The sequence below is a fragment of the Flindersiella endophytica genome (assembly GCF_054779015.1).
Genome location: NZ_BAAGYY010000024.1, coordinates 628,571 through 684,863, shown reverse-complemented (window position 1 = coordinate 684,863; position 56,293 = coordinate 628,571). Strand labels below are relative to the sequence as shown.

Sequence of the window (56,293 nt, the reverse complement as noted above, 5' to 3'; positions counted from 1 at the left end):
AAACGCCATCGGCGTCACAGCCACCGCCTCGGGCCGGTCGGCCATTCGCGTGACCGTGCTGTGCTGGTCGTCGTCCTGCTCGACGGTCTGGACCTGTTCGTCTACGGCGCCGTGCTGCCCGGCGTCCTCGCCGACCACGACTTCGGCCTGACTCCGGTCACCGCGGGCGAAATCGGCAGCCTCACGACGTTCGGCATGCTGATCGGCGCCCTCGGATCCGGCGTGATCACCGAACGCGTGGGCCGCCGCCGGCTGATCGTCGCCAGCGTCATCCTCTTCGCGATCGCGTGGGCCGCCTGCGCGCTCGTCCCCACGCCGACCACGTTCGGCATCGCCCGGTTCGCCGCCGGCATCGGATTCGGCGGCCTGCTGCCGACGGCGATCGCGATGGTCATGGAGTACGCGCCGGCGCATCGCAAGAACCCTCCGCGGCGCCATCGTGATGACCGCCCACCAGGCCCGGCGGCGCCCTGGCCGGTGCGCTGGCGATGTCGGTGGTGGAGTCGCTGGGCTGGCGTTCGGTCTACTGGCTGGGCGCTCCCGCTCGTCCTCGCGGTCCCGCTGATCGTCGTACTGCTGCCCGAGTCGCCGACGTCCCTGCTCGCCAGAGGAGTGACACGCAAGGCGCAGGAGCTCGCCGACCGCCACGGCGTCGCGCTCGAGCCCTTCCAGCCCAAGCCGGCGGCCGGCCCGAGCACCAGCACCAGCACCGGGTCCGGCGGGCTGCTCGCGAGCCAGCTGCGCACGCTGTTCGCCCCAGAGGTACCCATGGCCAGGCTGCTGTTCTGGATCACCTCGTTCGCCGGCCTGCCGCTCGTCTACGGCGTCAACACGTGGCTGCCGACGATGATGCGCGCCAACGGCTACAACCTCGGCTCGGCCATCAGCTTCCTGCTCGTGATCAACCTCGGCGGCATCGCCGGCATGCCGACCGCCGCCCGGCTCGCGGATCACTTCGGCGCGCGGAAGGTCGCGGTCGCGTGGTTCGTGCTCACGGCCTGCGGAGTCGCGCTGATGGCGGTGCACCTGCCGCTGCCGTTGACGTACACCGTCGTCTTCCTGACCGGTGGTTGGTTGTTCAGCGCGCAAACGCTTGTGTACGCAGGCGTCGGCGCCTACTACCTGGCCGGCAGCCGCGCCACCGCGATCGGCTGGGTCGCCGGGGTCGGCCGGTTCGGCGCGGTCTTCGCGGCGGCAGGTGTGCTGGGTGCGGTGACGATCGCGCTGGTATGCCAGCAGCCGCTACGCCTCGCGCCCGGCTAGTTTCTCCAGCCAGGCAACGGTTGCGTCGCAGATCGCGGTGTCCGCGCCGAGCTCGAGGAGGTACGCGCGGCTGTCCTCCATCTCGTGCAGGCGACGACCGGCGTGCGCCCGCGTCCCGTCGATCAGGCGGTCGACCAGCGCGGCCCCGTCCGGGCCGAGCTCGCCGGCGATCTGCCGGCGTACCCAGTCCTCACAGCCGGCCGCCGCCCCTGCGGACACAGCCTCGAGTACGGTCGCCGCCAGGCCCTTCATGAAGACACTGCGCAGCAGCTTGCGGCCTGCCGCCACACCGACCTCGGCGTCGAGAGCCTCCGCCTCGGCGCCGAGCTCACGTACTGCCGACACCACCGCGCCGGCGCCCGGCCCGGAGACGAGCAGAGGAGTCGCGGCGCCACGGCGGGGCACCGGCGCGAGTACGGCCACGTCGGCCACTCGTACGCCAGTGCCCGCGAACGCCTGCTCCACATGGCGTTTCGTCTCGATCGACCCGCTGTTGAAGTCGGCGTAACAGGCGCCGGCGCGCATCGCCGGGGCGGCCAGCTCGGCAACGGAGACGGCGAACCGCGCGCCGGTGAGCGACACCACGAGCTCCGCGTCCCGCACGGCGTCCGCGGGCGACGCGGCCCGCGTGACGCCGGGCGGTGTCTCCACCGGCGCCGGGTCGTACCCCGCGACCGGCCAGCCGTGAGCTGCCAGCTCTGCGGCGTAACGCTTGCCTGCCTCACCAAGCCCGAGCACTCCGATGCGCATACCTCGACGCTATCGAACGCAGGGCGCTGGCTCAGCCCGTGACGCTGAAGCGATGCCGCCGCCCGAGCCGCTCCAGGCTCTTGCGACCGGGAATCCCGTTGGCGTCCTTGCCGGTGAAGCCGCACTTGCGCTGCCACTTGGCGTACGCCTTGACGGTCAGCGTGCCGTACGAGCCGTCGCCCGAGAAGCGCGAGCTCAGCAAACCCTCAGCCTGCAAGGCGTTCTCGACGATCCGTACGAAGCCGACCGACCCCTTGGTCGTGCCGCCCTGCGGCCGCTTCGGGTCGCGTTGCGCGGCCGCGATCAGCTTGCTGAGATCGACGGTCCGGCCGCCGCTGCCACCTCCGCTGCCGCCGGCACTGCCGGTGCTACGGGTGATCGGAAGTGTGGTGCCCACGTAGTCCTCGCCCCAGCCGCGGTATCGCGCGCCCCACTTCCGGGTGATCTCGCTGATCGGCACCAGGTCGATCCGTCCGCTGCGGCGGATGTCGTTGCTGTAGCAGCGTCCGTTGCCGGCCGACAACGCGATATGCCCGTGCCGGCCGACCGCCCAGAAGATCGGCGCGCCGGGTGGGGGAGTTCCCCTGATCCGCTTGCGCTTCGTGCGGCGCCAAGCCTCGTTGGCGTTGAAGATTCCCGTGGGCGGGAAGCCCCAGCAGGTACGGACGAACGCCAGGCAGAGGCCCTTCCACCGGCGTGGAGCTTTCGCCGAGGGCCGCGCGACCTGCCGTTTGGCCACGGCGATTGTCTGGTTGACGTTCCGGACGACCTTCATCTGGCTGCCCCCTCGTCCTCGAAGTCCTCGGGCAGTTCCAGGTCGCCGACCTCATCGTTGTCCTGATCGTCGGTGTCGACGAATTCAGGTCCCTTGGCCTGCTCCTCATTCGGAAGCCGAGGCGGTTCCACTGCCGCCGGCTCGGTCATGCCGATCACCCCCAAAGCACTGGTTCGCTTGGCATTCGGCTCAGGCAGTTAGTTTCGTGGCTCTAAGCGACGAATGCTTGCCCTTTGGGCCAAGCCAACGGACAGGCAAAAGTGCGAACGGCCCTGGCGGTCGCGAATGACCACGTTAACCACGCAATTAGCGGGTTAACCACGCCCCCGGGCGTGGCGAACCACCTACTGGCGTGGCGGAGTGCAGCCAGGTCAGCGACCGTGCAGGCACTGCTCAGCCGAATCGGTGCAGGCCGGCATCTCCAAGGAGACAAAGCGTGCGGCCGCGAGGGGCGACGCGGCCGCACGGTTCTCTGGGTGGTACTGGTGGGCTCGAGGAGGCGGCCGGGTGCTCTTACCTCCCCGAGCCCACGACTGTGTAGCGGTCAGCCGAGACCGGAGCGCATAGCTGTGATCAGGGTGCCGCTGGAGGTGTCGCCGGACAGTTCCCAGAAGAACGAGCCGGCGAGTCCTTGGCTTTTGGCGTACGACATCTTGCCGGAAATCGTGGCCGGTGTGTCGTAACTCCACCATTGTCCACCGCAGAAGGCGTACGACGTGCCGGCGATGGTGCCGGTTGGTGGGCATCTGGTCGAAATCACCTTGTAGTCCTCGATGCCCTGTTCGTACGTTCCAGGCGCCGGCCCGGTGGCCGTCCCGCCCGGCGTGGACTGTGTGACGCCTGTCCAGCCGCGGCCGTAGAAGCCGATGCCGAGCAGCAGCTTGTTCGCCGGAACGCCCTTGCTCTTCAGCTTCTGGATCGCCGCGTCGGTGTTGAAGCCGGCGGCGGGAATCCCGGAGTACGACGTCAGCGGCGAGTGGGGCGCGGTCGGGCCGTCGGCGTCGAACGCACCGAAGAAGTCGTACGTCATCACGTTGTAGAAGTTGACGTACTGCGCGCCGCCCGCGTAGTCGGTCGCATCGATCTTGCCGCCGCTGGAGCCGTCGGCCGTGATGGCGGACGTCACGAGGGCGCCCGAGCCGAACCGGCTGCGCAGTGCCGACATGAGGTTCTTGTACGCGTTCGGACCGCTGGTGTCGCAGGTCAGGCCGCACGCGTTGGGGTACTCCCAGTCGATGTCGATGCCGTCGAACACGTCGGCCCAGCGCGGGTCCTCGACCAGGTTGTAGCAGGAGTTGGCGAACGCGGTCGGATTGGCCGCGGCCTGGGGGAAGCCGCCGGACCAGGTCCAGCCGCCGAACGACCAGAGCACCTTGAGGTTCGGGTACTGCCGCTTCAACTTCCTGAGCTGGTTGAAGTTTCCGCGCAACGCGCCGGTGTCCCAGGTGTCGGCAACGCCGTCGACGCTCTCGCCCGCGGCGTAGAAGCGGTCGTAGTCGGCGTAGCTGTCGCCGATCGCGCACTGGCCGTTGGTCACGTTGCCGAACGCGTACATGATGTGCGTGAGCTTGGACGCCGAGCCGCTCGTCGCGATGTTCTTCACGTGGTAGTTGCGGGCGTAGACGCCCCAGTTGGTGAAGTAGCCGATGACGTTCGAGCCTCCGCCGCCGCCACCGCCACCACTGCTGGTGGTCGCCGAGACGGAGTTCGACGCGGCCGACACGTTGCCCGCGGCATCCTTGGCGCGCACGGTGAACGTGTAGGCCGTGCTGGCCGACAGGCCGGAAACCGTCGCGGACGTGCCGGTGACGGTGTCGGCGAGCGTCGAGCCGCGGTAGACGTCGTACCCCGACACGGCAACGTTGTCGGTCGAGGCGTTCCACGCCAGTGAGACGCTGCTCGACGTGACGCCGGTCGAACGCAGGTTGCCCGGCGCGCTGGGCGCGGCCGTGTCGCCGCCACCACCGCCGGAGCCGTCACAACCGCCGCCGTTCACCGAGCAGCCGGAGATCCAGCCGGAGCCGGCACCGACGAAACCGAACGACACCGACGCGCCGGCACCGACCGTGCCGTTCCAGCCGAGATTGCTGAACGTGTGACGGCTACCGGAAACCGTGTGCGCGGCGTCCCAGAACGAGCTGATCGACGTTCCGGAGGCCAGGTCGAACTGCAGGTTCCAACTCGAGATCGCCGCGGTCGTTCCGTTGGTGATCGTGCAGCGGGCTTCGAACCCCGAGCTCCAGCTGGAGGTTTTCGTACAGGAGGCGGTGACCGGCGCAGCGCTCGCCGGACCGGCGGTGAACAGTCCCGTGGCAGTGGCTAAGGGAAGGGCCAAGGCGGTGCCCATCGCGAGGGCGCGCCATCTACGCCGCTTCAACATCCTGGTCTCCTGACAGTCAGGTGTACTGCGGGTGCCGTATGCGATGGAGGCTAGAGTCTGACGCGAGGTCAGTCAATAAGAAACTTTCCTAAAAGTTTATTTCCCGAGACCGCCGCGCCCGATATGCCCCACTTTCTCCGCTCCTGCCGCGCGAATGACCACGTTAACCACGCAATTGGCGGGTTAACCACGCCCCGGAGCGTGGCGAACCACCTACTGGCGTGGCGAGGCTTGGTGAGGCGGTACGCAAGTCGCGCCCGACCGCGGGACTCTGGGACTGCGGGAGCGGAAAGCTGGCGCGTGCGTGTCCACAGATCGGCGCCTTCCACAGGCAACGCGGCATATCGCCCAGGTGGCCGTCCAGGGCTGGAGTCTTGGGGCATGAACCTTCTGATGCGTGGCTCGTTGGCCGGCCTCTCGATGGAGCAAAGTGGTCTGTTCACCAGACAGCAGGCGCTGGAGAGCGGATACGACTCCGATGAGATCCGTCGACTGGTCGACAAGGGCGAGTGGCTTCGGATCCGCACCGGCGTCTATGTCGAACAGGGCCTGTGGAACATGCTCTCCGAAAGAGCGCGCAGCCTCCTTCGGATTCGCGCGGCATACGTACGCGTCAAGCAAAGGGGCGTGATCAGCCATTGGTCCGCCGCCGTTGTCTGGGCGTTGGACACCTACGAGGCCGACCTCTCGTTGCTCCATCTGACACGGCCGGACCGGCATTCGTCGCGAAAGGAGGCCGGCATACAGCATCATGTCGGCAGGCTCGATCCGACCGAGATTGTCCAGGTGGACGGGCTCACGGTGACGTCGTTGGCCCGGACAGTCGTCGACCTGGCCTGTATCGCACCACCGGCGTCTGGTCTGGTGACCGCGGACAGTGCGCTGCGCGAAGGCTTGACCCCCGAGGAGCTGCTGCAACAGTTGGAGCGGCAGCAGGACAATCCAGGAGCGATCAGGGCCGGTCACATTGTCTCGCGGGCGGACGGGCGCTCCGAATCGCCGGGTGAGTCGATTTGTCGCTACGTGTTCGAGCAGCTTCAGCTGCCCGCACCGGAGTTGCAGGTGGAGTTCCACGACGACGCTGGTCGGCTGTTGGCGCGTACCGACTTCGCATGGCCGGCTCGACGAGTCGTCGCGGAGTTCGACGGCAAGCGTAAGTACTACCGCGACCTCAAGGACGGAGAGGACCCAGGCGACGTGGTCTGGCGCGAAAAACGACGCGAAGACGGGGTTCGGAGGGCACACGGCGTAGATGTCGTGAGGATCGTGTGGTCGAACCTCTACCCCGACCAGTGGTCGGCGTTGAAGCAGATGATGCGCCGGGCGCTCGGGCTGTGATCCGACGCCGTACTCCGCCACGCCAGTAGGTGGTTCGCCACGCCCCGGGGCGTGGTTAACCCGCCAATTACGTGGTTAACGTGGTCATTCGCGGGCGGGGGGTTGGCGGAGGCCGGCTATGAGCACACTGACCAGCCGGCGGGCGTCGTAGCGGGGGTCGGTGTCGGAGCCGACGCAGAGGTTGCCGACGCCACGCATGAGCTCGATCGCCTGTAGGTCGGAGCGGATCTCGCCCGCGGTGGCCGCGGCCTCGAGCAGGTGTGCGCACACGGGCACGAGCCGGTCCAGGAAGTACGTGTGCAGTGCCTCGAAGCCCGCCGTGTCGGACGACGGCTGGCCGGCGAAGACCTCGGCGAGGCCGTGCTTGGTGACCAGGAAGTCGACGAAGAGGTTGATCCACTGACCCAGGGCGCCGTACGGGGACTCGGCGCTCGCCAGGAGCTCCGGCCCGGCCGCGGCGCAGGCCTCCACCTGGTGCCGGAAGACGGCGATGATGAGGTCCGCCCGGGTGGGGAAGTGGCGGTAGATCGTGCCCGTTCCCACACCGGCCTTGGCCGCGATGTCGCGTACGGGTGCGTTCACACCCGACGTCACGAAGACGGCGGCGGCGGCGTCGAGCAGGACCTTCTCGTTGCGCCGGGCGTCCGCCCGCCTGGGTCGCCGCGGGGGCGCCGGTTCGTTGTCGCTCACGCGCACATCCTTCCAACTAGCGCAGCATGCCAGTTGCCAACCGGAACACTGTTCCGTATAGTTAACGGAACAGTGTTCCGATTAACCCCCATGATGCCAGAGTAAGGAGAAAACCAGGCATGGAGTACCGCACCTTGGGCCGTACCGGCGTTCAGGTCAGCACGCTCGCGCTCGGCGCGATGAACTTCGGAGCGATCGGCCGTACGACGCAGGCCGAGGCCACCGCGATCGTCGACGCCGCTCTCGAGGCCGGGATCAACGTCATCGACACCGCCGACTGGTACAGCGCGGGCGAGTCCGAAGAGATGGTCGGCAAGGCCATCGCCGGCCGCCGCGACGACATCGTGCTGGCCACCAAGGCGAACCTGCGGATGGGCGACGAGCGCAACCATCAGGGCAGCTCGCGCCGCTGGCTGGTCACCGAACTGGACAACAGCCTGCGCCGGCTCGGTGTCGACCATGTTGACCTCTACCAGATCCACCGCTGGGATCCGACCGCCAGCGACGAGGAGACGTTGTCGGCGTTGACCGACCTGCAGCGCACCGGGAAGATCCGGTACTTCGGGTCGTCGACGTTCCCCGCGTACCGCATCGTGCAGGCGCAATGGACTGCCCGCGACCGTCACCTCGGCCGCTACGTCACCGAGCAGCCCGGCTACTCGATCCTGCAGCGCGGCATCGAGACCCACGTGCTGCCCGTGACCGAGGAGTACGGGCTCGGCGTGCTGGCCTGGAGCCCGCTGGCCTCGGGCTGGCTGTCGGGAGCGATCCGCAAGGGCCGGGACATCGCCACCAACCGCTCGGCGACGGTGCCGGAACGCTTCGACCTCACCGTCCCCGCCAACCAGGCCCGGCTCGACGCCGTTGAGCAACTGGCCGCGGTCGCCGACCAGGCCGGACTGACGATGATCCAGCTCGCGCTCGGATTCGTGACCGCGCATCCGGCTGTGACCAGCGCGATCATCGGCCCACGCACGCTCGATCATCTGAGCTCGCAGCTCGCCGCGGCGGACACAGTGCTCTCCACCGACGTCCTCGACGCGATCGACGGCATCGTCGCGCCCGGCGTGGACCTGGCGCCGAACGAGAAGTTCGACACCCCTCCCTCGCTCCTCGACCCGACCCTGCGGCGCCGCGCTGCCTGAAGAACACAGCCGAAAGGACCACGGCACCATGCCACACACACCACTGCCCAGCTTCGGAATCATGACCGCGCCCATGCAGGTCGGCTACGACGACATCCTGCGGGTCTGGCGCGAGGCGGACGCCATCCCCGAGATCGGGCACGCCTGGCTGTTCGATCACCTGATGCCGATCGCCGGAGACGTGGACGGCCCGATCTTCGAGGGCTGGACGCTGCTCTCCGCGCTCGCCGCCCAGACACAGCGGATACGGCTCGGACTGCTCGTCACCAGCAACCGATTCCGCCCGCCCGCGATGCTCGCCAAGATCGCCACCACGGTCGACGTCGTCTCGAACGGCCGGCTCGACTTCGGCATCGGCTCCGGTTCGCGCCCGAGCCACCCGCTGGCCAAGCGGGAGTACGACGCGCACGGCCTGCCGTTCCACGACGCCAGTCATGCGGTCGCGAGCCTGGCCGAAGCCTGCACGGTGATCAGACGGCTGTGGAGCGAGGACAAGCCGTTCGACTTCGACGGAGAGTACGTCCGGCTCACCGGCGCGTTCGGCAATCCCAAGCCGGTGCAGCGCCCGCACCCTCCGATCATGATCGGTGGTCGCGCGTCGTCGACGCTCCGCGTCGTCGCCGAGCACGCCGACCTCTGGAACATCCCCGGCGGCGGCGACATCGACGACCTCGCCGCTCGCAGCCGGCTGCTCGACCGCTATTGCGACGAGATCGGCCGCGACCCCGCCGAGATCACCCGATCGATCGCGCTGATGGTGTCGTACGACCAGCCGGCCGTCACGAGGAACCAGATCACAGAGGCGCTCGGCAAGGGCTTCCGGCACTTCGTGCTGAGCCTGCCCGACCCTTATCCCACAGGCATCGTCGGCTGGCTCACCGACGAGATCGTGCAGCCGGCCGCGGCCTGAGGGCACGGGAGAGCGGAGTCAGTTGCCGGTGCTCTGGTACCGGCGCAGGCCCTGACGCCAGACGAACGCCGCCACCAGGGCCGCCGCCACCCCGGCGAGCGGTGAGCAGTAACCGAGCCAGGGGTTCGCCGACGGCATCCCGAGCAGCACCGACCCGGGATAGTACGAAATGAAGGCGAACGGCAGCACCCACGTCACCAGGAACTGGATCGCCCGGCCGTAGACCGGTACCGGGAACTTCACGAACTCCGACGTGTGCCCAATCAGGTAAGGGAACTGGCTGTTGGCCGACGGCTCCCAGAACGCCACGCTGTTGCTCGCGAGGTTGACCGAGCCGATCAGCAGGACGGAGCCGGCCAGCACCAGCAGCAGAAAACCCCACTCCCACAACGCCCACGACAGGTCGAGCTCGGCCTTGGCGCGCAACACGACCACCAGGCCGAGCACGATGCTGCCGATCCCATGGATCGAGGCGATCCACGTCAACGACTGGACGACGGGAGACAACGGCCGCACCAGCAGCCGGTCGAAGTCGCCGCGGTTGACGAGCTGCCGCATCGCCCACGAACCGTCGCACAGCAGCTCGGCCAGCCCGCGTGGCAGGATCGCCAGGCCGTACAGCAAGGCGATCTGCCACGCCGTCCACCCGCCGACCGACGGCACGCGCAGGAACACCGCCCACACGAACACCAGCGGCGCGCCGTGCGTCAGCGCCACGCCGACGATGCCGATCCAGAAGTCCGCGCGGTACTCCAGGTGCGCGCGCAACTGGGTCGCGATCAGCTTGGCGTAGATCCGTACGACGAAGGCCAGCCTGGACAAGCGGGTCAGCCTCCCTGGATGTCGAGTGCGCGGATGCTCGGCCGCCACAACAGCTTCGCCAGCACGACGAGGACGACGACCCACACCAGCTGGACCACGATCGCGAGCGCGCCGGTACGGCCGAGGTAGATGCCGACCGGCGTGGTGACGATCCCCTGGAACGGAAGGAACGCCAGCACCTGCTGCAACCAGCCGGGAAAGAACGCCAGCGGGATCAGCGCGCCCGACAGCAGGTTGACCAGCGCGATCTCCGCCCACAGCAACCCGACCACGCTCGTGGTGAAGAACGCCAACAGTGCCACGAGATAGTGGATCAGGAACTTGATGAGAAAGCCGAGCACGGCGGAGACCACGAAGAGAGTGGCGGCCCACGCGGAGACCGGCGGCCGGACGTCGAGCAGCAGCACGCCGACGACCAGCGCGATCGCACCGCCGATCAGGCCCTCGATCACCGCGCGGCCGGACGCGCGGGCCATCGACGTCGCGAGGAAGTCGACCGGCCGGGTGAGCTCCGACGCGACCTGGCCGGTGCGAATCGCCATCGTCAGCTGGGACAGCGACTGGAACGACAACAGCGAGTTGACGGAGTAGGCGACCACGAGATAGGTCTGCATCGCGCGCCAGTCGAAGCCCTCGATCTGCGTCCGACCGCCGTAGACCGAACGCCAGACGTAGTAGAGCACCGCGACCCAGACGAGGTTCGACACCATCGTGAGCAACGTCGTGAGGCGGTACGCCATCGCCTCCTGCACCGCCGTCACGGCGATCGACAGGTAGCGCGGACGCGGAGAAAGCCTTATCCGCAAGGCGGAAACATCAGTCACCGCCGAGCTCCAGCGTGCCGTCGTACAGCTGCCGGATGATCGACTCGATGCCGGGTTCCTCGATCCGCAGGTCGTGTACGGGCAGCGCGGTCATCAGCCGCCCGGCCACCGCGCCCGCGGTCGTCTCCGTACCGGAGATGCGTACGGAGATCTGGTGCGGGTCGACCTGCTCGACGGTGATGGCCGGTACGTCGCGCAGCAGCTCGGCCGCCGTCGCCGCGGCATCGGGCTTGCCCTCGTGCAGCACCAGGTGAACGATCCGTTCGCCGCCGAAGCGATCCTTGATGCTTCGCAGCGGCCCGTCGTAGACGATGCGGCCCTTGTCGATCATCACCAGCCGGTGGCACAGGTCCTCGATGTCACCAAGGTCGTGCGACGTCAGCAGAACGGTCAGCGCTCGCTCCTGGTTGACCTGCTTGATGAAGCCGCGAATCCGTTCCTTCACAGCGACATCGAGGCCTATGGTCGGCTCGTCGAGATAGAGGATCGACGGCTCGTGCAGCAGCGCCGCCGCCAGGTCGCAGCGCATCTTCTGCCCCAGCGACAGCTGCCTGGCCGGAGTACGCAGGAACGGACCGAGCTCGAGCAGCTCGACGAGTGTGCCGAAGCTCGCGGCGAACCGATCCCGGGGCAGCTGGTAGATGTCGCCGAGCAGCCGGAGCGACTCCTGGACGGGCAGGTCCCACCACAGCTGCGAGCGCTGGCCGAACACCACGCCGATCTGCCGCGCGTTGTCGACCCGTTGGCGGTGCGGCACCAGCCCGCCGACGTGTACGGTGCCCGACGTCGGAACCGTAATGCCCGTGAGCATCTTGACGGTCGTGGACTTGCCGGCTCCGTTCGGCCCGACGTAGCCGACGGCCTCGCCCGCGTGCACCGTGAGGTCGATCGCGTCGACCGCGACCTTGTCGACGTAACGGCCGCGGACGAGATGGCGGAGTGCCCCGGCCAGGCCGGGCTGCTTGTCGGCGATGCGGAAACGTTTGGTCAGCCGGTGTACCTCGATCACTGGTCGCGAACCGCCCAACGCGCCCTCCCAACCGCACGGGTGAGCCGTCACGATAGACCAGGTTAAGACAAAGCGAACAAAGGATTCCGAAACTGGTCAGGCGTTCGGAAGGTGGTTGGATCGATCACATGAGAACGCGTATGTTGGCCGGGATCGTCGCCGCGCTCGGAATCGCCGTCGCGGCCGCCAACCCGGTGAGTGCGGCCGGCACCAGTGGCTCGTGGGAAGCCCGGCTGCTTGGCGAACAGATCGTGCCGAAAGGGCTCGTGGTCGACGGGTTGTCGGTCGGCGAGCTGTCCAGCGTCGACTACGACCGGCGGACCGGTCGCTGGTTCCTCATCTCCGACGACAGCGAGAACGGACCGGCACGTTTCTTCACCGCGAAGCTCGACGTCGATGCCTCCGGCCTGCACGGTGTCTCGTTCACCGGTGGGAAGGCCATGCTGCGTACCGATGGCAGTGTGTTCCCGTCGCTGGCGACCAACGATCCCGAGGTCGCCGACCCGGAGGCGATGCGGTTCGACCCGCAGAGCGGCTTGCTGTGGTGGTCGAGCGAAGGCAAGCGGATGGTGCCGGCCGACGGGTCGGCGCCGCAGCTGGTGAATCCGTGGGTGCGCGCGATGACCGTGCGCGGGAAGCACCTGGCGGAGACCCGGCAGCCGGAGCAGTTCACGATGAGCGCGGCCGAGTCCGGCCCACGTACGAACGGCGTGTTCGAAGGCCTCACGCTGACGACGGACGGCCGGCAGCTGGTCACGTCGCTCGAGGCGCCGCTCTACCAGGACGGCCCGGTGCCGACGGCGACGACCGGCGGCCACTCGCGGCTGACGTTCTACGACAAGTGGACCGGCCGGCCGGTGCGGCAGCTCGCGTACGAGATCTCGCCGACGCCCGTGGCGGGCGAGGGCGGCGGCAACGGCATCAGCGAGATCCTGGCGTCCGACCGCGACCACTACCTCGTGGTGGAGCGGTCGTTCGTGCCGAGCGTCGGCAACACGATCCGGGTGTACGAGGTCGACGTCCGGGGCGCGACCAACGTCCTCGGCAAGGACAGCCTGGCCGACGGTAGCTACGAGCCGGTGCGGAAGCGGCTGGTGCTCGACCTCGCGACCCTCGGCGTCGACAAGATCGACAACATCGAGGGCGTGAGCTGGGGTCCGCGGCTGCGCACAGGCGAGCGCACGCTGGTGTTCGTCAGCGACGACAACTACAACCCGACGCAGATCCAGCAGGTGATCGCCGTCGCCATCAAGTAGGAGCGGCCCCAACGACGGCAAGCGGCGGTAGCGGAGGGGGGAAGCCGCTCGGAAGCCGCTGAAAAGGGACGTTAATCGACGAACTACATCAGATCACTCGGGACCACGGCGTTACTTGCGCCGTGGTCTCGCCGTTATACAGGGCGGGTCTGGGCCGACACGCAACGTCACTGGGAGGGTTTTGCATGTCCACCGACCCCCAGATCCTTCGGGGCATCACGGTGTGGGACGGGGTAAACGACGTCGGGCCGGCCAACCTCAGCTGGACCGGTGACCGCATCGAAGAAGTCACACCCGCACCGCAGGACCGGCACCAGGATCTGGCCGTGATCCCCGGCCTGGTCGACACCCACGTCCTGCTCGGGGGGCCGTGCGGCGGTGGTGTCCCGGCCGATGCCTATCCCTACGTCACCTCGCGCGAGGAGCAGGTGCTGCACGTCGCCGCCAACGCGCGGCAGGCGATGCGGCGGGGGATCACGACCCTGCGCGAGATGAGCGGCGACGGGCGGCAGCTCGCGGTCCGCAACGCGTTCAACGCCGGGCTGATGGTGGGCCCGCGCATGCTGGTCTACGGCATGGTCGGCATGACCGGAACCAAGGGCGTGCCCGGGCAACGGACGGCTGACGGCCAGGACGACTGCCGCAAGCTGGTCCGGACGTACGCCGGTGACGGCATGGACGGCATCCGGATCAACACCAGCGGCGGCGGGCTGCCGGTCGAGGGCCGGAAGGCCTGGCGCAACCACACGCTGGAGGAGATCGCGACGATCGTCGACGAGTCGCACGCGCTCGGCATGCCAGTCGTCGCGCACGCCGACAACGAGGCGGGCATCGAGGTCGCGCTGCAGGAAGGCGTCGATGCGATCGAGCACGGCACGTTGATCACGCTGGAACAGGCCGACCACGCCGCCGACGCCGGCGTGCCGATCGCGCCCGCGCTGCTGGCCGACGACTGGTCGGCCCGCGATGGCGCTGACGCCGGCTGGGAAGTACGTGCGCGGGCACGCACGCTGGTCGCCAAGCGCGACAAGCGGCTGCGGATGGCGCGGGAGGCGGGCGTGGCGTTCGTCCTCGGCACCGGGAGCGACGGGCAGCGGATGCCGTACGGCTCGGCGCTGGCGGAGCTGGCGCGGCACCGTGACGTACTCGGGTTGACGGATGCGAAGGCGCTGACGGCGGGCACCTCCGCGGCCGCCGACGCGGTGGGGCACGGAGCCTCGCTCGGGCGGGTGGCGCCCGGGTTCGCGGCCGACTTCATCGTGGTGAAGGGGCGGCCGTGGAAGAACATCCTGCTGCTTCGCGAGGAGAACATCCTGGCCGTCGTCTGCCGTGGCCAGGTCGTGGCCGGCGGACTGCCGATGTGAGGGGAGCGTGACGATGCGGACGAACGTTGTTCCGAGTGAACCCAGGTACGCCCGCGGCCTGGCGGGGCGCTTCCGCGCCAGCTGCCGGCTCAACGGCGGCCGGGCCAGCCTGACGACCTGGCGGGTAACAACCGAGCAGCGAGAAGCTGCGAACCGGATCCACGACCTGTACGGCGGGCAGCGGCCCGGCGTCTGCGACGAGATTGGCGAGGGCGAGTGGCAGGTCTTCACTACGGCCGACGAGATCAAGATCGTCGTCGCCGATTCGGGTTGTTTCCGGCAGGAGACGCTGGACTGGGGTGCAAGGTCCGAGACCGTGACGACAGTGCGGTTCCAGCTGGCCGACGCGCCGGAGCTCGGCGAGTTCGCGTTCATCTCCGGCTCGCCGTCGCTGGCTGGGCTCGCTGAGGAGGTCGTCGACGAGGTCGCCGAGATCGACGGTCCGGCGGGCCTGCGGCTGCGGCTCGTCCTGGAATACGAACGGGAGAACAGCGAGGCGGAGGGTACGTTCACCCGGCCCACGCTCGAGTTGATCGGCCCTGCGTAGCAGTCCCCGGACTGCGGCGGACCGGTTCGGCTGGTTGCCGGTTCGGTTGGGAGCCTCTCGGTGAGGGGTCGGGAGGCTCCCGGCCGGGCTTGGTCGGTGCTGGTGAGAAGTGGCGTCAGCCGCGGCCGGCGGCTTCGGCCGCTTCGCGCTCGCGGCGGTTGAGCTCGGCCTTTTCCGCGCGCCAGCCCTCGTCGTCCTTGCCGCGGCGCCAGTAGCCGGAGATCGAGACCTGCTCGGCCGGGATGCCGAGCTCCTTGAACAGCCAGCGACGCATCGGCATGACGTAGCTCGCCTCGCCGTGGATGAAGAAGTGCGGGGTGCCGGCCGGGAACTCGAACGCGCGGACGGCCGCCGCGATCTCGTCGCCGGGTGGCAGCGCCGAGCTGTCGCGGTGGATCCAGCGGATCTCGGCCTTGCCGGGGCAGGCCAGTGGCTGCTCTTCCCCGGCGTTGGCGACCTCGATGAACGCGTACGCCGGAACGCCCTGCGGGATCTCCTCCAGCGCTGCCGCGATCGCCGGCAGCGCGGCCTCGTCGCCGACCAGCAGGTGCCAGTCGGCCGAAGGGTTCGGCGCGTAGGCGCCGCCCGGCCCCATGAACAGCAGCTCGTCCCCGGGCGCGGCCTTGGCCGCCCACGGCCCGGCCAGCCCTTCGTCGCCGTGGACGACGAAGTCGATGTCGAGCTCGTTGGCCTCGGGATCGTGGGCCCGCACGGTGTAGGTGCGCACCACGGGGCACAGCTCGCGTGGCATCGTCTCGCGGACGTGGTTGAGGTCGAACGGTTCGGGATAGTCGACGCCCGGACGCTTGAAGACCACCTTGACGTAGCGGTCGGTGTAGTCGTTGTTGGTGAACGACCGGAGCCCTTCGCCGCCAACGGTCACGCGCACCATGTGAGGGGTCAACCATCGCGTCCGCAGCACCTCCGTACGAATGGGGTCCCGCTGCTTCCGCTTTGGTTGGTCCGCCATGCCGGCCTCCAGAAATCGTCGTACCTTACTTAGGGAAGGCTATCCCAAGCGGACCAGTCCTGGAGATCCAAACCTGGCCATGCTGGGGGATGTCCGATTTTGTGCACGTGTACTAACGTCCGAGGCGTGCGTCTCTTGGTGATCGGTGGATCCGGCACGGTCGGATCGATGGTGCTGCCCCATCTCGCTGCCTCGCACGAGATCCGTGTCTTCGACCTGAAGCCGCCGCGTTCGGACCTCTCGCTTGACTACACCGCCGGTGACCTGCGCGACTACGACAAGCTCCGGGCGGCCGCCGACGGGCGGGACGCGCTGGTGTTCATGGCGATGGGCCCGATGGCCGGCTGGGGCTCACCCGACAACGCGTGGTCGCACTTCGAGGTCGCGACCGGTGGCCTGCACAACGCGCTGCGGGCCGCCCACGAGGCCGGAATCGGGCACGCGGTCTACACCAGCAGCATGTCGGTCTACGGCGAGACCGGCGACACGCCCTACCCCGACGAGTCGGTGACGCCGAACGCCACGAACTTCTACGGCCTGGCCAAGCGCTTCGGCGAGCAGGTCTGCGCGGCGGCCTGCTCGGCGTACGGCATGAGCCTGGTCGCGCTGCGCTTCTGCTTCCCGACGGCCGAGGCGGACTGGCCGCGTACCGACCATCCCGTCAAGCGGATTCTCGCGACCTCGGCCCGCGACAGCGCCCGTGCGATCCAGGCCGGGCTCGACCGGGCGCGGCAGGGCCACGGCTTCGAGGCCTTCGGGATCAGCGGTGACACCGGCAAGCGCCGGATCGACACGACGCCGGCCAGGACCGTGCTCGGCTGGGAGCCGCTCGATCCCACGCCGTGAGAAGACGCCGTGAAAAGGATCAGGCGCCGCGGCTCGCGGGAGGGCCTGAGACTCCCGCGAGCCGCCGCGCCTGGCGTCGCTCTACCCGCCGGTAACCGCCCTACACCGCCGTGGTGTAGCGGTTGGCTGGCCGGTTCAGGCCGAAGTGGTCCCGCAGGGTCGCGCCCGCGTAGTCCTCGCGGAACAGGCCGCGGCGCTGCAGGATCGGCACCACCTGGTCGACGAAGTCCTCGAGCCCGCCGGGGAAGTACGGCGGCATCACGTTGAAGCCGTCGGCCGCGCCCTGGGTGAACCAGCGCTCGATCTCGTCGGCCACCTGCTCGGGCGTACCCGCGAAGACCCAGTGCCCGCGGCCACCCGCCAGCCGGTGCAGGAGCCCGCGGATCGTCGGGTTCTCGCGCCGGACGATGTCGAGCGCCAGCGCGTAACGGCTCTGGGCACCCTCCACCTCGGACTCGTCGCCGAACAAGGCCACAGGCACCGGCCCGTCCAGTGGGTACGGCGACAGGTCCACGCCGGTGAGCGACAGTAGCTGTCGCAGACCGTACTCCGGCACGGTCAGCGCGTTGAACTCCTCCTCCAGCCGCCGCGCCTCCGCCTCCGTTCCGCCCAGGAACGGGCTGATCCCCGGCAGCACCTTGACCGCGGACGGCACGCGACCGAGCTGTACGGCCCGCGCCTTGATGTCGGAGTAGAACTCCTGCGCACTCTCCAGCGTCTGGTGCGCGGTGAAGATCGCCTCGGCGTACCGAGCCGCGAACGCCCGCCCGTCCGGCGACGAGCCCGCCTGCACCAGCACCGGATGACCCTGTGGCGAGCGCGGCGCGTTGAACGGTCCCTTCACGCTGAACTGCGGACCCACGTGGTCGATCGCGTGGATCTTCGACGGGTCCGCGTAGACGCCCGACCCGGGGTCGTTCACGATCGCGGAGTCCTCCCAGCTGTCCCACAGCTTGAGTACGACCTCGACGAACTCCTCGGCCCGTTCGTACCGCTTCGCGTGCGCGGGGATCGCGTCCAGGCCGAAGTTCTGCGCGGCCGCCAGCCCGGCGGTCGTCACGACGTTCCATCCCGCCCGGCCACCGCTGATGTGGTCCAGGGAGGCGAACAGCCGGGCCAGGTTGTACGGCTCGTAGTAGCTCGTCGACGCCGTCGAGATCAGCCCGATCCGTGAGGTCGCGACCGCCAGTGCCGTCAGCAACGTGATCGGCTCGAACGCCGAGTGCACACGGTGCTCGACGTTCTGCCGCAACGCCGGCCCGTCGGCCAGGAACACCGCGTCGAGCTTGCCGCGCTCGGCGATCCGCGCGAGCTCGATGTAGGCGTCGATGTCGTGCGCGCGTTCCGGCTGCGTCTTCGGATACCGCCAGGCCGCCTCGTGGTGGCCCGTCGTCATGAGGAACGCGTTCAGGCTGAGCTGTGGTCTCCTGGCACCCCGCACGCGCCCACTCCACTCCTGCCGGTCAGGCGTACTCATGGGTCTTCTCCTTCGTCACGACACCCAACGCGGCCAGCAGTGCTTCCCGGTCGTCGACGAACCCGGGATCGGCGACGATCCGGCCCTCGTCAAGGACGAGGACGCGGTCGGCCAGCGACATCGCCTCGTCCACGTCGTGCGTGACCAGCAGCACCGCCGGACGGTGGCGTTCGTACAGCACGCGCAGCAGCTCGTGCATCCGGATCCGGGTCAGCGCGTCCAGCGCGCCGAACGGCTCGTCGGCGAGCAACAGCGCCGGCGAGCGCACCAGCGACCGGGCCAGCGCCACGCGTTGCTGCTCGCCACCCGACAGCTGGTTCGGCCACGCTCGTTCGCGCCCGGCGAGACCGACCTCGGCCAGTGCCTCGACACCCCGCGAGCGGGCGTCTGCTCCACCGAGCCCGAGGACGACGTTGTCGAGTACGCGTGCCCATGGCAGCAGCCGGGAGTCCTGGAACACCACGGCCCGGTTGGCCGGTACGCGGAGCTCGCCGTCGCCGGAGACCTCGTGGTCCAGCTGGGCCAGTGCTCGCAGCAGCGTGCTCTTCCCCGATCCGCTGCGTCCCAGCAGCGCGACGAACTCGCCCGGCGCGATGTCGAGGTTCAGTTTGTGGAGGACGACCCTGGAGCCGAAGCGGCGGGTCAGGCTCTCGATCCGCACAGCGGGCCGGATCAGGCCAGCGTCCGTCGCCATGACAGTGCTCTCCCTTCGACGAGACGAACGAGGGTGTCGGATGCCAGGCCGAACACTGCGTAGGTCGTCAACCCCACAACGATGATGTCGGTCTGTCCGTACGTGCGTGCCTGCGTCATCAGGTAGCCGATCCCGCTCGTCGCGTTGATCTGCTCGACGACGACCAGCGCGAGCCACGACACTGTGACCGCGATCCGCAGGCCGGTGAAGAAGCCCGGAAGCGAACCAGGCAGGGCGATCCGCCAGATGAACGCCCACCGGCCAAGGCGCACGGTCTCGGCCAGCTCGGCGTGCTTGACGTCGATGCCACGCAGCGCCGCGTGGGTGTTGATGTAGATCGGCACGAACACGCTGAGCGCGATCACCGTGACCTTCATGCTCTCGCCGATGCCGAGCCAGATGATGAACAGCGGGATCAGCGCCAGCGTCGGGATCGCCCGCTTGATCTGGATCGGCCCGTCCACCAGGGCTTCTCCGAGCCGGGACAGGCCCGAGACCAGCGCCAGGATCACACCGGCGACGACGCCCGTCACCAGCGCGATCACCGCCCGGCCCAGCGAGGTCGCGAGGTTGGATTGCAGCCGGCCGTCGGAGATCAGGCCGTACGCGGTGGTGGCGACGGTCCACGGCGACGACAACGTACGCGGGTCCAGCCAGCCGAGCGCGGACGTGACCGTCCAGATCGCCAGCAGGACAAGGGGTCCGAGCAGCCTCGCGCCCGGAACGGCGGCGCTGGGCAGGTGCCGGGCCCACCTCCTGGTAGCGGTCGTTGCCGCCTCGGTGTCCGGCGCATCGGTGGGCGAGGTCGTGGCCGCGGTCATGAGGCGTCCTTCGGGGCGGTCGACGCGCCGATCTGCTCGACGGTCTCGGCGATGATCGGGTCGAAGCTCAGGTCGAATCCCTTCGCCGCGTCGAGTCGCCCGATCTCGCCGGTCGCCGCGATCAGGTCGATCGTCTGCTGCTGCACCTTCACCAGCGACGACAGCGGCGGGAACCCGGAGATCCCGTTGGCCCGGACGATCCGCTCGCCGTCGGCCCGGGAGATCTTCTGGTTGCCGACGTAGTACGTGTCGATCCACTCTGCTTGGTGGGAGTTCGCCCAGTTCTGCGCGCGCACCCAGGCCGCGACGTACGCACGGACCGCCTTCGCCTTCGCCGGGTCCTCTAGCACCGCCCGCCGGGCGTAGACGTACGACAGCCCGGTCGAAAGGTCGGAGGTCAGCTCCTGCGGCAGGACACTCCCGCCGGCCTTCCTGGTGGCCTCGAGGAACCGGGTCAGGTTGGGCTCGCCGAGCGGCGCGACATCGACCTGACTGGTGCGGATCGCGTCCGGGAAATCGCCCAGCTGCAAAGGCGTGAGCCGAACGTCCGAGGTCTTCTGCCCGGCCTTGCGCAACGCCCGCAGCACGATCGCCTGCTGCGCGGTGCCCGGTGCGTACGCGATCTTCTTGCCGCGCAGGTCCTGCAGGCGCTTCACCCGCGCACCGGGTGCGACCGCGAGCCGGGTGTTGCGCGTCGACCGCTGTACGGCGGCGACGATCGGCACGTCCTCGCCGGCGGCCAGCGCCTGGATCGGCGGCACGTCGCCGACGCCGGCCACGTCGGCGGCCCTGGCCCGGAACGCCTCGAGGATCGCCGGCCCGCCGGTGAAGTTGGCCCACCGCACCTCGAACGGGAGCTTGTCGAGCTCGCCGGACGCACGCAGCAGGGTCTGGGTGTTCTCGCTCTGGTCGGCGACAACCAGCGTCGAGGTGTCGCTCGCTGCGTCGCTGCTGCCGCATCCAGCCAGGCCGATCGCTCCGGCCGGTAACGTCAGCAGCAGTGTCAGGGCAGCGAAAAGTCGTCTTCTGTGCACAGGAAGTCCAAGGAAAGAAGGGAATGAGCGTCGAGTGACGTGAGGGTGAAATGTGCGAGAACGCGACTAGCGACAGATGCTGCTGGACGTCAGCACGAAGTCGACATGGCGCCGCTTCGTCAGCTCAGCAGAGATCCTCATGTCAAGCAGCATGCGTGGCTGGTCAGCGGGTGTCAAGGCATCCGGCCGATATTCCTACTATTCGAGTAGGAAAACCTGTCGCGTATTCTTACGGGTTGGGAGCAGGGAGGAGTTGACACGTGACGCTCACGCACGGCGAACTGAACGTGCACGACTGGGAGGACTGGCGCGCACGGCGTGAGGCTTCGGTCAGCGGCGTGTACGGCCCGATGTCGCTGGCCGGCACCCACTGGCTCGGCAAGGGCGCGCCGACCCAGGTGCCGGGCGTACCCGGCGAGTGGCTGGTGGCCGACGACGGCCCGACCGTACGCGCGAGTCTCGGTGACGGTCTGCTGGCCGACGGCGTTCCGGTCGGAGGCGAGGTCGCGGTCCGGCCCGACACCGACTCGGCGCCCACGTCGCTCTCGCACGGCGACTGGCGGCTGGAGCTGATCGAGCGCGAGGGTGAGTACGCCGTCCGGGTCTACGACCCCCACACCGCCGCGCGCAAGGCGTTCGCCGGCATCGACACCTATGCGCCGCAGGCCGAGTGGGTGGTGCCCGCGTGGTTCGTGCCGTTCGACGAGTCCGAGGTCGTCGGGGTGCGAAACGCCGACGGCAAGGTGCGCGGGCTCGAGCTCGCCGGTGAGCTGAAGTTCGCCTACGCCAGAGCCGAATACGCCTTGCAGGCAGAGCAGAATTCCGACGGTGACCTGAAGGTGGTTTTCTCCGACGCGTCGAGCGGAACGGAGACATATCGTTTCCGCTTCCTGAAGGTGCCCGAGCCTGATGAGAACGGCCGCACGGTGCTCGACTTCAACCGCGCTTATCTGCCTCCGTGCGCGTTTTCGGAGCATTTCCTGTGCCCGTTCCCGCCCCCTGGAAATGCTTTGCCGTTTCCGGTGACCGCGGGGGAGAAGCAGCTGCTGCCCGGCTGAGCCGGCCGGCCCAGCCGGCACCGTCCGGCAGGTGCCGTGCCGGGGTCGCGGGTGGCCGGTGTGCGTGTACCGGTACCGTCACCTGCTTACCGCGTAACTATCCCGTATCCTCAGGCGCACGATGGCGGTTGCGACTGTGTGTGGCTGGCCGGTAGGGAACGAGGCGAAGGAAGTGGCGATGGCACTGTGACGCTCGTCTTCCGCTACGCCGCGTGCACCCACATCGGGCTGGTGTCGAGTCAGAACGAAGACTCCGGGTACGCCAGCCCACAGCTGATCGCTGTCGCGGACGGCATGGGCGGCCATGTGTTCGGAGAGGTCGCGAGTGCCATCACGGTGGCGACGGTGCACGAGTTCGACGCGGCCGGTCACATCGACAGCGTCCCGGCACTGCGCAACGTGATGACCACGGCCAACGCGCGCCTGGCCGACCGGATCCGGCGCGACCCCCGCCTCGACGGCATGGGCACGACGCTGACGGCGTTGCTGCTGCTCGGCGACCACGAGGTCGGCCTGATCCACATCGGCGACTCGCGTGCGTACCGCCTGCGTAACGGCAAGGTGCGCCAGCTCAGCCACGACCACACGCTGGTCCAGGCGCTGGTCGACGAGGGCCGGCTGACCGAGGAACAGGCCCGCAAGCACCCCTACCGCAACATGATCACGCGGGTGATGCAGGGCCTGGAGGACACCGAGCCCGACCTTGGCGCCGACGACGTGGAGCCCGGCGACCGCCTGCTGGTCTGCAGCGACGGGCTACCCGACGGTCCGGTCTCCGACGACGCGATCGAGAAGGCGCTCAAGCGCCACAGCGACCCGCAGCAGGCCGCTCAGGCGTTGGTCGACCTCGCGCTGAAGGCCGGCGGACCTGACAACGTGACCTGCGTGGTCGCCGACGTCATCGAGACCGACGACCCGGCCGCCGCTCACCATCCGGGAGCCGACGCGGTCGTGGTCGGCGCCGCGGCCGACCCCAATGTCGACATCGACGGTGACACTCCGACACAGGCCAGCCTCGACCCGATCTCCAACGAGCTCGCCGCCGACATCGAGGACGAGGACGACGAGCACCTGCGCTACGCACCGCGTGCGCCCCGGCGGTTCCGGTGGCTGCTGCGCGGACTGCTCCTGGCGGTCCTGCTCGGTGTGCTGGTCGCGGGCGGTATGTGGGCCTACGACTGGACGCAACAGCAGTACTTCATCGGAACGGCCCCGGAGAAGAATTCCGCGACGGGCCAGACCGAAGAGCACGTCGCGATTTATCGCGGGCTTTCGCAGCAGCTGCCGGGTATCGACTTGTCGAGCGTTGTCGAAGTCGATCCGTTGCTGGTGAGTTCACTTCCCGAATATCACCGCAAGCGGATCGGCGAGACGATTCCCGCCGACGACCTCGCCGACGCCAAGCGAATCGTCGACCAACTCGAGTCCTCGGCTTCAGGTAACTGACCTATCGGTTAGCGGGCTGGGCAGTAGCCTTCGGCCAGGGAAATGCGCCAAGCGCGAGGGCCGAGGGAGTACTCATGGCAGACACCGATCCACGCACCGAAACCGCGATCGAGGAACGACTCGCCAGCCTGACACTGGAGGAGAAAGTCGGGCTGCTGACCGGGGCGGACGCGTGGTCGCTGCCACCCGCCGAACGCATCGGCCTGCGCGCGTTCGTCATGTCGGACGGGCCGGTCGGCGTCCGCGGAACGCTGTGGGACGAGCGCGACACCTCGGCGAACCTGCCGTCTCCGACCGCGCTCGCGGCGTCCTGGGACGAGCAACTGGTCCATCGGCTCGGGCTGCTGCTGGCGGCGGAGGCCCGGCGTAAGGGCGTCGACATGCTGCTGGCGCCGACGGTCAACCTCCACCGATCGCCGCTCGGCGGCCGGCACTTCGAGTGCTACTCCGAGGATCCCTTGCTGACTTCGCGAATCGGCGTCGCGTACGTCCGCGGGGTGCAGGAAGGCGGCGTCGCGGCGACCGTCAAGCACTTCGTCGGCAACGACTCCGAGACGCAGCGGATGACGGTCGACGTCCGGATGAATCGCCGGGCGTTGCGCGAGCTCTACCTCGCGCCGTTCGAGGCGATCGTGCGCGAGGGCGGCGCGTGGGCGGTCATGGCGGCGTACAACTCCGTCGACGGAACGACGATGACCGAGAGCCCGTTGCTGGCCGACATCCTCCGCCAGGAATGGGGATTCGACGGTGTGGTCGTCTCCGACTGGACGGCCGCGCGCTCGACCGAGGCGTCGGCGCGGGCCGCTCTGGACCTCGTGATGCCCGGCCCGGACGGGCCGTGGGGCGCCGCGCTGGTGGCGGCGGTACGCGAGGGCAAGGTGCCGGAGCCCGCGATCGACGAGAAGGTCCGCCGGCTGCTGCGGATCGCCTGCCGTACGGGCGCCCTGGCCGACGGTCCGGTGGCCGTGGAGCCTCCGGTGTTCCTGGAGGAGGACGTGTCGGCGCTCGTCCGGGAGGCGGCTGCCGACGGGTTCGTCCTTGCCCGTAACGAGGATCTGCTGCCGCTCTCCACCGCGGAGCTGCGGCAGGTGGCGGTGCTGGGGCCGAACGCGGCTTCGGCGCGCACGCAGGGCGGTGGCAGCGCGACGGTCTTCCCGCCGTACGTCGTGTCGCCGCTGGACGGCTTGCGTTCCGCGCTCGGCCCGGCCGGTGTCGAGGTCGTGCACACGCCGGGCGCGCGGGCGACGAGGGTGCTGCCGCCGCTGGCGTCGGCGGCGCACGTACGTTTCCTCGACGCGGCCGAAACCCCGGTGGGACAGGAGGATCGCGACACCACGCGGTTCCTGTGGCTGGGATCCTACGGTCCCGACGTCGACGCGTCGCAGGTCAGGACGATCGAGGCGACGGCGACGATCCAGGCGGTCGCGAGCGGAGCGCACGGGATCGGGATCACCGGCACCGGGCACTTCAAGGTCTACGTCGGCGACGAGGTCGTGATCGACGAGACACTTCGCCTGCCGGAGGGTTCGGAGGAGTTCGAGGCGGTCGTGCGGCCGCCGCACACGTCCGCACGGGTCCAGCTCTCCGCGGGGACGACGGCGACCGTGCGGGTCGTGCACACCGTGCCGGAGCACCCGTTCGTGGCGTTCGGCATCGGGCACGAGGAGCCTCGGCGTTCCGACGCGGAAGAGCTCGCCGCGGCGGCGGAGCTGGCCGCCTTGTCCGACGTGGCGATCGTGGTCGTGGGCACGACCGCCGAGATCGAGAGCGAGGGCTTCGACCGCGACACGCTCGCGCTGCCTGGCAACCAGGACGAGCTGGTGCGCGCGGTGGTCGGCGCCAACCCGCGCACGATCGTCGTCGTCAACTCCGGCTCGCCGGTGGAGCTGCCGTGGGCCGACTCGGTGGGTGCTGTCCTGCTGTCGTGGTTCCCCGGGCAGGAGTTCGGCTCCGCGCTGGCCGACGTCCTGCTGGGTGAGCGCGAGCCGGGTGGGCGGCTGCCGACGACGTGGCCGGTGGTCGCGGCGGACTGCCCGGTCCTGTCGACCACGCCGGTCGACGGCGTGCTGTCGTACGACGAGTCACTGCACGTCGGGTATCGCGGGTGGGCGCGCTCCGGGCGCACGCCTCGGTACGCCTTCGGGCACGGCCTCGGCTACACCACGTGGGAGTGCGTGGACGCGAGCTGGCCCTCGGTTGAGCAGGTGCGGGTCTCGGTGCGGAACACCGGTTCACGGACCGGGCGTACGGTCGTGCAGGCGTATTTGTCCAAGCCTGGCAGCCGGATCGACCGCCCTGCGCTGTGGCTCGCGGGCTTCGCCGTGGTCGAGGCGGGTGCCGGTGAGGTGGCGGAGGCCGAGCTGTTGCTGAGCTCGCGCGCGTTCGAGCACTGGGACGAGGAAGCCGGCGAGTGGCGTACGGAAGCCGGGCCGTTCGAGCTGTCGATCGGCCCGGCTTCCGACGTGGTCTGGCGCCGCCTTTCAGCTGCGGTCTAGTGGCGCTCAGGCCGCGAAGGTGTGGATGGTGGTCGAGCGGTAGGTCTGGCCGGGGCTCAGCAGTGTGGACGGGAAGGTGGGCTGGTTGGGGGAGTCGGGGAAGTGCTGGGTCTCCAGCGCGAACCCGTCGCCCTCCCGGTACTGCCTTCCGCCCGTGCCGTAGATCGTGCCGTCGAGGAAGTTGCCGGAGTAGAACTGCACGCCGGGCTCGGTGGTGTGGATGGTCATCTTGCGCCCGCTGTCAGGGTCGAAGACCCTGGCGACCAACTTGAGCCCGCTGCCGTCGAGCACGAAGTTGTGGTCGTAGCCCAGACCGAGCATGAGCTGCTCGTCGCCGTGCCGGATGCGCTCGCCGATCGTGTGCGGGCGGCGGAAGTCGAACGGCGTGCCGCCCACGGACGGCAACGTGCCCAGCGGAATGAGCCCCGCGTCGACCGGCGTGTAGCGGGAGGCGTTGATCTGCAGGACGTGGTCGTAGATCGCTGATGAGCCTTCACCGGAAAGGTTCCAGTACGCGTGGTTGGTGAGGTTCTGCACGGTCTTCTTGTCCGTGGTGACCTTGTAGTCGATGCGCAGCTGGTTCTTGGTGTTCAACGTGTAGGTCACCACCGCGGTCAGCGTGCCGGGGAAGCCCTGGTCGCCGTCCGGGCTGACGTCGGTGAACTCGACGCCGATCGCGTCGTCGGAGCGTACTTCCTTGGCGGTCCAGACGTGCTTGTTGAAGCCGACCGGCCCACCGTGCAAGGCGTTGTCGCCGTTGTTCGGCGGGATCTGGTACGTCACGCCGTCGATGGTGAAACGGCCGAGCGCGATCCGGTTGCCGTAGCGTCCGATCGTCGAGCCGAAGTACGGCGAGTTCTCCAGATAGCCTTCCAGCGTCGGGAATCCGAGCGTGATGTTGTCGGTGCGCCCACGCCGATCCGGTGCCGTCAGCGTGTGGATCGTGGCGCCGAAGGTGATCATCCCGACCTCGACACCACGACCGTTGCTGAACACGTACTGGTCAACCTGCTTCCCGTCAGGTGTGGTGCCGAACGGCTCCTTGCTGATCCGCAAGCCTCCATGGTGGCTGTGGGATCTTGACTTCGCCGAAGCCGGGGCGCCCGAGCCTACGACGGCGGCGGTCCCCAGGCCGACGACACTTGCGGCGCGAAGGACGTCGCGACGGTGCAGGTTGCCAGACATGGCAGTGCCCTTCCTTTCGTTACGGGATTGCGGTTACGGGCTGGATGCCAGCCCTGCTCACACGCCGCTCACCGAAGTGATCCAGGAGCGGTGTGTCGCGTCGGAGGTGTAGGCGGCCCAACCGGAGCCGGCGGGCTTGTGCCCGACCGCGCACACGCCTCCGTGTACCCAGGCTCCGGTCGCCGGACTCTGAATCATCACAGGGCCACCTGAGTCGCCGCCCGCGACGCTGCCGTCGGTCTGCGTGCAGATCAACGGTGCCACGTCGCTGGAGCAGCCGGCGCTGCTGAGGTTTCCGTTGGCGTACTTGAGGTTCTCGGGCAGCGGTCCGCTCCAGTCGGGGTTCTCCGAGCCCCAGCCGTAGAGCGTGACGGCCTGTCCCTGCTGGACATCCGCGGTGGTCGCGAGCGGCACGTAGCTCGAGTTGTCGTACGGCTGCGCGAGGCGGAGCAACGCCATGTCGTGCGCGGGCCAGTTGAACTCGGGGTGCCGTACGACCTGGGCGACGTCGCGGACGGTGCCGCCACTGGAGCGCGTCAGCGAGCCGATGCGTACGGAGTAGCCACTGTCGTTCGGGACGCAGTGGGCGGCCGTGATGATCCAGTCGCGGCTGATCTGGGACGAGGTGCAGGTGAAGCCGCCGCCTGAGTGCAGCGCGGCGATCCAGGGCAGGTTGTTGCTGACGACTCCGCCGCCGACGATGGCTGGGGTGCTGTGGGGTGCACCGTCGGAGTTGGGCGCCGGACGGGCTTGTGCTGGTGCCGCCATGACGCCGAACGCCGCGACGCCGATCAACGTCGCGGCGAACAGCTTGACGGTAGTTCGTCGGATCCATTGACTTCTTGAACGCATGCAGTCCTCCCGGGTGGGCGATTGCCCTGTATGTCCCAGAAGGAGTGCTAACTGTCAAGACTCTTGGCATCTTCCAGCCCGTCGGTCCGTGAGCATGCAAATTGCATAGTGGTACCGCAGGGCGATCTTGACTAGTGCCTCCCGGCATCGAAATCGTTCGAGAGGGGCTAAATGGGTGTGCGGAAGAAGAGCATCGGGTTGTCCTGCCCGGAATGTACTGCTTCGGCCAGTCCGAGTTGTTCGCGTAGGCGGTTGAGTTGGTCGTAGGTCGAGCGGGCCCTGGCTTTGGACGGTGTGAAGTAGTCGACTCCGTGCTCCTTCAGCCAGGCGAGGAGTACCGCCCCCTCGGTCAGGGGGAGCGGTCGCGCGTGGTGGAACACGTCGTGAACGCTGACCGGCGTGCCGGGCTTCAGGGCTGGAACGACGTGTGCGAGGTACCAGCGGGCGAAACCGCCGCCGTGCGCGGCGTCCATGAAGAGGTAGTCGATGGGGTCGGGGAGCCGGCCGCGCTGGTCGCGTACGTCGCCCTGGTTGAACGTCCACCTGGTCTCGGAGAGCTCGATCGGCACGTGGGCGGCGGCGTCGGGGCGGATGTCGTAGGAGTGCAGGTGACCGCCGCTGTCGTTGTCGCGTAGGGCGCGGAGGATCCAGGTCGTGGACCAGCCGTGCAGGCAGCCGATCTCGACCACGGTGGCCGGGCGGTGCTCGCGGAGCAGGAGGTAGGTGATCTCGGCTTCGATGTCGTCGAGCTGGGTTTTCATCGAGCGGTCGTTTTCGCGAATCGCGCGCTGCTCCTTTCGGGCGATTCGCAGGTCGTCGGCGTACTTTTCGTAGAGGCGGTTGATGTGTTCGCGCATGGCGCGGAAGCTAGGGGCGAGATCGGCGCGAAAGCGTCAACCGGTGGGGCCATTGCCCTCGTCATACCGTGGTACTACGGCCTTCCCCCAATCTCGAACCCTGGTCCGATTCCCTCCCAATTGCCGCAGAATACGATGACCCTGTGATCGCCGCCCTGCTCAACGTGCTGCTGGGCCCTGGCGCCGCCGATGTCGCGGTCGCCAAGGGCCGGTGGTGGCGTTTGCCGTTGCGGGCGATCGGGCCGGGCTCGGTGCCGCTCGCACTGATCCTCTTCGGTGCCGCCAACCCGTTCATCCGCCACAACTACGTCATCGAGGCCAGGTGGTACTCCCTGCCGATCGCGGTGGCGCAGGCGCTGCCGGTGGTGCTCGCGGCGTACCGGCCGCTGCTCGCGTGGGCGATCGAGTTCGCCGCGTTCTGGTTCGTCGCGGCGACGGTCGTGCCGATCCAGCAGCCACAGCCCTGGCCGTGGATAACGACGGGGCTGCTGGCCTACTTCGTCGTGCAATATGCCGTCGCCCGACGGCACGGGCCGGCGATCGCGTTGCTCAGCTGGACGATTCCGCTGCTGGCGGGGATCCTGCTGTCGCTCAACAAGAACATTCCGGAGTCCCGGCCCAACCTCCAGCTCGTCAGCATCCTGTCGGCGCTGCTGCTGGTGCTGGGCTCCGCCGTCCGGATGTCGGCGCGGGCCCGGCAGCGCCTGCTGGAGGAGGAGCGGCTCACCGCGGAGGAACGCTCCCGCCGGCGGATGCTCGAGGAACGCACGCGGATCGCGCGTGAGCTGCACGACGTCGTGGCGCACCACATGTCGGTGATCACCGTGCAGGCGTCGACGGCCGAATACCGATTACCCGACCTGCCGGAGGCCGCGCGCGAGGAGTTTCGTTCGATCAGCGACCAGGCGCGCGAGTCCCTGACCGAGATGCGCCGCCTGCTGACCGTGCTCCGCAGCGAGGACGAGGCGACGCTGCGGGCGCCCCAGCCGGGCCTCGACAGGCTCGATGACCTGCTGGAGTCGGCGAAGCGGGCGGGCACCGCGGTCAGCGTTGTGCGGAAGTCGGTGCCTGCGGACCTGCCTGAACCGGTGTCGCTGACGGCGTACCGGATCGTGCAGGAGGCGCTGAGCAACGTCGTCCGGCATGCCTCCGGCGCGGCGACGGCGCTCACGCTGACGGGCTCCGCCTCAGAGCTCCGGATCGACGTAGTGAACGACCCGCCACCGCCGACGTCGTCGTCCGCCGAGCCGCGTTCGGCGCCGGGCGAGCCAGGTCTGGGCCTGGCAGGCATGCGAGAACGCGTGGCGCTCCTGGGCGGCTCGCTCGAGGCCGCGGTAACGCCGGAAGGTGGTTTCGCCGTGCGAGCAGTGCTGCCAACAGCCGAGGAAGCGAGCGTGCGATGACCGCCGCCGCGGCTGATGCGAGCGGCCGCCGGCCCGCTGGATGGTGCTGCGCCGACCCTGCCACCGCGGGCCGCTGGCGCGGCCGGCCCCGCGCGAAGCGAGCCGGGGCTGGGGTTGCGGGTTGCGAGTTGCCGCGTGAACGTGCCGCAGTCGTCCGCCCGGCCGCGCCCGGCGCCGAGCAAGCCGGCGCTCGGCGTGGCGAGGATGCGCGTGGCGCCACTTGGTGGCCCGCCAATGCCCGCGTCGATGGCAGCCGGTGCGGCTCGGGCGGCGTCGAGATGAGCCGGGTTGCGCGTCGCGAGGATGCAAGAGCGCGCGGCGTCGCCTGGTGCCTCGCCAAAGCCTGCGGCGCCGCCGGAGCGCCGTCTCGCCGTGCGTGTGGTGCTGCCGAAGGCCGAGGAAGCGAGCGCGCCATGACGCCGCCGGGATTGGCGGAAGCGGTTACCGCCGCGCGGATCGCTGCGGGTGGCTCCCTTCCGAGCGAGCCAGGCCCCGACCTGGCCGGCTTGCAGGTTGCCGCGGCGACCGTGCCGCCGTCATCTGCTCGGCCGCGTTCGACGCCGGGCGAGCCGGCGCTTGGCGTGGCGAGGATGCGCGCGGCGTCGCTTGGTGGCTCGCCAAAGCCCGCGGCGCCGCTGGAGCGTCGTCTCGCCGTGCGCGTGGTGCTGCCGACGGCCGAGGAAGCGAGCGCGCCATGACGCCGCCGGGATTGGCGATACTCGCCGCCGGGCCGCGGGTTGCCGCGATGAACATGCCGCCGCCTGCAGATGGTGTGGCTGGTGCCGCGCGGAGCGAGGCAGGACTGGGCTTGGCCGGGCCGCAGGTTGCAGCAGAGAACGTGCCGCCGCTGTCGTCTGCTCGGCCGCGTTCGGCGCCGAGCGACCTGGGCCTCGGCCTGCGGAGAATGCGAGAGCTCGCGGTGGCGCCACTTGGTGGCCCGCAAAAGCCCGCGACGATGGCAGGGGCGCATTCGGCGGGGATGCGAGGGCGCGCGGCGTTGCTGCGTGGTTCGCTGGAGGCCGCGGCGACGCCGGTGGGCGGGTTCGCCATCAGGACGGTGCTGCCGACAGGTGAGAGAGCAGGCGTGGCATGACGATTCGGGTACTGGTCGTCGATGATCAGTCGATGGTGCGGGCGGGTTTCGCGGCGTTGTTGGCCGCGCAGGAGGACATCGATGTGGTTGGTGATGCCGCTGACGGCGTGGAGGCCGTCGAGCGGACGCTGCGGTTGCAGCCAGACGTCGTGCTGATGGATGTTCGGATGCCGAGGCTCGACGGGTTGGAGGCCGCGCGCCGGGTGCTGACCTCCGCGATGGAGCCGAAGCCGCGCGTGCTGATGCTGACCACGTTCGACATCGACGACTATGTCTACGAGGCGTTGCGGCTCGGGGCGAGCGGCTTCCTGCTGAAGGATGCGCCACCGGCCGACCTGATCGCGGCCGTGCGCGTGGTCGCCGCGGGGGACGCGCTGTTGGCGCCGTCGGTCACGCGCCGGCTGATCGAGGAGTTCGCCCGCAACGGCCGGGGCGCCGCGTCGAGGGCGAGCTCGGCGAAGCTGTCCGCCCAGCTCGGCAGCCTCACCGCCCGCGAACGTGAAGTGCTGACGCTGGTCGCCCGTGGGTTGTCCAACACCGAGGTCGCCGCCGAGTTGATCGTGGCCGAGCAGACCGTGAAGACCCACATCGGCCGCATCTTCACCAAGCTCGACCTGCGCGACCGGGCGCAGGCCGTCGTCTTCGCGTACGAGAGTGGCCTGGTGACCGCCGGTTCCGGGTAGGCCCGGCGGACACCATCACAACGGGAAGAAGGCTCAGTACGGGCCCCGGACCCCTATGCCGGTGCCGTAGGCGTCCCCGGGCCGGCCGTCGGGCAGGGTCCAGAGGTCCCAGGTCCGGGTGCGCCCACCAGCTCATTGCCTTTGGTGATCGTGCCCTGCCCGCAGAACAGCTGGGTGCCGAACGCCGCACCGGACGAGCTGTGCCCACCCACCGTCTCCCCGGTGAGCGTGGGGACGACCGCTCAGGCGCCGGCAGCCTCGCCGACCCGCTTGCCGGGCGCGCCGGCGAACAGGAAGCGGCCGGACGGCTCGACCGGAGGTTCGTCCACGGAGGTGCGCGGGCGCTTGTCGTGGTGCTCGTACACACACAGGGAGCTGCCGGAACGGTCGCCTCGCTCCGCTTGCTGGCCGGCCGCGTCGTTCTCAGGTGTAGGCGCGGCGGTGCTGCTCCTGCTCCCTGCCGGCAACGTGCGTCTGGGGCCGGCCGGGTCGCCGGTGGTGCCGGTGGTCCCGGTCGGTCCGGTCGGTCCGGTCGGTCGCGGTACCGCCGGGTCGGTCGCGCAGCCGGCGACCAGCACTGCGACGGCGCCCAACGCGAGTGCGGTCGGCAATCTGGCCACGTTCCGCTCCTGTCCTGTCCGCCCGTTGGTTCTACGAGGTCCGACTCGCCCGGGTTGGCCGAAGTTGTCCGGCGTCGTCACTGGTCGCGAATATCCAACCGTCCCGTACCCGCGGCATTCCGGGGAGAGTCAGGGGGTTACCCGATGTGTCGGCGGTCGCCGCCGAGCAAGGATCGTGGCATGAACGCGGGAACCGGACACACCCCAACGGCCACCAGCCCGATGCCTGGCCCTGGCCCGGTCGGGCCTGGCGCGCTGCGAGTCGGCCACGCCGAGCGTGACCAGACGGTCGAACTGCTGCAGAACGCCTTCGCCGAGGGCCGGCTCAACCACGAGGAGCTGGACCGTCGCATCGAGGATGCGCTGTCGGCCCGTAACCGCGCCGACCTCGCCGAAGTCCTGCGCGGCCTGCCGGTCAGCCACCCGTACCAAGCTGCCGTCGCCCCGATGGCGCCGCGGCCTCCGCACGCCATGCCGAACGGCGAGGACCGTCTGCTGTCGCTGGTCGCCCACTGGTCCGGCTTGTTCACGCTGTTCGTCGGCCCGGCGATCATCGCCTACACCGCCGGCAAGAACTCCCGCTTCGTACGCGAACAGGCGCTGGAGGCCACCAACTTCCAGCTCACCTTCCTCGGCGCGATCATCGCCCTCGGCATCGTCACCGGCGTGACCCTGGGCGTCGCAGGCGTCCTGTTCCCGCTGCTGGTCGGCGCCTGGTTCATCCTGATGGGCATCGGCGGCCTCTCCGCCGCCGCCGGCAACCGCTGGCGTTACCCGAAGTCCCTGCGCCTGCTGAGCTGAGGCCCCGAGAACAGGCTCAAGAACAGGCTCAGAACGGACCCAGGACCGGCCCAGGAGCAGCCCCAGCCGTCGGTGCTGGCAGGCCCGTGAGCGTGAGCGTCACCTCCGCCCGTTCCGGGCCGCAGCTGTTCCCTCTGCCATGTCGAGTCCGGTGGCCGATTTCGCGCCACGCACAACCTCCAGCCGCCATCAGCTGCCGGAGCCACGCTGCTGGTGGGATGGAGCCGCCCGCTCGCCGCCCGCGGTCAAGAGCTCGGACGTCGTGCCGGACAACACCGATGTGTTGTTCGAGCCCGCAACCGCCGCCAACAGCTAAGAGCCGGGGGCGGTGCCCGCCGCGGATCGGAGCTCCAGCTGGATCTCCTCGGCTTCCTTCATCCGGTGCTGCGCGCGATACAGCTCCAGCGCCTGCGTCCGCGCGTTCCACGCCTCCGAGTGCCGCCCCAGCAGGGCGTTGATCTCGCCGAGCTCGGTGAGGACCATCGCCTCGTGGTAGGAGTTGCCGAGCGTACGGAACAGCGACAGCGCCTGCTGGTAGTAGCCGAGCGCTTGGTAGTGGCGCCCGGTGTGCTTGGCGATGAACCCGAGGCTGTCGAGTGTGTAGGCCTCGCCGTCTCGGTCGCTCACCTGGTGGTAGAGGTCGAGCGCCTGCTCGCAGTGCGCCTGGGCACGGTCGTAGCGGCCCATCTGCGCGTTCCACCAGCCGAGGGAGTTGTAGGAGCCCGCCTCACCGTTGAGCGAGTCGACCGACTGGAACAGGTGCAGCGCACGGTTGGAGTTGGACAGCGCGCGTTGGAAGTCGCCCTGTGCCGCGAGCACGGCGGCGTACGCCTCGTGCGTGTCGGCCTGGCCGATGGCGTCGCCGCCGCGTTCGTACAACGAGATCGCCTGCTGGAGGTGTTCGCTGGCGTCCTTGTGGAGGCCGAGCCTGAGCTTCGCGCTGCCCATGCGGTGGTGGGCCTCGGCCAGCAGCAGCGTGTTGTCGAGCCGTTCGGACGCAGGCAGGCCGTACTCCCACGTCGTCACCTCGGCGTGGAAATGGCCGCGCCAGCGGTGGAAGTGGTTGAGCGTGCGCGCCAGCTGCCACACGATCAGGTCCCAGCCGCGGTCGGCGGCCGTCGCCTGGGCGGAGAGTACGGCGGCGTGCTCGGCGTCGAACCACGCCCAGGCGGTGTCGCGGTCGGAGATCGACTCGCGCTGCATGCCGGGCGTCGGTGTCTCGAGCTTGATCGGACGGGAGTGCTGCGACGCGACCAGCCGGTCGGCCGCGAACGCGGTGTGGAGGTAGTGCTCGACCAGCCGGCGCAGCGCGGAGTCGCGGACGTCGGGCTCCAGCAGCTGCGCGCGTTCGGTGGCGTACAACCGGACGAGGTCGTGCATGCGATAGCGCCCGGGCGCGGTCTGGTGCAGCAGGTGGACGGCTTCGAGGTCCTGCAGGATCGCGCGCGCCCGGCTGAGGGGTACGGCCGTCAGGCTCGCGACGGCCGGCAGCGAGATGTCGGGCCCGAGCGGCTGGCTGAGCAGCGCGAACGTCCGCTGGGCCTCGGTGCCGAGCGTCTCGTGAGAGGACGAGAACACCGCACGCAGGTTGGCCGTGAGGTCGCCGATGTTGAGCGCGTCGAGCCGGGTGGAGGCGTCGGCGAGCTCCTTGGCCAGCGCCGCCAGTGGAAAGTCGGGGTGCGCCGCGGCCCGCGCGGCGACGATGCCGAGCGCGAGCGGCAGCCCGGCACAGCGTTCGACCAGCTCGTCGACGGCACCGGGCTCGGCGTCGATCCGTTCGCGGCCGAGATGGCGGATCAGCAGCTGCCGGGCCTCGGCGCTGGACAGCATGTCGAGCGCCATCGGCTGCGCGCCGTAGGTGGTGACCAGCCCGCCGAGCTGGTTGCGGCTCGTGACGAGCACCGTGCAGGTCGGGCTGCCGGGCAGCAACGCCTCCACATGTGCGGTGTCGCGGGCGTTGTCGAGCAGGATCAGCATGCGTTTGCCGGCCATCAGGCTGCGATAGAGCGCCGCCTGGGCGTCGAGGTCGGCGGGGACGACACCGGGATCGACGCCGAGCGCGTCGAGGAACCCGCGTACGGCTGCCGCCGGCGCCATCGGCGGGCCGGACGGGTCGAAGCCGCGGAGGTTGACGTAGAGCTGTCCGTCGGGGAAGCGCGCGAGATTGTCGTGGGCCCAGCGCACCGCCAGCCAGGTCTTGCCGACTCCGCCCGTGCCGTGGATCGCTGCGATCGCCATGACGTCGCTGGCGCCGTCGGAGGCTCCGGAAGTTTCGTTGAGGAGTGCGAGCTCCCGCGCGCGGCCGGAGAACCCGCGCGGCGGAGCCGGAAGCTGGTGCGGCACTGCCCGATCCGGCATGGGGCCGGTGTCCTGGGCCGCGTCCAGGCTGATCTTCGCGTTCGGGCTCAACGTGACCGACGACTCGGCCCGGCGATCGCTGTTGGCGTTGACCGATCTGGCCTGGAATGTGCCGGTCTGCTCGACCGCCTGTGCCGACGCGGCCTCCAGCCGGTGCCGGACGCCCAGCCACCGGCGTACCTCCTGGGTGACCAGATCAGGCGTGATGCCCTGGGCCCGTAGGCACGCGCGGACGTAAGCCTCGACGAACTCGCTACGCGGCAGATGTGGTCGCTTGCCGGCCAGCCATGCCGAGATCGTGCTCGTGGGCAACGCGTCGATGACGTGGCCGCCGACCGAGGTGGTCTTGCCGCCGAGCATCCGGAGCCGGCGAAGCGAAGGCTGCCCGGCCCATGAACGCAGGTCGCGCAACGCGGCAAGGAACTCCTTGGCGTTGGGCACCTCGTCCGGATCCGGCAACCCATCGGGAAGCCGGGTCTCCCGCCCCTTCATGGATCTACCATACCGGCGTCTGGTGTCTCGCGGGAGGCAAGACACTGATTCCAGGCATGCGGATCCGGTCCGCCGGTGGGTTTGGGGGCGGTCCGGCGGACCGGGGTGGTGCAACTGGCCTGGGTGGACCAGAGGCCGTAGGGGCGACCTGAGATCAGCCAACCATCGGCCGTCGGTGTCCTGCAACGCCAGAGACGGAACGGGACGATCTGAGACAGGCTCATCACCAGGGGTACGGGCCGGGGCGTGAGTGGGCTACGGCCGGGCAATTTGGCTTCGTCCCCGTAAAGTCGCAGGCGATGAGTACGATCACGGCCGAGCTGCGCCAGGCGCGGTTCTGCGTCTCCATGACTTTCCTGTTGCACGCGGCGGTTTTCGCGACCTGGACCCCACGGATCCCGGCCATCAAGGAGGGCTTGCGGCTCGGGAACGACGACCTCGGCTTCGCGCTCGGCGGCATGGCGGTGGGCCTGCTGATCGGCACGCGGCTCACCGGCCGGATGGAACGCCGTGGGCGTACGGCCGTGGCGATGCGGATCATCATGCCGCTGCAGGCGATCGCGCTGATCGGCCCGGCGTTCGCGTGGAACCTCTCCAGCCTGACCGCCGCGCTGTTCGTACTCGGCCTGCTCGGAGGCATGCTCGACGTGGCGATGAACGCCCACGCGGTGGCCGTCGAGCGGCTCTACGGCCGGCCGATCATGTCGGCGTTCCACGGCTTGTGGAGCCTCGGGTCGATGGGCGCCGCCGCGGTCGCCGCCGGCGTGGCGAAGGCGGGCGTCGACTACCACCCGCACTTCGTGGTCGCGGCGCTGGTGTGCGCGCTCGCCAGCCTGCCGCTGCAGTCGCGCCTGCTGTCAGGCGACCGGGAGAGCGCGGCCATCGGCCACGGGACGGAGGCGTCGAGCTCCAGCCGGCGTACCGTCGGCCTGCTCGTCGTCCTGCTGCTGGTCGTGATGGGCTTCGGCGCGTTCATGTCCGAGGGCGCGATCGCCGACTGGGGCGCTGTCTTCCTGCGCGACGAGCGCGGTGCGACGCAGTACGTCGCGGCGCTCGGCATCTCGGTCTTCGCGGGGGCGATGGCCCTGTCGCGGCTGGTGGCCGACCGGATCGGCGAACGGCTGGGGCCGGTGCTGATGGCACGGCTGGGCGCGGGGATGGCGATGCTGGGGTACGTCGTGTTCCTGCTGGCGCCGTCGCCATGGGTGTCGATCGCGGGGTTCGCTCTGGCGGGAATCGGCATCGGCCCGGTCGTGCCGGTGGTGTTCAGCGCGGGAGGCAACACTCGTACGGCGAAACGGCCGTCGCTGCTCGGGATCACGGTGACGGCGGGCTACACGGGATCGGTGCTCGGACCGGTGTTCATCGGCAACTTCGGCGAATGGTTCGGACTCCCGTGGGGCCTGGCGGTGCCGATCGTGTTCCTCCTGCTGGTGGTGCTGGCCGCGGGCCTGCTGTCAGGTGCGGCCGGCGGCAAGGGAGCGGAGTCGGCGGAGGTGGCCGCGCACGCCCACGGCCCCGCCAACACCGACGGCTGACCGGCCCCGGCCCGCTCAGGCCTCGGACTCGGCGAGGGCTTCCTGGCGGGCGCGGTCGACGTTGGCGGTGGTGAGGATGAGCATCCCTGCCACGAACATGACGATCAGCGAGAGGATCGCCTGGCGGTAGGAGCCGGTCACGTTCACGACGATGGTGAAGACCAGCGGGGCGATCCACGAGGTTCCCTTGTCGGCGATTTCGTAGAGGCTGAAGAACATGGTCTCGCGGCCGCGCGGGATCATCTGGGAGTAGAGGGATCGGGCCAGGGACTGGGATCCGCCGATGATGATGCCGATCACGACGCCGAGGATGATGGCTTCGAGCTTGCTGTGCAGGGCGGCGAACGCGTAGATCACGACGCCGCACCACAGCACCAGCGTCAGCAGCAGCGTGCGGTATGTCGTGAGCCGGCGGGCGATGGGTGGCCAGATCAGGGTTCCGCCGAACGCGACGAACTGGATCGTGAGGATCAGCGTGAACAGGAACGGCGCCGCGCTCGCGGTGTCGCTGGCGAAGATCTCGTGCGTGATGTAGACCGACGCCAGCCCCACGACGCCGGAGATCGCGTCGGCGAACAGGAGGTACGCGGCGAGGTAGCGCCGCGTGTGCGGCATCCGCCGCAGCAGCGTGAGCGTCCGGCGCAGCATCCGCTTGCCCGGCGCCGGCGCAGATCCCGGCGCCGTGCCAACCGCGGGCACCAGGCCCGGATGCCGGTCGCGCAGGCCGGCGATGGCGTAGAGGCCGAATCCCAGCCACCACAGGCCCGCCACCACGAAGCACCAGCGCACCGCCGTCGCCTGGTCCATGCCGAACAGCCCGCTGAACTGCAGCTGCAGCAGGTTGACGCCCATCACGAGCCCCGACCCGAGGAAACCGATCGCCGCGCCCTTGCCGGACGCGTGGTCAAGCCGCTCTTGCGGCACCAGGTGCGGCAGGAACGAGTTGTAGACGACATCGGTCGCGCCGAAGGCGAAGTTGCCCAGCACGAACAGGATTCCGGCGTACAGCCAGGCGCTGCCACCCGTCGTCGCGAGCAGCATCGTGAGCACGGAGGCGACGATGGTGAGCCAGGCCAGCAGCCGCCGCTTCGCCGTGTGCGCGTCGGCGGCGGCGCCGAGCAACGGCAGCGCGATCACCTGGACCAGCGCGGCCAGCGCGATCGCGAACGAGGGAAAGGCATCGGCCGCGAGCGTCCACGGCCCGATCGAGAACAGAGGAGCGCGCTCGGAGCCCGCGGCCGTCGTGGCGAGGCTGAGGATCCACGGGCCGATGAGCACGGTGGAGACGGCACCGGCCCAGCCGTGGTTGGCCCAGGCGTACAGACCCCAGCGCGTCACCTCGCGGCGTTCCTCGCTCGGTGTTGTCGCCGTGACGTGTTCAGGGGCCGCGCCTTCGTCTACCCCGGTCATCAACGCTCCAGAATGGCCGCAACTGGTCTCGGTCTGCGCGCATGCTACCGGCCTGAACGACCTTGAGGCGTTCGTTCATCCGCCTAGACTTTGGCCGTATGACGGAAACGACGCCTGCCAGGTACGAAGTCCTCGACGACCGGTTCTTGCCGTGCACCCGCGGCGATCGCATGCTGCACAAGCTGTGGACCGGCGGGCGATGGTGCGAGGGCGCCGCGTACTTCCCGGCCGGCAAGTACGTCGTCTGGAGCGACATCCCCAACAACCGGATGCTGCGCTGGGACGAGACCACCGGCTCCGTCGGCGTCTTCCGTAAGCCAGCCGGCCATTCCAACGGCAATACCATGGACCGGGAAGGCCGCCTGGTGACCTGCGAGCACTACAACCGCAGGGTCACCCGTACCGAGCACGACGGGTCGATCACGGTCATCGCCGACCAGTGGAACGGCATGAAGTTCAACAGCCCGAACGACGTCGTGGTGAAGTCCGACGGCTCGATCTGGTTCACCGATCCCGCGTACGGCTGCGACATCGACTACGAAGGCCACGGCGAGCCCAGTGAGATCGGCGAGTGCAACGTCTACCGCGTCGACCCGGACAGGGGCGAGGTGACGATGGTCGCCAACGGGTTCGAGCGGCCGAACGGGCTGGCGTTCTCTCTCGACGAGTCGATGCTCTACGTCGCCGATACGCCGGGCGGCCACATCAAGGTCTTCGAGGTCACCGCGAACGGCACGGCGCTTTCGGGCGGCGAGATCTTCACCGACGCGGTCACCGGGGTGTTCGACGGTTTCCGGCTCGACCACACGGGCCGGATCTGGGCAGGCGTCGGCGACGGCGTGAGCTGTTACGACCCCGACGGCACGCTGATCGGCAAGGTCCTGGTGCCCGAGGTGGTGGCCAACGTGACGTTCGGCGGGCCGAAGAACAGCGACCTGTTCATCTGCGGCACGTCCTCGCTCTACCTCATCCGGCTGTCGGTGAACGGCGCCCGGCGGCCGCAGTAGACGCATATTTGACCGATCGTTCTGATTGGGCTAGCCTCGGCTGCATGGCGAGGCTGAAGGAGTTCGATCCGGACACAGTGCTGGAGCGCGCCCTCAACCTCTTCTGGACGAGGGGTTACGAAGCGACCTCCATGTCCGACCTGGTCGAGCACCTCGGCATCGGGCGGGCCAGCCTCTACGCCACGTACGGCAACAAGCGTGACCTCTATCTCAAGGCGCTCGACCGCTACAGCCGCCGCTCGGCCGGACCGATCGAGATCGTGTCGCAGCCAGGCCCGGTGCTGCCGGCGATCCGGCAGCTGATCGACTACTACATCGGGCTCGCCTCCCGTGATCGGACGAATCGTGGCTGCATGATCGGCAATGCCGCGGTCGAGTGCGGAACGACGGATCCCGACGTCTCGCGGCTGGTCACACGCAACTGGCAGGCGATCGAAGGGGCGCTGGCGTCGGCGCTGATCCGCGCGCAGGCGCAGGGTGAGCTCGCCGCCGACAAGGACCCGCACGCGCTGGCGCAGCTGCTGCTGGTGTTCCTGCAGGGGATGGTCGTCGTCGGCAAGGGCGATCCGGACCTCGACCGGCTGCGCACGGCCGGCGACCAGCTGCTGGCGATGTACGGCTGACATTTCCAAAGCGACGGAGTGGGTTTTGTGTGCGCTGATACTGGAACGATCGATCTACAATCTTCGACGTCAAACCAACCTGAAGAGCGACGTCCAGGAGCCGCCTTCGGCCTGCTGGCCGGCATGCAACTCGTCCTGATCGCCGGCATCACCGTGATCGTGGTCGCGCTGCCGGCTGTCGGCCGGGAGCTCGGCGCGACCAGGTCCGACCTGGCGCTGGTCACGGCGGCCTACGGGCTCTCGTTCGGTGGGCTGCTGATCCTCGGCGGCCGGCTGGCCGACCTGCTCGGCCGGCGCCGGACGTTCCTCACGGGCGTGGTTGTGTTCGGCCTGGGCTCGGTCGCGTCCGCGCTGGCTCCCGGGCTCGGCTGGCTGGTCGGCGCACGGTTCGCGCAGGGGATCGGCGCGGCACTGGTGGCGCCCTCGGCGCTGGCTCTGCTCGGTGCGATCTATCCGGATCCCCGGCGGCGGGCCAGGATGCTGGCGGTCTGGGGTGGGGTCAACGGCATCGGCGCGACGCTCGGCACGCTGCTGTCCGGCGTCGTCGTCACGTACGTCTCCTGGCGCTGGTCGTTCGCGTTGCCGGCCGCTGTCGCGCTGGTGGTGGCCGTCCTCGCGCGGCGCGTCCTGCCCGCACCGCCGCCGCGCCCGGCGAGGCTCGACCTGACCGGCGCGGTGCTGATCACGGCCGGCGTCTCGGCGGTGAGCTACGGCTTCCTGCGGGCGGGGGAGCGGCCGTGGTCGTCGCCGGTGGTCTACGGCGGGATCGGTGCCGGAGTCCTTGTGCTGCTGGCGTTTCTGGTCCGGGAGGGACGCTCGGCGGCGCCGTTGCTGCCGCGTGCCTACTTCGCGTCCTGGCGCCGGGTGACCGGCGTGCTCGGCATCTTCGTGATGGCCGGCGGGATGTCGACCACGGTCTTCCTGTTGTCGCTGTTCTTCCAGCAGGACCTGGGTTACTCGCCGCTGCGGACGTCGGCCGCGTTCCTTCCGTACGGCGTCGTGCAGGTCGGCGCCGGGCTGTTCGCCGGGCGGATCGTCAGCCGGTTCGGGATGCGAACAGTCACCGCGTCCGGAGCGCTCGCGGTGGCGCTCGGGCTGGTGTCGATCAGCACGACGACCCCCGCGCTGGTCCTGGCCGGCCTGCTGGTGTTCGCGTTCGGCGCCGCGCTGGTGTTCGCCGGCGCCATGGTCGCCGCGGTCGACGACGTGCCGGACTCGCAGGCCGGGGTGTCCGGCGGAGTCGTCAACACCGCGATGGAGACCGGTCCGACGATCGGCTTCGCGGTCCTGCTTTCGCTTGGTGGCTTGGCGTTCGACGTCGCCGCGGCCGCCTTCGTCCTGACCGCGGCGCTCGCCGTGGTCACTCTGGAGAAAGGAAAACACTGATGAACACTCGATTCACCGGGAAGATCGCGCTCGTGACCGGAGGAAGTGCCGGCATCGGCCGGGCGACGGCGCAGGCCCTCGCCGGTGAAGGTGCCGCCGTCGTGGTGTCCGGCCGCAACCAGGAGAACCTCGACCAGACCGTCAAGCTGATCGAGAGCGAAGGCGGAACGGCGAGCGCTGTCGTGGCCGACGTTTCCCGAAGCGACGCGGTCGAAGGACTGGTACGTACGACTGTCGAGCGCTACGGCGGGCTGGACATCGCGGTCAACAACGCCGGTGTGCTGGACGGCCGGGGTCCGCTGCACGAGATGGACGAGGCCGCCTGGACTCGCGTGTTCGACATCAACGTGCTCGGCGTGATGCTGTCGATGAAGTACGAGATCGCCCACATGCGCGCGAACGGCGGCGGTGCGATCGTCAACATCTCGTCGATCGTCGGCCCGCACAAGGCGATTCCGACGAACTCCGCGTACGGCGCGAGCAAGGCGGCCGTGAGCGCACTGACGCGGACGGCGGCGCTGGAGTACATCGGGGAGGGCATCCGGATCAACGCGGTGAGCCCCGGCCCGGTGGATACGCAGATGTCGCTGCAGGCCTACGGAGACGAGGACAATCGGGCGAAGCAGGCCGAGGCGACCATCCCGCTGGCGCGGATCGGCACGCTCGACGAAGCCGCGGCGGCGATCCTGTACCTCGCGTCGGAGGAGTCCGGCTTCACCGTCGGCCACGACCTGGTCATCGACGGCGGCGTCACCGGCTAGCTCCGCCGGCAGGACCTGGAATTAGTTCGTATGGGTGACCCGTATTAATTAATTCGGGTGGGCAGCTTCGGCGGTCACCACGGCAGGAGATGGCGGGAGCCGGCCACCGCGACCAGCAGGCCCGCGCACAGCGACACCACGCTGTAGTGGGTACGCATCGCCGCGGTCCACCAGCGCTGGCGCCAGGCCAGTACGGTGCACGCCGCCATCCCGGCCGCCACCAGGCTCAGCAGGCCCGCCACTCCGACGGCGAACCAGCGGGCCAGCACGTCGCCGACGAAGGGGACGGCCGAGATGGCCCACGTACCCCACGCGAACGCCGCGACCAGCGCCGCCGCCAGCAGGCTGAGCCCCCGTGCCGTCCGGGCGTCGCATCCGCCGGCCGGCTGGCGGTGCTGGTGGCGGCGCAGGCCGAGCTCCAGCACCGCAAACACCCCCGCACTGAGCACCACGCAGGCGGCCAGAACCGAGAGGATGCTCATGGCAGCAAAGCTATGAACTCGCGCCCGTTCTCCGCGATGACGTGGACTACCCAAGCAAAGGTGGTGCAGGCTCCACTGCGACCCGTGGAGCCTTCGCCAACAATGGTCCTATGGTCAACCTCGGAGCCGGGAGCCCGAGCCCGGGCCCGAGCGCAGCGAGCAGCCGCGCCACGCAGGTCCTCGGGGCGTATCGCTACCTCACCGTCTGCTTCCTCACCGGCGGGCTCGCGAGTGTCACGCTGCCCCTGCTGGGGTTCGCCACGTTCTCCATCCTGTTCGCCGGCCTCGGCTTCTTCCTGGTCCCCGCGATCCTGCTCGCCCTGCGCCGATGCTCGTGGTGGGAGCACAAGCGGTCGGCGCGTTATCTCGGCCAGACCGCCGAGCGGCAGCCCTTGCCGACGGGCGACGGCATCCTCGAACGCCTGATCGCGACCATCCGCGACCCGGTGACCTGGCGGACGGTCGGCTGGGCGCTGTGGCACCAGACGACCGGCCCGCTGTTCGCCGGGATCGTGCTCTTCCCGGTGTTCGGTGCGCCTCTGATCGTGATCGGGATCTGGGGCGCCTACTCGAACGGGACCGTGGTGATCCTGGGAACTCTCGTGATCGCCGGCACGATCGCCGTGGCGGTCGCGGCCGCACCGTTCCTGGCCAGGATCCACGCGGTCGTCGCCCACGCGCTGCTGTCGCCGTCCGCGGCGCAGCGAGCAGTCGCGCTGGCCCGGCGCGTCGACGTCCTGGCCGAGACCCGCGCCGACGCGCTCGAGGCACACGGCGCCGAGCTCCGGCGGATCGAGCGCGACCTGCACGACGGTGCCCAGGCCCGCCTGGTCTCGCTCACGATGCGGCTCGGCCTGGCCGAACGCGCGATCAAGGAAGAGAATCCGGAAGCCGCGGCCGAGCTGCTCCGCGAGGCACGGGACGGAGCCGAAGAAGCCATGACCGAACTCCGCGACGTCGTACGCACGATCTATCCGCCGATCCTCGCCGACCGGGGCCTGTCCGGCGCGGTGTCGGCGCTCGGCGCCCGCTGCGCCGTGCCGGCCAGGATCACGGCCGGCGAGCTCGGCAAAGTACCAGCCTCGGTCGAGGCGGCCGCGTACTTCTTCGTCGCCGAGGCACTCACCAACGTCGCCAAGCACTCGCAGGCGACCGAAGCCGTGGTGTGGATGACCCGGCTCGGCCGCTGGCTGCACGTGCAGGTTCTCGACGACGGTGCGGGAGGGGTCGACGAAACCAACGGAACGGGGATCGACGGCATCCGCCGCCGGGTGGCAGCGCTCGACGGAAGGATCACGATCATCAGTCCGCCGGGAGGCCCGACCAGCATCACGATCGAGCTGCCATGCGGGTCGTGATCGCCGAAGACAACGTTGTCCTGGCCGAAGGGCTGAGCCTGCTGCTCCGGTCGTCCGGATTCGAGGTGGTGGCGGTCGCCGGCGACGGTGACGCGTTCGTCCAGGCGGTGCTCGACCACAAGCCGGACGTCACCGTCGTCGACGTACGCATGCCGCCGACGTTTCGCGACGAGGGGATCCGGGCGGCGCTCGAGGCCCGTAGAGCCCAGCCAGGCTTGCCGATACTGGTGTTCTCGCAGTACGTCGAGGAGACCTACGCGGGCGAGCTGCTGGCCGACCGCCGCGGCGGGATCGGTTACCTGTTGAAGGATCGGGTGGGCCGGGTCGACGAGTTCATCGATGCGTTACGCCGTGTCGCGTCCGGTGGCACAGCGCTGGATCCGGAGGTCGTCGCGCAGTTGCTCGTGCGCCGCGACAACCCGATCGCGGCGCTGACGCCACGGGAACGCGAGGTGCTCGCTCTGATGGCGCAGGGCTTCGGCAACTCCGAGATCGCCGAGCGGCTGGTCGTCACCGAGCGCGCCATTCACAAACACATCGGGAACATCTTCGTCAAACTCGACCTGCCTCCAACCGACTCCGGTCACCGCCGCGTGCTGGCCGTGCTGGCGTACCTCGGTGTCTGACGGTGCTCAGCCGCCGAGCGCGTTCAACTTGGTGGCCAGGGCCTGGATCGCCTGGATCAGTTCCTTGTGGCGCTCGTCGGCCTGGTGGTCGATCTCCTGGACCTTGGTCTCCAGGGCAGCGATCCTAGGGACGACCTCGCGGTGTACTTCGCGGCCGTAGGCGTCGCCGCCGATCTGCAGGCCGCCGGCGGGATAGGTCGTTCCCGCCTCGTAACCACCTACCCGCTCGGCGAACGGGCCGGGATCGAGGCGCTGGTCCCACACCGCCTTTGCGATGCGCTTGACGTCGGCGTCGGTCACGGGCATGTCCTTCTCCTCCAGTTCGGCCTTGACTTTCTCGATGAGCCCAGGGATCTGAGCGGTGCGCTTCGGGCCGGGACAAGAGTGACTCTTGTTCCAGCGTGGTGATTCGGTGCTGGTGAACTGCTTGTGGTAGCCGATGCCGGTGCCCAGTGGGGCGTCGGCCTTCTTGGCCGGCCACTTGTGGGTCTCGATCAGCCAGACGTTGAGCTTGACGAGCATGTTGAACTGCGCGGTGTTGAACGGTGGGCAGTTGATCGCCCCCGTATCTTTTACGCCGTCCCACAGCCGCCCGGCACCGTCCCAGCACTCGATCGCCAGGAATCCGAACTCGACGCCGCCACGCGGGAAATGATTACCGTCTCGGTGCGCGACCGGCGCGCGCGTGGTGTCCAGGTGCTGGAATATCTTCCCGAATTCGTTCAGGTAGAAATTCCAGAGAATGTCGCCGTTCTTCCGGAGCTTTACGGCGTCCGAAACCGCCGTATGGTGGACAAGCCCGACGGGTTTGATGATCGGTCTGGTTTCGTTTTCCGGGATTGGATCCCACTCCGCGAGTGGAAAACGGGCCACTGCGAACTCCCCCTTCCATGACCTTGTACGGGTCGTGAGGCTAGGAGTTTAGGTCGGAGTCGGCCGCCTGCCGCAAGGCAATTCAGGGGTCTGCGGTGAACTGTGCCCGATCAGGCAACGAACCACCCGATCGGGCACAGCCCACCCCTGGTTCAAATAGCCGCGGGCTCCGTCGGCGCCGCCCATTCCTGAATGGGACCCTCGTGCAGTTCGGCGTAGACTCGATCGCGGAGGTGGTTCGCCTCGGTGTCGGTCAGCGTGCGGTCCAGGGCCCGCAGAACGAGCCGGACCAGCAGGTTTCGCTGACCTGGTTGGATCCCCAGCCGTTCCCGGGCCGCGGGCGGCAGGTCGGCGTAGGGCGTTTCGCCAATCACGGTGACGGTTTCGGCCGCTTCGGCATCCGGGCCGAGTGCTTCTCGTACGCGATGCCCGAGTGCCTCGGCGTCGGAGTCGGTCTCCGCGCCGACCACGATCGACAGGTCGCGTCGTACGGGCGGCATGTGCGAGACCGGCTTGTACGGCGCGAGATCCAGCAGCTGGCCGGCGACCCGAGGATCGGCCGATCGCAGCAGCCGGACGTCGGGAATCCCCTTGCGCAGCATGACGAGCCGGTCCACGCCGAGCCCCATCGCGAGGCCGGTCCAGACCCGCGGGTCGAGCCCGGCCTTGGCGAGCACGGCCGGCGCGGCCAGCCCGCACTCGCCGATCTCCACCCAGGTGCCGTTCCACCACACGTCGATCTGGCGGCCGTTCTCGGTGTACGGATGCACCTTGGAGATGGTGCGCCAGCGCGCGCCCGGCAGCGCGGCACCAACCAGCAGTTCGATCATCTCGGTCAGGTCGCGGTCGTCCATCCGGCGCTTCTGGGTGATCCGCCACAGGTCGAGCTGGTGCGGCGTACCGGTGTGCTGCCAGTCGATGCTGTCGCGGCGATAGCAGATGCCGGCACAGACCAGCAGCACGTCCCGCGGCGCGGTGGCAGCCTCGGTCTCGGCCGCGAGCCGGCGCAACGCGCCGGGAATCATCGCCGAGCTGTGGCTGCGCAGTACCGTGCCGGCTGACACGTAACGGGTGTAGCGAGCGTCCCTGGTGACGGCATCGGCTGGGAAACCGAGGTTCTCGTAGTTGTCGTCGAGCGACACGACACGGTCTCCACGGACCACGCGCCGCTCGTTGTGCCAGGCGGCGGTGAGGTTGTCCGCGATGTCGTCGACGATGATCTGGCAGGCGTGTGGGCCCTGGGCGGGATCGGTGAGATCACGGATGGCCAGGGCACGTTCGAGCTCTTGGGGTTGCACGGCGGGGGTTCTCCTCGGAAAAGTGCGAGCGGGATGCGGTGACGCGCGCCCCGGCCGGCGGTGAGGAGGAGGGCCGGCTAGTGCGTACGACTACCTCGCCCCGCGGCCTCACTCGGCCGACCGGGGCGGTTAAATCGCCGTCCGTACGCACTCACGGAAAACATCGTACCCGAAACGTCTGGTCGAGGCCGCGATCTCCAGCCGCGGTGGCCCGAGCGACCTAGACTCCCAAGTCATGACGAACGTTGTGACCACAGCGGCGGGCGCGTCGGTGATCAACCGGCAGGACGGGCGCACCGACGGCGAACACTGGACCGAGAACCTCGAAGGCAAGCAGTACGGCGCCGGGATCTCGATCATCCAGGAGAGCACCACCGAAGCGGGCCAGGGGCCGAGGCTGCACAGGCACCCGTACCCCGAGACGTTCATCATCAGGCGCGGCAGCGCCCTCTTCACCATCGGCGAGGAGGAAGTGATCGGCAGCGCGGGCCAGATCCTGGTCGTGCCGGCGGGGGTGCCGCACAAGTTCCGCACGCTCGAAGGTGGCTACGAAGCCGTCCACATCCACGAGGGTGACGAGTTCCTCACCGAATGGCTCGAGTGAGCCTCTGGGAGCGCGTCTAGTCGAGCGTGCCGCCGGTCTTCTCGGCCATCGACCGGGCCACGGCCGCCAGCTCGGCCGCGCCGGCGGTGTAGCCCGTCGCGGCCATCACGCCGGCCAGGCCGGACAGGGCGCGCGCCTGCCACAGCGGCAGCTCCAACTCCTCGAAGATGCGCGCGGACTCCTCCAGCTGCCGGCGGGCCTGGTCGTAGCGCTTCTCCTTGGTGTAGAGCAGTCCGAGCCCGCGCCGGGTGAGCGCGACGCCGAACCGGTCGCTGTGGCCCTCGAAGACCGGCAGCCACCGCTCGTACGCCGCGCGGGCCTCGGCCAGCCGGCCGCTCAGGAGGTAGAGGTCGGCCAGGTCGAGCGAGGTGTGGGCCTCGCCCAGGGCGTTCTGGTGCTCGCCGAGCTCGTCGATCGCCTGCCGGATGCAGGAGATGGCCTGGTCGTAAGCGCTACGCATGCGGTGGACGCCCGCGAGTCCACGCAGCGCCCGCACCGTGCAAATGATGAAGCCGGCCTCGCGGGCCAGCGTCAGCGCCGACTCGAACCGCCGCTCGGACTCGTCGATCCGGCCCTGGTCGAAGTCGACGTTGCCGAGGCCCTGCGTGGCGTGCGCCTGCACCAGCAGGTCGTCGGTGGTCCGTGCCGACTCCAGCGCACGGTGGTAGCGCGACGAAGCCTCGTCGTAGTCGGAACGCAGCCGGGCGAGATAGCCGAGGCTGGAGTTGGCCAGCGCTTCGAGGTGGGGGTCGCCGGCGTCCTGCGACAGCGACTCGGCCTCGGTGAAACAGGCGCGCGCCTCGTCGATCCGGTCCTGGACGCAGTGCACCTCGCCGAGATCGCACAGCAGCACGGCCTGGGCGGTACGGTGACCGGCCTGCCGCGCGACGGTCAGCGCGGCCTCGTGGACCTGCCGCCACTCGTCGAAATAGCCACGCGCGTCCAGGAACGCCGAGGCCGACGACGCGAGGGCCGCGGACAGGTCGGCGGCCAGCTCGGGCGGCTGCAGGGCCACGGCCTGCTGCGTCGCCGACACCAGGGCCGCGCGCTCGCTGTCGTACCAGGCGTAGACATCCGACAGCAGCGGCCGAACGACCGGCAGGACGTCGGGCCAGCTCGGCCCGCGCAGCCCACGGCCCGGGAACGGCCGGGGGATCCGCGCCGACGCCAGCTGCGAGCCGGCCAGCCAGCCGCCCAGCGCCCGGACGAGCGCCGCCGACCGCTCCTGCTCGGAGTCTTCGGCGGAGGCTCGCTCGCGGGCGTACAGGCGAAGCAGGTCGTGGAACCGATAGCGCACCTGCCCGGCCTGGTCGCGGCCGTCGAACTCCAGCAGCTGCGCGTCGGTGAGGATCTCGACCAGGCGCTCGCCCTGCTCGACCGGCTCGTCCACGACCGCGGCCGCGGCCCAGTTGGGGAAGCTCGGAACGTCGAGCATGCCGAGCCGCCGGAACACCTTGCGGAGCAGGGGATCCAGGCCTTGGTAGCCGACCGCGAACACGGCCCGCACCTCGAGGTCGCCCTGGCGCAGCTCGTCGAGCCGGCCGCGCTGGCCGGAGAGCCGGTCGGCGAGGTCGGCGGGCTGCCAGTGCGGCCGGGCGGCCAGCCGGCTGCCCGCGATCCGGATCGCCAGCGGCAGCCGGCCGCACAGCTCGGCGATCCTGCGGCCGACGGCTTCCTGGCCGGTGAACCGCTCCGGCCCGGCGACGGTCTCGAGCAGCTCGAACGCCTGTGGGGTAGGCAGCACGTCGAGCCGGACGAAGCGCGCGCCGGCCAGACCGGCAAGCCTGGAACGCGAAGTCACGAGCACGGCGGCGCCTGAACCACCGGGCAGGAGCGGGCGTACCTGAGCTTCGTTGGCGGCGTTGTCGAGCAGGACCAGCACGCGCCGCCCGCGCAGCCGGGTGCGGAACAGCGCGGCTCGTTCGTCGAGCGCGTCGGGAATCGAGGTGGACGGGACGCCGAGCGCGCGCAGGAACGACGCCAGCACGTCACGCGGGTCACGTGGTGTCTCTTCGGTGTCGGCCAGGCCGGCGTAGAGCTGCCCGTCGGGGAAGTGGTCGAGCAACTGGTGCGACACGTGCACCGCGAACGCCGACTTGCCGACGCCGCCCGGCCCGGACACCGCGCAAACCGGCAACGGGCCGGATGTGCGAGTGAGCCAGGCAGCGGCCTGCTCGAGCTCTTCGACGCGGCCCAGGAAGTCGGAGACGTCGAACGGCAGCTGCGCGGGCGCCGGAATCCGTTCCCGAGCAGGAGCGGGAGAACCGGCGGGCTCGGCTTCCTCGGTGGCGGCGGCGAGCAGCTGGCGGTGCAGGCTCTGCAGCTCCGCGGAGGGATCGGTGCCGAGCGCCTCGGCCAGCGACCTGCGCAGCGTTTCGTAGGAGTCGAGCGCCTCCGCGTGCCGCCCGGACCGGTGCAGGACCGTCAGAAACCTTACCCACAAGGACTCTCGCAGCGGGAACCGTGCGATCAGCTCACGCAGCTCGGCGACCAGCTCGGTGGGTATGCCCGTGTCGACGTGCAGGTCGATGTCGATCCGGCGCTCGAGGCAGGTGAGGTAGCGCTCGGTCAGAACCGGAGCGTGGTCGCGTTCGAGCGAGTCGGATCCGACGCCCGACAAGGGGTCGCCGCGCCAGAGACCGACGGCCTCCACCAGCAACTCGCGAGCGACCGCGGGCTCGGCACCGTTGGCCGCGTCGACCAGCCGGGCCAGTCGCAGCGCGTCTACGTCGTCGGGATCGACGTCGAGCCGGTATCCGTCTGCTGTCGTGCGGATCGTCTCGGTGCCCAGCAGGCGCCGCAGACGCATGACGGTGTTTTGCATGCTGCCGCGCGGATTGTCCGGCAGGCCGGTGTTCCAGAGGCGCTCGGCGAGCTGGCCGGTGGGCACGGCCCGGCCGGCCGACAGGGCGAGGGCGGCGACCAGCGCACGCTGCTTCCCTCTCGGCACGTCGACGAGCCGTCCGTCCACGTAGACCTCGAACGGTCCGAGCACGCGTACCGAGAGCCCGCCCTGCGCCATCAGCCGGTCCCTTTCCTGATCCGGCCCCTCCTGGCCGGCTGACCCAACCGTACGGGAAAACAGGGACAGTCCGCGCAGGGAGTGTGAGCGTGATGAGAGCGAGATGTGAGCGGGTTCAGCTAGGAAGGGGATACGTCGGGCGAGGCACGTCTGGAGATGCCGTGCCGGCCCGGCGACCACCAGCGTCCGGTTCGGCGGCACTGCTCGCCGCGGGACCGGTAGCGGGGGCTCAACGGGAGGAGCCGGCCCGACTCACGTAGGAGGGCCGGCTTCTCGATCTCCTCCTCAGGTACGGCGCGAATCGGTCGGCGCCGCCCATACGGTAGGCCTACGGCTCACTCAGGAGGGATCGCCAGGTGGCTCGGATCGAAGCTGCGGGACTCCGCAAGACCTACGGCTCCAAGGTCGCCGTCGAAGACCTGTCGTTCACCGTCGAACCCGGTGTGGTCACCGGATTCCTCGGCCCCAACGGCGCGGGCAAGTCGACGACGATGCGGTTGATGCTGGAGTTGGACCACGGCAGCGGGCAGACGCTGTTCGACGGCAGGAGATACAGCGCACTGCGGCATCCGATGCGCCAGGTGGGCGCCGTGCTGGAGGCGAAGGCTTTCCACCCCACTCGCCAGGCGCGCCATCACCTGCGAATGATGGCCGCGGGCAACGGCATTCCATCGGCCCGGGTCGACGAAGTGCTCCGGTCGCTCGGCCTGACCGAGGTCGCGACCGCCAAGCCGAAGACGTTCTCGCTCGGCATGGGACAGCGGCTCGGCCTGGCCGTCGCGCTGCTCGGCGACCCGCACACGTTGATCCTCGACGAGCCCGCCAACGGTCTCGACCCGCAGGGCATCAACTGGCTGCGTGGATTCCTCAAGGCCTTCGCCGCCGAAGGAAAGTCCGTCCTGGTCTCCAGCCACCTCCTGTCGGAGATGGGCCTGCTGGCCGACCGGCTGGTGGTGATCGGGCGCGGCCGGCTGATCGCGTCGGGAAGCCTGCAGGAGTTCATCGGCTCGGTGTCGGAGACGACTGTGTTCGTCCGTACGCCCGAACCCCAACGGCTGCACGAGTTGCTGACCGCTGCCGGTGCCACCGTCCAGCCACTGGATGGCGGCGGGTTCGACGTCACTGGCATGGACCAGATCAAGGTCAGCGACATCGCGTTCAACGAGCGCGTCCAGTTGCACGAACTGACGACGAGAACGCCAAGCCTGGAAGACGCGTTCCTCCGGGCAACCGGCGGGTCGCAGGAGTTCGTGGCGCAACTCATCGGCGCACCGGGAAGCGTCCCGCTCGTCGGGATGGGACCTGGAGGACCGCCACCAGGACAGCCAGGACCGACAGGACAACCAGGCCCACAAGGAAACTACGCGGCACCGCAGCCGCCGAACACGCCGGGAGGTGCGGCATGACCGACGCACTGCGTTATGAGTGGGTGCGGATCCGCACCCTGCGCTCGACCTACTGGCTGACCGGCCTGGCCCTCGTTCTGCCTGCCGTGCTCGTGGGTTTGCTCGCCGCGTTCCTGCCCGACCGCATGTGGGCAGGGATGGACCAGGCGCTCGGCGGCGCGCTCCTGCTCGGTGGGTTGACGTTCAGCCCACTGCCGATGACGGCCATCTTCATGGCGATGATCGGCGCGTTCGCGTTCGGCCACGAATACCGCTACGGCACGATGCTGCAGACGCTGGCCGCCGTTCCCCAACGGAACAAGCTGATGCTGGCGAAGTTGCTCATGGTGTCCGGCTGGTCGCTAGCTGTCGCCGTCCTTGGATTGTTGCTCAACTGGGCGCTGGTCGTCGGCTTGTCCGGACACTCGCTCGACCTCTTCGGCGATCCGATCGGGCCGGCGATCCTCGGCTACCTCGTCTACACCGTCTTGTGGGGCCTGCTCGGTGTCGGGCTCGCGGCGCTGTTGCGCAATCTCCCTCTCACGGTTGTCTTTATCTTCGTGGTACCGCTTGTGGTGGAGCCACTACTGAGAGCTGTACTGCTGCTCGTGCCAGGGCTCGACTCCATCCGGGAAGCCGCCAACTACTTCCCGTTCGCGGCCGGTCTGGCGTCGACGAGTACGTTCACGGCGTCCGAAACCGGACAGCTCACAGGCGGCGAGCCACCCACTGTCGACAGCCCGGCTCGGGTAGTGAGCGGCCTGACATTCGCGCTCTGGATCGCGCTCATCCTCAGTCCTGCTTGGATTTTGTTCAAGAAGCGGGATGCATAGTGGTGCACATGTGTGGACACGTCACATCTGCACGATTTATCCGTCGGTGAGGCGTAACCGATCTTGAAGTGGTTCGTTCCTCCATGCACACAAGGAAATCGCAGAGGCCATAAAGGGTCGTGCCTTTGGGGGGCACGCGATTTCCGGACAGTGGAGGGATGTGACAGCGTCGATGATGACGCATGTTCCGGGGTTTTCCTCGGGAAAGCTCAGCCGCGCTGCGGCACGGGCAGGACGTGTCGCACTAGTCGGTATCGGTGCAGGCGCGATCGTGGCGCTCACCGCATCCGCGAGCTTCGCGGGCAACGTGCCCAGTGACGTCACCGCCGACAGCTGGGTCAGCAAGGCGAAGGCCGATGTCTTCAAGGCAAACCTCGGTGGGCAGGTCGGAAGCACTGGCGCTTACGTTGCTGTCAACGACGGTGTGCTGCAGCAGGTCGAAGGCGTCAAGGTTCCTGAGCTGCCGCTGATCGGCCAGCAGAACCTCTTGTCCGGCAGCGTTCTCGCACAGGACGCCGTTGCGTCCGACAGCGGTTTCTCCGCTGCTTGCGCGGCGCTGATGGGGCAGGGCGGTTCCATCAAGATCGGTGCCGACAAGAGCTGCCTGCTGAGTGGCGATGGTCAGTTCTCCATCTCCCTGGGTTCGGTCAAGCAGCTCGGTCTCGACTCCGTGCTCGGTGGCACGATTCCTGGCCTGGACGCTCTGAACCTCGACGACGTGACGGGCAACCTGGGTCTGCTGAAGGGTCTTCCGGTCGCCTCGGATCTGAACCTCCCGGTTCTGTCCGACCTCGACCTGTCGGCGCTGGACCTGTCCACGCTGAAGGCTCTCGAGCTCCCCACCGGTGGGCTGCCGGACGTCAACCTGAAGATCGTCGGCCGCGCGCTCTCCTCTGAGTGCCTGGCCACCCCGACCGAGAACTTCGGTCGTTCCACGCCGCTGAAGGCGCAGATCGTCGCAGATGTCGCCGGCACGCAGATTCCGGTCGCCGACCTGCCGACGTCTGGCCAGTCGATCGACCTCGACCTCAACACGCTGCTGACCAAGGTCCAGGGCGCTCTGCCGTCCGACCTGCCGGGCGTTGGTCAGGTCACCCAGCTGCTGGGCACGGTGCTCGCGACGGTTCCGACCGACGCGCTGCAGCAGGTTCAGCTGGCGAAGATCGGTGTTGGGATCCAGCGCGAGAGCGTTGGCAAGGTCAGCGTGACCGCTCTGTCGGTGTCCAGCGCGTTCCCGGGCGTGGCGAACCTCCGCCTCGGCCAGGTGGAGTGCAACTCCAGCGCTTCGCCGAGTGCGAAGGACATCCCGCAGGACCGTCAGTCCGCTCAGGGACCGTCCTCGGACAAGGCTGACGCCAAGGTCAACGCCAAGGTCGACGCCGCCAAGCCGGAGGCCAAGGTCGCGGCCAAGGGTGAGGGTTCGACGGTGAACGCCAACATCACGCCGGCCGGCCAGGGCACCCCGATCGCTCCGATCGGCTGGAGCGCTGCCGCGGCCGTACTGCTGGCGGGCATCGCGCTGGCGGGCTTCAAGCTCCGTCAGGCCCGCAAGCTCGGCACTGCGAGCACCGAGAAGTAGCTCGCGGCCAACCGTGAAGTCGTGAACTAGAAGAGCACACCGCTTCACTGCGATACGCCCCGCACTCGGCAATGCCGAGTGCGGGGCGTATCACTTTGTCCCCCGGCTGTTTCGTCCGCCAGGAGAACGGTCCGGGCGGAACTCGTGAGACGATCGGGGTTCGACACCGGAAGTTCGACACTGTGGTCGTCCATCGAAAGGGAAAGCAGAGTGACGTCGGTCCCGAGCATCTCGTACTCCATCACCGTGCGGCTGGAGCTGCCGGCCCGAGGCAAGGCGGTCAGTGACCTCACCTCGGCCGTCGAGACCGCCGGAGGGATCATCACGGCGCTCGACGTAACCGCGTCCGGCCACGAGCGACTTCGCATCGACGTCACCTGCGCCGCGACCGACTCCGCGCACGCCGACCGCCTGGTCGAGGTGCTGCGCGGCGTCGAAGGCGTCACGATCCACAAGGTCTCCGACCGTACGTTCCTCATGCACCTCGGCGGCAAGATCGAGATGCGGTCCAAGCATCCGATCCGCAACCGCGACGACCTGTCGCTGGTCTACACGCCGGGCGTCGCGCGCGTGTCGCAGGCGATCGCCGCCAACCCCGAGGACGCCAGGCGCCTGACGATCAAGCGCAACTCCGTCGCCGTCGTCACCGACGGATCGGCCGTGCTGGGCCTGGGCAACATCGGGCCGCAGGCCGCGCTGCCGGTGATGGAGGGCAAGGCGGCGCTGTTCAAGCAGTTCGCCGGAATCGACGCCTGGCCGCTCTGCCTCGACACCCAGGACGTCGACGAGATCGTCCAGACCGTACGCCACATCGCGCCCGGGTTCGCCGGCATCAACCTGGAGGACATCTCCGCGCCGCGCTGCTTCGAGGTCGAGCGCCGGCTGCGTGGGCTGCTCGACATCCCCGTGTTCCACGACGACCAGCACGGCACGGCGATCGTCGTGCTGGCGGCGCTGACCAACGCGCTGCGCGTGGTGAAGAAGTCGCTGGGCGACGTCCGGCTGGTGATGTCGGGTGCGGGTGCCGCCGGCACCGCGATCCTGCGGCTGCTGCTGGCCGCCGGCGCCAAGGACGTCGTGGTCGCCGACATCGACGGCGTGATCTACTCCGACCGGCCCGGGCTGTCGCCCGAGCTGGCGTGGATCGCCGAGCACACCAACCAGGCGCGCTATTCCGGCGACCTGAAGGGCGCCATCGTCGGCGCGGACGTCTTCGTGGGTGTGTCGGCTCCCAACCTCCTGACCGGCGA

The 56,293-nt window shown here is 69.2% G+C and carries 50 protein-coding genes (1 of these 50 only partly in view); 27 read left to right on the top strand and 23 right to left on the bottom strand.

The features are described from left to right. Positions 1-60: 60 nt before the first annotated feature. Entirely contained in the window at positions 61-1,263 is a 1,203-nt protein-coding gene (locus tag ACYVF6_RS30975) for an MFS transporter (RefSeq protein ID WP_460526168.1), read from the top strand. On the opposite strand, the gene ACYVF6_RS30970 is transcribed toward ACYVF6_RS30975, so the two are convergent. From ACYVF6_RS30970 to ACYVF6_RS30955, 4 genes are all read right to left on the bottom strand, one after another. After that, a complete protein-coding gene (locus ACYVF6_RS30970) occupies positions 1,243-2,013 on the bottom strand; it encodes an NAD(P)-dependent oxidoreductase (RefSeq protein ID WP_460526167.1) in 771 nt (256 codons plus the stop codon). The two genes, ACYVF6_RS30975 and ACYVF6_RS30970, sit on opposite strands and share 21 nt — an antisense overlap. A 31-nt stretch (positions 2,014-2,044) precedes the next feature. Further along, positions 2,045-2,788 carry a hypothetical protein gene (locus ACYVF6_RS30965; RefSeq protein ID WP_460526166.1) on the bottom strand — a complete coding sequence of 248 codons (744 nt, stop codon included), beginning with the start codon at positions 2,786-2,788 and terminating at the stop codon, positions 2,045-2,047. Next, positions 2,785-2,937, bottom strand: a complete 153-nt coding sequence (locus tag ACYVF6_RS30960; RefSeq protein WP_460526165.1) for a hypothetical protein — start codon at positions 2,935-2,937, stop codon at positions 2,785-2,787. Before ACYVF6_RS30960 ends, ACYVF6_RS30965 begins: the two co-directional genes overlap by 4 nt. Positions 2,938-3,332: 395 nt before the next feature. Beyond that, positions 3,333-5,168, bottom strand: a complete 1,836-nt coding sequence (locus ACYVF6_RS30955) for a glycosyl hydrolase family 18 protein (RefSeq protein ID WP_460526164.1) — start codon at positions 5,166-5,168, stop codon at positions 3,333-3,335. A gap of 381 nt (positions 5,169-5,549) precedes the next feature. Between ACYVF6_RS30955 and ACYVF6_RS30950 the strand changes: the two genes are divergently transcribed. Continuing rightward, positions 5,550-6,506, top strand: a complete 957-nt coding sequence (locus ACYVF6_RS30950) for a type IV toxin-antitoxin system AbiEi family antitoxin domain-containing protein (protein ID WP_460526163.1) — start codon at positions 5,550-5,552, stop codon at positions 6,504-6,506. An 84-nt stretch (positions 6,507-6,590) separates the two neighbouring features. Here ACYVF6_RS30950 and ACYVF6_RS30945 read toward each other — a convergent pair whose 3' ends face one another. Further along, positions 6,591-7,196 (bottom strand): TetR/AcrR family transcriptional regulator, encoded by a 606-nt coding sequence (locus ACYVF6_RS30945; protein ID WP_460526162.1) that lies wholly within the window; start codon positions 7,194-7,196, stop codon positions 6,591-6,593. A gap of 119 nt (positions 7,197-7,315) precedes the next feature. On the opposite strand from ACYVF6_RS30945, the gene ACYVF6_RS30940 reads away from it, so the two are divergent. Both ACYVF6_RS30940 and ACYVF6_RS30935 read left to right on the top strand, forming a co-directional pair. After that, on the top strand, positions 7,316-8,341 hold the full coding sequence (locus tag ACYVF6_RS30940; protein WP_460526161.1) for an aldo-keto reductase family protein: 1,026 nt from the start codon (positions 7,316-7,318) through the stop codon (positions 8,339-8,341). Positions 8,342-8,402: 61 nt separating this feature from the next. After that, the gene (locus ACYVF6_RS30935; protein ID WP_460526160.1) at positions 8,403-9,251 is read left to right on the top strand and encodes an LLM class flavin-dependent oxidoreductase; all 849 of its coding nucleotides are present in this window, start codon (positions 8,403-8,405) and stop codon (positions 9,249-9,251) included. 18 nt (positions 9,252-9,269) lie between these two features. Here ACYVF6_RS30935 and ACYVF6_RS30930 read toward each other — a convergent pair whose 3' ends face one another. From ACYVF6_RS30930 to ACYVF6_RS30920, 3 genes are read right to left on the bottom strand one after another with little or no spacing between them, the layout of a single operon-like run. Then, positions 9,270-10,073 (bottom strand): ABC transporter permease, encoded by an 804-nt coding sequence (locus ACYVF6_RS30930; protein ID WP_460526159.1) that lies wholly within the window; start codon positions 10,071-10,073, stop codon positions 9,270-9,272. A gap of 5 nt (positions 10,074-10,078) precedes the next feature. Beyond that, positions 10,079-10,897: an ABC transporter permease gene (locus ACYVF6_RS30925; protein ID WP_460526158.1), complete on the bottom strand. Its 819-nt coding sequence runs from the start codon at positions 10,895-10,897 to the stop codon at positions 10,079-10,081. Then, positions 10,890-11,957 (bottom strand): ABC transporter ATP-binding protein, encoded by a 1,068-nt coding sequence (locus ACYVF6_RS30920; protein ID WP_460526157.1) that lies wholly within the window; start codon positions 11,955-11,957, stop codon positions 10,890-10,892. The genes ACYVF6_RS30925 and ACYVF6_RS30920 overlap by 8 nt, the downstream gene beginning before the upstream one ends. A gap of 77 nt (positions 11,958-12,034) precedes the next feature. Here ACYVF6_RS30920 and ACYVF6_RS30915 point away from each other — a divergent pair, with 77 nt between their 5' ends. The 3 genes from ACYVF6_RS30915 (at position 12,035) to ACYVF6_RS30905 (ending at position 15,073) form a co-directional block, all read left to right on the top strand. Beyond that, positions 12,035-13,162 (top strand): esterase-like activity of phytase family protein, encoded by a 1,128-nt coding sequence (locus tag ACYVF6_RS30915; protein WP_460526156.1) that lies wholly within the window; start codon positions 12,035-12,037, stop codon positions 13,160-13,162. A 185-nt stretch (positions 13,163-13,347) separates the two neighbouring features. After that, a complete protein-coding gene (locus ACYVF6_RS30910; RefSeq protein WP_460526155.1) occupies positions 13,348-14,526 on the top strand; it encodes an amidohydrolase family protein in 1,179 nt (392 codons plus the stop codon). 13 nt (positions 14,527-14,539) lie between these two features. After that, positions 14,540-15,073 (top strand): hypothetical protein, encoded by a 534-nt coding sequence (locus ACYVF6_RS30905; RefSeq protein ID WP_460526154.1) that lies wholly within the window; start codon positions 14,540-14,542, stop codon positions 15,071-15,073. A gap of 115 nt (positions 15,074-15,188) precedes the next feature. Here ACYVF6_RS30905 and ACYVF6_RS30900 read toward each other — a convergent pair whose 3' ends face one another. Next, the gene (locus ACYVF6_RS30900; protein ID WP_460526153.1) at positions 15,189-16,043 is read right to left on the bottom strand and encodes a siderophore-interacting protein; all 855 of its coding nucleotides are present in this window, start codon (positions 16,041-16,043) and stop codon (positions 15,189-15,191) included. Between the two features lie 126 nt (positions 16,044-16,169). Between ACYVF6_RS30900 and ACYVF6_RS30895 the strand changes: the two genes are divergently transcribed. Further along, positions 16,170-16,889, top strand: coding sequence for an NAD-dependent epimerase/dehydratase family protein (locus ACYVF6_RS30895; protein ID WP_460526152.1), 720 nt, complete (start codon positions 16,170-16,172; stop codon positions 16,887-16,889). 100 nt (positions 16,890-16,989) lie between these two features. Here the strand turns inward: ACYVF6_RS30895 and ACYVF6_RS30890 are convergent, their stop codons facing one another. From ACYVF6_RS30890 to ACYVF6_RS30875, 4 genes are read right to left on the bottom strand one after another with little or no spacing between them, the layout of a single operon-like run. Continuing rightward, on the bottom strand, positions 16,990-18,366 hold the full coding sequence (locus ACYVF6_RS30890) for an LLM class flavin-dependent oxidoreductase (protein WP_460526151.1): 1,377 nt from the start codon (positions 18,364-18,366) through the stop codon (positions 16,990-16,992). After that, positions 18,353-19,060 (bottom strand): ABC transporter ATP-binding protein, encoded by a 708-nt coding sequence (locus tag ACYVF6_RS30885; RefSeq protein ID WP_460526150.1) that lies wholly within the window; start codon positions 19,058-19,060, stop codon positions 18,353-18,355. The genes ACYVF6_RS30890 and ACYVF6_RS30885 overlap by 14 nt, the downstream gene beginning before the upstream one ends. After that, a complete protein-coding gene (locus ACYVF6_RS30880) occupies positions 19,039-19,881 on the bottom strand; it encodes an ABC transporter permease (RefSeq protein WP_460526149.1) in 843 nt (280 codons plus the stop codon). Before ACYVF6_RS30880 ends, ACYVF6_RS30885 begins: the two co-directional genes overlap by 22 nt. Further along, positions 19,878-20,915, bottom strand: coding sequence for a type 2 periplasmic-binding domain-containing protein (locus tag ACYVF6_RS30875; RefSeq protein ID WP_460526148.1), 1,038 nt, complete (start codon positions 20,913-20,915; stop codon positions 19,878-19,880). The genes ACYVF6_RS30880 and ACYVF6_RS30875 overlap by 4 nt, the downstream gene beginning before the upstream one ends. Before the next feature lie 260 nt (positions 20,916-21,175). On the opposite strand from ACYVF6_RS30875, the gene ACYVF6_RS30870 reads away from it, so the two are divergent. From ACYVF6_RS30870 to ACYVF6_RS30860, 3 genes are all read left to right on the top strand, one after another. Then, positions 21,176-21,973 (top strand): DUF1684 domain-containing protein, encoded by a 798-nt coding sequence (locus ACYVF6_RS30870; protein WP_460526147.1) that lies wholly within the window; start codon positions 21,176-21,178, stop codon positions 21,971-21,973. A gap of 186 nt (positions 21,974-22,159) precedes the next feature. Next, positions 22,160-23,419, top strand: a complete 1,260-nt coding sequence (locus tag ACYVF6_RS30865) for a PP2C family protein-serine/threonine phosphatase (RefSeq protein ID WP_460526146.1) — start codon at positions 22,160-22,162, stop codon at positions 23,417-23,419. A 74-nt stretch (positions 23,420-23,493) separates the two neighbouring features. After that, positions 23,494-25,914, top strand: coding sequence for a beta-glucosidase family protein (locus ACYVF6_RS30860; RefSeq protein ID WP_460526145.1), 2,421 nt, complete (start codon positions 23,494-23,496; stop codon positions 25,912-25,914). A 6-nt stretch (positions 25,915-25,920) separates the two neighbouring features. Here the strand turns inward: ACYVF6_RS30860 and ACYVF6_RS30855 are convergent, their stop codons facing one another. From ACYVF6_RS30855 to ACYVF6_RS30845, 3 genes are all read right to left on the bottom strand, one after another. Next, the gene (locus ACYVF6_RS30855; protein ID WP_460526144.1) at positions 25,921-26,970 is read right to left on the bottom strand and encodes an aldose epimerase family protein; all 1,050 of its coding nucleotides are present in this window, start codon (positions 26,968-26,970) and stop codon (positions 25,921-25,923) included. Between the two features lie 186 nt (positions 26,971-27,156). Beyond that, positions 27,157-27,951, bottom strand: a complete 795-nt coding sequence (locus tag ACYVF6_RS30850; protein WP_460526143.1) for a S1 family peptidase — start codon at positions 27,949-27,951, stop codon at positions 27,157-27,159. A 167-nt stretch (positions 27,952-28,118) separates the two neighbouring features. Next, positions 28,119-28,808, bottom strand: a complete 690-nt coding sequence (locus ACYVF6_RS30845) for a class I SAM-dependent methyltransferase (protein WP_460526142.1) — start codon at positions 28,806-28,808, stop codon at positions 28,119-28,121. A gap of 143 nt (positions 28,809-28,951) precedes the next feature. On the opposite strand from ACYVF6_RS30845, the gene ACYVF6_RS30840 reads away from it, so the two are divergent. The 3 genes from ACYVF6_RS30840 to ACYVF6_RS30830 all read left to right on the top strand — a co-directional run bounded on the left by ACYVF6_RS30840 (position 28,952) and on the right by ACYVF6_RS30830 (position 31,987). Next, positions 28,952-30,211, top strand: coding sequence for a sensor histidine kinase (locus tag ACYVF6_RS30840; RefSeq protein ID WP_460526141.1), 1,260 nt, complete (start codon positions 28,952-28,954; stop codon positions 30,209-30,211). A 413-nt stretch (positions 30,212-30,624) separates the two neighbouring features. After that, positions 30,625-30,909 (top strand): hypothetical protein, encoded by a 285-nt coding sequence (locus ACYVF6_RS30835; RefSeq protein WP_460526140.1) that lies wholly within the window; start codon positions 30,625-30,627, stop codon positions 30,907-30,909. A gap of 391 nt (positions 30,910-31,300) precedes the next feature. Further along, complete coding sequence (locus tag ACYVF6_RS30830) at positions 31,301-31,987, top strand: transcriptional regulator (protein WP_460526139.1); 687 nt, start codon at positions 31,301-31,303, stop codon at positions 31,985-31,987. A 242-nt stretch (positions 31,988-32,229) separates the two neighbouring features. Here ACYVF6_RS30830 and ACYVF6_RS30825 read toward each other — a convergent pair whose 3' ends face one another. Then, on the bottom strand, positions 32,230-32,607 hold the full coding sequence (locus ACYVF6_RS30825; protein ID WP_460526138.1) for a hypothetical protein: 378 nt from the start codon (positions 32,605-32,607) through the stop codon (positions 32,230-32,232). Between the two features lie 180 nt (positions 32,608-32,787). On the opposite strand from ACYVF6_RS30825, the gene ACYVF6_RS30820 reads away from it, so the two are divergent. After that, positions 32,788-33,408: a DUF1707 and DUF4870 domain-containing protein gene (locus ACYVF6_RS30820; RefSeq protein WP_460526137.1), complete on the top strand. Its 621-nt coding sequence runs from the start codon at positions 32,788-32,790 to the stop codon at positions 33,406-33,408. A gap of 312 nt (positions 33,409-33,720) precedes the next feature. On the opposite strand, the gene ACYVF6_RS30815 is transcribed toward ACYVF6_RS30820, so the two are convergent. After that, positions 33,721-36,258 carry an ATP-binding protein gene (locus ACYVF6_RS30815; RefSeq protein WP_460526136.1) on the bottom strand — a complete coding sequence of 846 codons (2,538 nt, stop codon included), beginning with the start codon at positions 36,256-36,258 and terminating at the stop codon, positions 33,721-33,723. A 299-nt stretch (positions 36,259-36,557) separates the two neighbouring features. Here ACYVF6_RS30815 and ACYVF6_RS30810 point away from each other — a divergent pair, with 299 nt between their 5' ends. Further along, positions 36,558-37,796 carry an MFS transporter gene (locus tag ACYVF6_RS30810; protein WP_460526135.1) on the top strand — a complete coding sequence of 413 codons (1,239 nt, stop codon included), beginning with the start codon at positions 36,558-36,560 and terminating at the stop codon, positions 37,794-37,796. 15 nt (positions 37,797-37,811) lie between these two features. Here the strand turns inward: ACYVF6_RS30810 and ACYVF6_RS30805 are convergent, their stop codons facing one another. Beyond that, positions 37,812-39,206: an MFS transporter gene (locus ACYVF6_RS30805; protein WP_460526134.1), complete on the bottom strand. Its 1,395-nt coding sequence runs from the start codon at positions 39,204-39,206 to the stop codon at positions 37,812-37,814. A gap of 98 nt (positions 39,207-39,304) precedes the next feature. Here ACYVF6_RS30805 and ACYVF6_RS30800 point away from each other — a divergent pair, with 98 nt between their 5' ends. The 4 genes from ACYVF6_RS30800 to ACYVF6_RS30785 all read left to right on the top strand — a co-directional run bounded on the left by ACYVF6_RS30800 (position 39,305) and on the right by ACYVF6_RS30785 (position 42,983). Further along, entirely contained in the window at positions 39,305-40,213 is a 909-nt protein-coding gene (locus tag ACYVF6_RS30800; RefSeq protein ID WP_460526133.1) for an SMP-30/gluconolactonase/LRE family protein, read from the top strand. 44 nt (positions 40,214-40,257) lie between these two features. Further along, complete coding sequence (locus ACYVF6_RS30795; protein ID WP_460526132.1) at positions 40,258-40,836, top strand: TetR/AcrR family transcriptional regulator; 579 nt, start codon at positions 40,258-40,260, stop codon at positions 40,834-40,836. A 123-nt stretch (positions 40,837-40,959) separates the two neighbouring features. After that, on the top strand, positions 40,960-42,222 hold the full coding sequence (locus tag ACYVF6_RS30790) for an MFS transporter (RefSeq protein WP_460526131.1): 1,263 nt from the start codon (positions 40,960-40,962) through the stop codon (positions 42,220-42,222). Then, positions 42,222-42,983 (top strand): SDR family NAD(P)-dependent oxidoreductase, encoded by a 762-nt coding sequence (locus ACYVF6_RS30785; protein ID WP_460526130.1) that lies wholly within the window; start codon positions 42,222-42,224, stop codon positions 42,981-42,983. Before ACYVF6_RS30790 ends, ACYVF6_RS30785 begins: the two co-directional genes overlap by 1 nt. Before the next feature lie 74 nt (positions 42,984-43,057). On the opposite strand, the gene ACYVF6_RS30780 is transcribed toward ACYVF6_RS30785, so the two are convergent. Continuing rightward, a complete protein-coding gene (locus ACYVF6_RS30780; protein ID WP_460526129.1) occupies positions 43,058-43,465 on the bottom strand; it encodes a hypothetical protein in 408 nt (135 codons plus the stop codon). Positions 43,466-43,575: 110 nt separating this feature from the next. On the opposite strand from ACYVF6_RS30780, the gene ACYVF6_RS30775 reads away from it, so the two are divergent. Beyond that, positions 43,576-44,823 carry a sensor histidine kinase gene (locus ACYVF6_RS30775; protein ID WP_460526128.1) on the top strand — a complete coding sequence of 416 codons (1,248 nt, stop codon included), beginning with the start codon at positions 43,576-43,578 and terminating at the stop codon, positions 44,821-44,823. Then, a complete protein-coding gene (locus ACYVF6_RS30770) occupies positions 44,811-45,449 on the top strand; it encodes a response regulator transcription factor (protein WP_460526127.1) in 639 nt (212 codons plus the stop codon). The genes ACYVF6_RS30775 and ACYVF6_RS30770 overlap by 13 nt, the downstream gene beginning before the upstream one ends. Before the next feature lie 6 nt (positions 45,450-45,455). Here the strand turns inward: ACYVF6_RS30770 and ACYVF6_RS30765 are convergent, their stop codons facing one another. Beyond that, complete coding sequence (locus tag ACYVF6_RS30765) at positions 45,456-46,322, bottom strand: peptidoglycan recognition protein family protein (protein ID WP_460526126.1); 867 nt, start codon at positions 46,320-46,322, stop codon at positions 45,456-45,458. A gap of 152 nt (positions 46,323-46,474) precedes the next feature. Next, positions 46,475-47,620: a PheS-related mystery ligase SrmL gene (srmL, locus tag ACYVF6_RS30760; RefSeq protein ID WP_460526125.1), complete on the bottom strand. Its 1,146-nt coding sequence runs from the start codon at positions 47,618-47,620 to the stop codon at positions 46,475-46,477. Between the two features lie 235 nt (positions 47,621-47,855). On the opposite strand from srmL, the gene ACYVF6_RS30755 reads away from it, so the two are divergent. Further along, a complete protein-coding gene (locus ACYVF6_RS30755; protein ID WP_460526124.1) occupies positions 47,856-48,224 on the top strand; it encodes a cupin domain-containing protein in 369 nt (122 codons plus the stop codon). 16 nt (positions 48,225-48,240) lie between these two features. Here ACYVF6_RS30755 and ACYVF6_RS30750 read toward each other — a convergent pair whose 3' ends face one another. Beyond that, the gene (locus ACYVF6_RS30750; protein WP_460526123.1) at positions 48,241-51,246 is read right to left on the bottom strand and encodes an AfsR/SARP family transcriptional regulator; all 3,006 of its coding nucleotides are present in this window, start codon (positions 51,244-51,246) and stop codon (positions 48,241-48,243) included. Between the two features lie 356 nt (positions 51,247-51,602). On the opposite strand from ACYVF6_RS30750, the gene ACYVF6_RS30745 reads away from it, so the two are divergent. From ACYVF6_RS30745 to ACYVF6_RS30730, 4 genes are all read left to right on the top strand, one after another. Further along, a complete protein-coding gene (locus ACYVF6_RS30745) occupies positions 51,603-52,652 on the top strand; it encodes a P-loop NTPase family protein (protein WP_460526122.1) in 1,050 nt (349 codons plus the stop codon). Then, complete coding sequence (locus ACYVF6_RS30740; RefSeq protein WP_460526121.1) at positions 52,649-53,464, top strand: ABC transporter permease; 816 nt, start codon at positions 52,649-52,651, stop codon at positions 53,462-53,464. Before ACYVF6_RS30745 ends, ACYVF6_RS30740 begins: the two co-directional genes overlap by 4 nt. Positions 53,465-53,735: 271 nt before the next feature. Then, positions 53,736-55,043: a hypothetical protein gene (locus ACYVF6_RS30735; protein ID WP_460526120.1), complete on the top strand. Its 1,308-nt coding sequence runs from the start codon at positions 53,736-53,738 to the stop codon at positions 55,041-55,043. A 210-nt stretch (positions 55,044-55,253) separates the two neighbouring features. Then, positions 55,254-56,293, top strand: partial view of an NAD-dependent malic enzyme gene (locus ACYVF6_RS30730; RefSeq protein WP_460526119.1) — the 5' portion only. The gene runs 361 nt beyond the window's last position; only the first 1,040 of its 1,401 coding nucleotides appear in the window; its start codon is at positions 55,254-55,256; its stop codon lies off the right edge, out of view.

Excerpts from the sequence above, each read along its gene's own strand:
- ACYVF6_RS30785 (WP_460526130.1), top strand. The coding sequence starts at position 42,222 with ATGAACACTCGATTCACCGGGAAGATCGCGCTCGTGACCGGAGGAAGT.
- ACYVF6_RS30790 (WP_460526131.1), top strand. The coding sequence starts at position 40,960 with ATGCAACTCGTCCTGATCGCCGGCATCACCGTGATCGTGGTCGCGCTG.
- ACYVF6_RS30960 (WP_460526165.1), bottom strand. The coding sequence starts at position 2,937 with ATGACCGAGCCGGCGGCAGTGGAACCGCCTCGGCTTCCGAATGAGGAG.
- ACYVF6_RS30905 (WP_460526154.1), top strand. The coding sequence starts at position 14,540 with ATGCGGACGAACGTTGTTCCGAGTGAACCCAGGTACGCCCGCGGCCTG.
- ACYVF6_RS30880 (WP_460526149.1), bottom strand. The coding sequence starts at position 19,881 with ATGACCGCGGCCACGACCTCGCCCACCGATGCGCCGGACACCGAGGCG.
- ACYVF6_RS30755 (WP_460526124.1), top strand. The coding sequence starts at position 47,856 with ATGACGAACGTTGTGACCACAGCGGCGGGCGCGTCGGTGATCAACCGG.
- ACYVF6_RS30885 (WP_460526150.1), bottom strand. The coding sequence starts at position 19,060 with ATGGCGACGGACGCTGGCCTGATCCGGCCCGCTGTGCGGATCGAGAGC.
- ACYVF6_RS30965 (WP_460526166.1), bottom strand. The coding sequence starts at position 2,788 with ATGAAGGTCGTCCGGAACGTCAACCAGACAATCGCCGTGGCCAAACGG.
- ACYVF6_RS30955 (WP_460526164.1), bottom strand. The coding sequence starts at position 5,168 with ATGTTGAAGCGGCGTAGATGGCGCGCCCTCGCGATGGGCACCGCCTTG.
- ACYVF6_RS30795 (WP_460526132.1), top strand. The coding sequence starts at position 40,258 with ATGGCGAGGCTGAAGGAGTTCGATCCGGACACAGTGCTGGAGCGCGCC.
- ACYVF6_RS30860 (WP_460526145.1), top strand. The coding sequence starts at position 23,494 with ATGGCAGACACCGATCCACGCACCGAAACCGCGATCGAGGAACGACTC.
- ACYVF6_RS30915 (WP_460526156.1), top strand. The coding sequence starts at position 12,035 with ATGAGAACGCGTATGTTGGCCGGGATCGTCGCCGCGCTCGGAATCGCC.
- ACYVF6_RS30850 (WP_460526143.1), bottom strand. The coding sequence starts at position 27,951 with ATGCGTTCAAGAAGTCAATGGATCCGACGAACTACCGTCAAGCTGTTC.
- ACYVF6_RS30805 (WP_460526134.1), bottom strand. The coding sequence starts at position 39,206 with ATGACCGGGGTAGACGAAGGCGCGGCCCCTGAACACGTCACGGCGACA.
- ACYVF6_RS30845 (WP_460526142.1), bottom strand. The coding sequence starts at position 28,808 with ATGCGCGAACACATCAACCGCCTCTACGAAAAGTACGCCGACGACCTG.
- ACYVF6_RS30940 (WP_460526161.1), top strand. The coding sequence starts at position 7,316 with ATGGAGTACCGCACCTTGGGCCGTACCGGCGTTCAGGTCAGCACGCTC.
- ACYVF6_RS30910 (WP_460526155.1), top strand. The coding sequence starts at position 13,348 with ATGTCCACCGACCCCCAGATCCTTCGGGGCATCACGGTGTGGGACGGG.
- ACYVF6_RS30835 (WP_460526140.1), top strand. The coding sequence starts at position 30,625 with ATGACGCCGCCGGGATTGGCGGAAGCGGTTACCGCCGCGCGGATCGCT.
- ACYVF6_RS30800 (WP_460526133.1), top strand. The coding sequence starts at position 39,305 with ATGACGGAAACGACGCCTGCCAGGTACGAAGTCCTCGACGACCGGTTC.
- ACYVF6_RS30750 (WP_460526123.1), bottom strand. The coding sequence starts at position 51,246 with ATGGCGCAGGGCGGGCTCTCGGTACGCGTGCTCGGACCGTTCGAGGTC.
- ACYVF6_RS30775 (WP_460526128.1), top strand. The coding sequence starts at position 43,576 with ATGGTCAACCTCGGAGCCGGGAGCCCGAGCCCGGGCCCGAGCGCAGCG.
- ACYVF6_RS30820 (WP_460526137.1), top strand. The coding sequence starts at position 32,788 with ATGAACGCGGGAACCGGACACACCCCAACGGCCACCAGCCCGATGCCT.
- ACYVF6_RS30890 (WP_460526151.1), bottom strand. The coding sequence starts at position 18,366 with ATGAGTACGCCTGACCGGCAGGAGTGGAGTGGGCGCGTGCGGGGTGCC.
- ACYVF6_RS30770 (WP_460526127.1), top strand. The coding sequence starts at position 44,811 with ATGCGGGTCGTGATCGCCGAAGACAACGTTGTCCTGGCCGAAGGGCTG.
- ACYVF6_RS30810 (WP_460526135.1), top strand. The coding sequence starts at position 36,558 with ATGAGTACGATCACGGCCGAGCTGCGCCAGGCGCGGTTCTGCGTCTCC.
- ACYVF6_RS30950 (WP_460526163.1), top strand. The coding sequence starts at position 5,550 with ATGAACCTTCTGATGCGTGGCTCGTTGGCCGGCCTCTCGATGGAGCAA.
- ACYVF6_RS30780 (WP_460526129.1), bottom strand. The coding sequence starts at position 43,465 with ATGAGCATCCTCTCGGTTCTGGCCGCCTGCGTGGTGCTCAGTGCGGGG.
- ACYVF6_RS30815 (WP_460526136.1), bottom strand. The coding sequence starts at position 36,258 with ATGAAGGGGCGGGAGACCCGGCTTCCCGATGGGTTGCCGGATCCGGAC.
- ACYVF6_RS30830 (WP_460526139.1), top strand. The coding sequence starts at position 31,301 with ATGACGATTCGGGTACTGGTCGTCGATGATCAGTCGATGGTGCGGGCG.
- ACYVF6_RS30970 (WP_460526167.1), bottom strand. The coding sequence starts at position 2,013 with ATGCGCATCGGAGTGCTCGGGCTTGGTGAGGCAGGCAAGCGTTACGCC.
- ACYVF6_RS30935 (WP_460526160.1), top strand. The coding sequence starts at position 8,403 with ATGACCGCGCCCATGCAGGTCGGCTACGACGACATCCTGCGGGTCTGG.
- ACYVF6_RS30740 (WP_460526121.1), top strand. The coding sequence starts at position 52,649 with ATGACCGACGCACTGCGTTATGAGTGGGTGCGGATCCGCACCCTGCGC.
- ACYVF6_RS30900 (WP_460526153.1), bottom strand. The coding sequence starts at position 16,043 with ATGGCGGACCAACCAAAGCGGAAGCAGCGGGACCCCATTCGTACGGAG.